At 61.3% G+C, this 52,370-nt stretch carries 55 protein-coding genes and 5 pseudogenes; 31 read left to right on the top strand and 29 right to left on the bottom strand.

The genetic code is table 11. The annotated features are described in order from the left end of the window. A partial coding sequence (locus AC1DDS_RS22645) for a calcium-binding protein (protein WP_477480913.1) occupies positions 1-1,505 on the bottom strand: 1,505 nt, incomplete at its 3' end. A gap of 443 nt (positions 1,506-1,948) precedes the next feature. Between AC1DDS_RS22645 and AC1DDS_RS22650 the strand changes: the two genes are divergently transcribed. Together AC1DDS_RS22650 and AC1DDS_RS22655 are read left to right on the top strand one after the other, a co-directional pair. Then, a complete protein-coding gene (locus AC1DDS_RS22650) occupies positions 1,949-2,200 on the top strand; it encodes a hypothetical protein (RefSeq protein ID WP_477480914.1) in 252 nt (83 codons plus the stop codon). A gap of 137 nt (positions 2,201-2,337) precedes the next feature. Continuing rightward, on the top strand, positions 2,338-2,601 hold the full coding sequence (locus AC1DDS_RS22655; RefSeq protein ID WP_477480915.1) for a DUF6894 family protein: 264 nt from the start codon (positions 2,338-2,340) through the stop codon (positions 2,599-2,601). Between the two features lie 26 nt (positions 2,602-2,627). Here the strand turns inward: AC1DDS_RS22655 and AC1DDS_RS22660 are convergent, their stop codons facing one another. The 13 genes and pseudogenes from AC1DDS_RS22660 to AC1DDS_RS22720 form a co-directional block, all read right to left on the bottom strand. Beyond that, positions 2,628-3,110: a hypothetical protein gene (locus AC1DDS_RS22660; protein ID WP_477480916.1), complete on the bottom strand. Its 483-nt coding sequence runs from the start codon at positions 3,108-3,110 to the stop codon at positions 2,628-2,630. A 26-nt stretch (positions 3,111-3,136) separates the two neighbouring features. Next, positions 3,137-3,310, bottom strand: a complete 174-nt coding sequence (locus tag AC1DDS_RS22665) for a hypothetical protein (RefSeq protein WP_477480917.1) — start codon at positions 3,308-3,310, stop codon at positions 3,137-3,139. A gap of 11 nt (positions 3,311-3,321) precedes the next feature. Continuing rightward, on the bottom strand, positions 3,322-3,561 hold the full coding sequence (locus AC1DDS_RS22670) for a peptidoglycan recognition protein family protein (RefSeq protein ID WP_477480918.1): 240 nt from the start codon (positions 3,559-3,561) through the stop codon (positions 3,322-3,324). After that, positions 3,558-3,770: a peptidoglycan-binding domain-containing protein gene (locus AC1DDS_RS22675; RefSeq protein ID WP_477480919.1), complete on the bottom strand. Its 213-nt coding sequence runs from the start codon at positions 3,768-3,770 to the stop codon at positions 3,558-3,560. Before AC1DDS_RS22675 ends, AC1DDS_RS22670 begins: the two co-directional genes overlap by 4 nt. 1,707 nt (positions 3,771-5,477) lie before the next feature. Continuing rightward, positions 5,478-6,317, bottom strand: coding sequence for a hypothetical protein (locus AC1DDS_RS22680; RefSeq protein ID WP_477480920.1), 840 nt, complete (start codon positions 6,315-6,317; stop codon positions 5,478-5,480). A gap of 62 nt (positions 6,318-6,379) precedes the next feature. Further along, positions 6,380-6,769 (bottom strand): C40 family peptidase, encoded by a 390-nt coding sequence (locus AC1DDS_RS22685; protein WP_477480921.1) that lies wholly within the window; start codon positions 6,767-6,769, stop codon positions 6,380-6,382. 18 nt (positions 6,770-6,787) lie between these two features. Continuing rightward, complete coding sequence (locus AC1DDS_RS22690) at positions 6,788-6,976, bottom strand: hypothetical protein (RefSeq protein WP_477480922.1); 189 nt, start codon at positions 6,974-6,976, stop codon at positions 6,788-6,790. Further along, complete coding sequence (locus AC1DDS_RS22695; protein ID WP_477480923.1) at positions 6,973-7,266, bottom strand: hypothetical protein; 294 nt, start codon at positions 7,264-7,266, stop codon at positions 6,973-6,975. Before AC1DDS_RS22695 ends, AC1DDS_RS22690 begins: the two co-directional genes overlap by 4 nt. A gap of 25 nt (positions 7,267-7,291) precedes the next feature. After that, positions 7,292-7,669 carry a DUF1833 family protein gene (locus AC1DDS_RS22700; protein WP_477480924.1) on the bottom strand — a complete coding sequence of 126 codons (378 nt, stop codon included), beginning with the start codon at positions 7,667-7,669 and terminating at the stop codon, positions 7,292-7,294. Further along, positions 7,638-7,727 (bottom strand): annotated as a pseudogene (locus AC1DDS_RS22705) (phage major capsid protein); the annotation flags it as partial. The pseudogene AC1DDS_RS22705 and the gene AC1DDS_RS22700, both read right to left, overlap by 32 nt. A gap of 451 nt (positions 7,728-8,178) precedes the next feature. Then, the gene (locus AC1DDS_RS22710; RefSeq protein WP_477480925.1) at positions 8,179-8,352 is read right to left on the bottom strand and encodes a hypothetical protein; all 174 of its coding nucleotides are present in this window, start codon (positions 8,350-8,352) and stop codon (positions 8,179-8,181) included. 14 nt (positions 8,353-8,366) lie between these two features. After that, the gene (locus tag AC1DDS_RS22715) at positions 8,367-8,546 is read right to left on the bottom strand and encodes a hypothetical protein (protein ID WP_477480926.1); all 180 of its coding nucleotides are present in this window, start codon (positions 8,544-8,546) and stop codon (positions 8,367-8,369) included. Then, the gene (locus tag AC1DDS_RS22720) at positions 8,543-8,779 is read right to left on the bottom strand and encodes a hypothetical protein (protein ID WP_477480927.1); all 237 of its coding nucleotides are present in this window, start codon (positions 8,777-8,779) and stop codon (positions 8,543-8,545) included. The genes AC1DDS_RS22715 and AC1DDS_RS22720 overlap by 4 nt, the downstream gene beginning before the upstream one ends. Before the next feature lie 322 nt (positions 8,780-9,101). Here AC1DDS_RS22720 and AC1DDS_RS22725 point away from each other — a divergent pair. Continuing rightward, positions 9,102-9,395 (top strand): annotated as a pseudogene (locus AC1DDS_RS22725) (benzoate/H(+) symporter BenE family transporter); the annotation flags it as partial. A gap of 311 nt (positions 9,396-9,706) precedes the next feature. On the opposite strand, the gene AC1DDS_RS22730 reads toward AC1DDS_RS22725, so the two are convergent. Next, positions 9,707-10,462, bottom strand: a complete 756-nt coding sequence (locus AC1DDS_RS22730; protein WP_477480928.1) for an IclR family transcriptional regulator — start codon at positions 10,460-10,462, stop codon at positions 9,707-9,709. Positions 10,463-10,622: 160 nt separating this feature from the next. Here AC1DDS_RS22730 and AC1DDS_RS22735 point away from each other — a divergent pair, with 160 nt between their 5' ends. From AC1DDS_RS22735 to pcaF, 3 genes are read left to right on the top strand one after another with little or no spacing between them, the layout of a single operon-like run. Then, entirely contained in the window at positions 10,623-11,327 is a 705-nt protein-coding gene (locus tag AC1DDS_RS22735; RefSeq protein WP_310422899.1) for a 3-oxoacid CoA-transferase subunit A, read from the top strand. Then, positions 11,324-12,013: a 3-oxoacid CoA-transferase subunit B gene (locus AC1DDS_RS22740; RefSeq protein ID WP_477480929.1), complete on the top strand. Its 690-nt coding sequence runs from the start codon at positions 11,324-11,326 to the stop codon at positions 12,011-12,013. The genes AC1DDS_RS22735 and AC1DDS_RS22740 overlap by 4 nt, the downstream gene beginning before the upstream one ends. 10 nt (positions 12,014-12,023) lie before the next feature. Continuing rightward, on the top strand, positions 12,024-13,229 hold the full coding sequence (gene pcaF / locus AC1DDS_RS22745; protein WP_477480930.1) for a 3-oxoadipyl-CoA thiolase: 1,206 nt from the start codon (positions 12,024-12,026) through the stop codon (positions 13,227-13,229). 115 nt (positions 13,230-13,344) lie between these two features. Here the strand turns inward: pcaF and AC1DDS_RS22750 are convergent, their stop codons facing one another. Together AC1DDS_RS22750 and AC1DDS_RS22755 are read right to left on the bottom strand one after the other, a co-directional pair. Then, the gene (locus AC1DDS_RS22750; protein ID WP_310422908.1) at positions 13,345-14,214 is read right to left on the bottom strand and encodes a MurR/RpiR family transcriptional regulator; all 870 of its coding nucleotides are present in this window, start codon (positions 14,212-14,214) and stop codon (positions 13,345-13,347) included. 40 nt (positions 14,215-14,254) lie between these two features. Next, positions 14,255-15,583: an aspartate aminotransferase family protein gene (locus tag AC1DDS_RS22755; RefSeq protein ID WP_477480931.1), complete on the bottom strand. Its 1,329-nt coding sequence runs from the start codon at positions 15,581-15,583 to the stop codon at positions 14,255-14,257. A 166-nt stretch (positions 15,584-15,749) separates the two neighbouring features. Here AC1DDS_RS22755 and AC1DDS_RS22760 point away from each other — a divergent pair, with 166 nt between their 5' ends. The 8 genes from AC1DDS_RS22760 to AC1DDS_RS22795 all read left to right on the top strand — a co-directional run bounded on the left by AC1DDS_RS22760 (position 15,750) and on the right by AC1DDS_RS22795 (position 24,806). Then, complete coding sequence (locus AC1DDS_RS22760; protein WP_477480932.1) at positions 15,750-17,231, top strand: M81 family metallopeptidase; 1,482 nt, start codon at positions 15,750-15,752, stop codon at positions 17,229-17,231. Between the two features lie 117 nt (positions 17,232-17,348). Continuing rightward, a complete protein-coding gene (locus AC1DDS_RS22765; protein WP_477480933.1) occupies positions 17,349-18,110 on the top strand; it encodes an ABC transporter ATP-binding protein in 762 nt (253 codons plus the stop codon). A 20-nt stretch (positions 18,111-18,130) separates the two neighbouring features. Further along, the gene (locus tag AC1DDS_RS22770) at positions 18,131-18,910 is read left to right on the top strand and encodes a transporter substrate-binding domain-containing protein (protein ID WP_477480934.1); all 780 of its coding nucleotides are present in this window, start codon (positions 18,131-18,133) and stop codon (positions 18,908-18,910) included. 85 nt (positions 18,911-18,995) lie between these two features. Next, a complete protein-coding gene (locus AC1DDS_RS22775) occupies positions 18,996-19,697 on the top strand; it encodes an ABC transporter permease (protein WP_477480935.1) in 702 nt (233 codons plus the stop codon). After that, positions 19,694-20,401 carry an ABC transporter permease gene (locus AC1DDS_RS22780; protein WP_477480936.1) on the top strand — a complete coding sequence of 236 codons (708 nt, stop codon included), beginning with the start codon at positions 19,694-19,696 and terminating at the stop codon, positions 20,399-20,401. The genes AC1DDS_RS22775 and AC1DDS_RS22780 overlap by 4 nt, the downstream gene beginning before the upstream one ends. A gap of 1 nt (position 20,402) precedes the next feature. Continuing rightward, a complete protein-coding gene (locus AC1DDS_RS22785) occupies positions 20,403-21,890 on the top strand; it encodes an aldehyde dehydrogenase (RefSeq protein ID WP_477480937.1) in 1,488 nt (495 codons plus the stop codon). 2 nt (positions 21,891-21,892) lie between these two features. Next, the gene (locus tag AC1DDS_RS22790) at positions 21,893-23,437 is read left to right on the top strand and encodes a M81 family metallopeptidase (RefSeq protein WP_477480938.1); all 1,545 of its coding nucleotides are present in this window, start codon (positions 21,893-21,895) and stop codon (positions 23,435-23,437) included. Between the two features lie 34 nt (positions 23,438-23,471). Further along, a complete protein-coding gene (locus AC1DDS_RS22795; RefSeq protein ID WP_477480939.1) occupies positions 23,472-24,806 on the top strand; it encodes an aminotransferase in 1,335 nt (444 codons plus the stop codon). 250 nt (positions 24,807-25,056) lie between these two features. Here the strand turns inward: AC1DDS_RS22795 and AC1DDS_RS22800 are convergent. The 7 genes and pseudogenes from AC1DDS_RS22800 to AC1DDS_RS22830 all read right to left on the bottom strand — a co-directional run. Beyond that, a pseudogene (locus tag AC1DDS_RS22800) lies at positions 25,057-25,350 on the bottom strand (GNAT family N-acetyltransferase); the annotation flags it as partial. 15 nt (positions 25,351-25,365) lie between these two features. Continuing rightward, positions 25,366-25,539, bottom strand: coding sequence for a GNAT family N-acetyltransferase (locus tag AC1DDS_RS22805; RefSeq protein ID WP_477480940.1), 174 nt, complete (start codon positions 25,537-25,539; stop codon positions 25,366-25,368). A 181-nt stretch (positions 25,540-25,720) separates the two neighbouring features. Beyond that, entirely contained in the window at positions 25,721-26,095 is a 375-nt protein-coding gene (locus AC1DDS_RS22810; RefSeq protein WP_310422941.1) for a COG4315 family predicted lipoprotein, read from the bottom strand. After that, on the bottom strand, positions 26,092-27,219 hold the full coding sequence (locus AC1DDS_RS22815) for a phosphatase PAP2 family protein (protein ID WP_477480961.1): 1,128 nt from the start codon (positions 27,217-27,219) through the stop codon (positions 26,092-26,094). The genes AC1DDS_RS22810 and AC1DDS_RS22815 overlap by 4 nt, the downstream gene beginning before the upstream one ends. After that, positions 27,105-28,241: a DedA family protein gene (locus AC1DDS_RS22820; protein ID WP_477480941.1), complete on the bottom strand. Its 1,137-nt coding sequence runs from the start codon at positions 28,239-28,241 to the stop codon at positions 27,105-27,107. Before AC1DDS_RS22820 ends, AC1DDS_RS22815 begins: the two co-directional genes overlap by 115 nt. Before the next feature lie 274 nt (positions 28,242-28,515). Beyond that, positions 28,516-28,986: a Ros/MucR family transcriptional regulator gene (locus tag AC1DDS_RS22825; protein ID WP_405030289.1), complete on the bottom strand. Its 471-nt coding sequence runs from the start codon at positions 28,984-28,986 to the stop codon at positions 28,516-28,518. A 274-nt stretch (positions 28,987-29,260) separates the two neighbouring features. Next, on the bottom strand, positions 29,261-30,220 hold the full coding sequence (locus AC1DDS_RS22830) for an AraC-like ligand-binding domain-containing protein (RefSeq protein WP_477480962.1): 960 nt from the start codon (positions 30,218-30,220) through the stop codon (positions 29,261-29,263). Positions 30,221-30,505: 285 nt separating this feature from the next. Between AC1DDS_RS22830 and capB the strand changes: the two genes are divergently transcribed. Genes capB through AC1DDS_RS22865 form a run of 7 tightly spaced genes read left to right on the top strand, consistent with a single transcriptional unit; the run spans position 30,506 to position 39,026 of the window. After that, positions 30,506-32,254, top strand: coding sequence for a caprolactamase subunit beta (gene capB / locus AC1DDS_RS22835; RefSeq protein WP_477480942.1), 1,749 nt, complete (start codon positions 30,506-30,508; stop codon positions 32,252-32,254). A gap of 23 nt (positions 32,255-32,277) precedes the next feature. Further along, positions 32,278-34,362: a caprolactamase subunit alpha gene (gene capA / locus AC1DDS_RS22840; protein ID WP_477480943.1), complete on the top strand. Its 2,085-nt coding sequence runs from the start codon at positions 32,278-32,280 to the stop codon at positions 34,360-34,362. Positions 34,363-34,366: 4 nt separating this feature from the next. After that, on the top strand, positions 34,367-35,098 hold the full coding sequence (locus tag AC1DDS_RS22845) for an ABC transporter ATP-binding protein (RefSeq protein ID WP_477480944.1): 732 nt from the start codon (positions 34,367-34,369) through the stop codon (positions 35,096-35,098). Next, complete coding sequence (locus AC1DDS_RS22850; RefSeq protein WP_310422961.1) at positions 35,098-35,823, top strand: ABC transporter ATP-binding protein; 726 nt, start codon at positions 35,098-35,100, stop codon at positions 35,821-35,823. The genes AC1DDS_RS22845 and AC1DDS_RS22850 overlap by 1 nt, the downstream gene beginning before the upstream one ends. Next, a complete protein-coding gene (locus tag AC1DDS_RS22855) occupies positions 35,820-36,728 on the top strand; it encodes a branched-chain amino acid ABC transporter permease (RefSeq protein WP_477480945.1) in 909 nt (302 codons plus the stop codon). The genes AC1DDS_RS22850 and AC1DDS_RS22855 overlap by 4 nt, the downstream gene beginning before the upstream one ends. Positions 36,729-36,743: 15 nt before the next feature. Next, positions 36,744-37,814 (top strand): branched-chain amino acid ABC transporter permease, encoded by a 1,071-nt coding sequence (locus tag AC1DDS_RS22860; protein ID WP_477480946.1) that lies wholly within the window; start codon positions 36,744-36,746, stop codon positions 37,812-37,814. Between the two features lie 27 nt (positions 37,815-37,841). After that, positions 37,842-39,026: an ABC transporter substrate-binding protein gene (locus AC1DDS_RS22865; RefSeq protein ID WP_477480947.1), complete on the top strand. Its 1,185-nt coding sequence runs from the start codon at positions 37,842-37,844 to the stop codon at positions 39,024-39,026. 377 nt (positions 39,027-39,403) lie between these two features. Here the strand turns inward: AC1DDS_RS22865 and AC1DDS_RS22870 are convergent, their stop codons facing one another. Next, entirely contained in the window at positions 39,404-39,634 is a 231-nt protein-coding gene (locus tag AC1DDS_RS22870; protein ID WP_477480948.1) for a hypothetical protein, read from the bottom strand. 730 nt (positions 39,635-40,364) lie between these two features. Next, on the bottom strand, positions 40,365-41,591 hold the full coding sequence (locus AC1DDS_RS22875; RefSeq protein WP_477480949.1) for an SLC13 family permease: 1,227 nt from the start codon (positions 41,589-41,591) through the stop codon (positions 40,365-40,367). Between the two features lie 183 nt (positions 41,592-41,774). On the opposite strand from AC1DDS_RS22875, the pseudogene AC1DDS_RS22880 reads away from it, so the two are divergent. After that, positions 41,775-42,059, top strand: a pseudogene (locus tag AC1DDS_RS22880) (helix-turn-helix domain-containing protein); the annotation flags it as partial. 246 nt (positions 42,060-42,305) lie between these two features. Here the strand turns inward: AC1DDS_RS22880 and AC1DDS_RS22885 are convergent. Next, entirely contained in the window at positions 42,306-43,238 is a 933-nt protein-coding gene (locus tag AC1DDS_RS22885) for a HEPN domain-containing protein (protein WP_477480950.1), read from the bottom strand. A 118-nt stretch (positions 43,239-43,356) separates the two neighbouring features. On the opposite strand from AC1DDS_RS22885, the gene AC1DDS_RS22890 reads away from it, so the two are divergent. From AC1DDS_RS22890 to AC1DDS_RS22915, 6 genes are all read left to right on the top strand, one after another. Then, a complete protein-coding gene (locus AC1DDS_RS22890) occupies positions 43,357-43,971 on the top strand; it encodes an alpha/beta fold hydrolase (RefSeq protein ID WP_477480951.1) in 615 nt (204 codons plus the stop codon). Positions 43,972-44,273: 302 nt separating this feature from the next. Next, positions 44,274-44,666, top strand: coding sequence for a Rid family hydrolase (locus AC1DDS_RS22895; protein WP_477480952.1), 393 nt, complete (start codon positions 44,274-44,276; stop codon positions 44,664-44,666). Positions 44,667-44,801: 135 nt separating this feature from the next. Beyond that, the gene (locus tag AC1DDS_RS22900; protein ID WP_477480953.1) at positions 44,802-45,800 is read left to right on the top strand and encodes a TRAP transporter substrate-binding protein; all 999 of its coding nucleotides are present in this window, start codon (positions 44,802-44,804) and stop codon (positions 45,798-45,800) included. An 84-nt stretch (positions 45,801-45,884) separates the two neighbouring features. Then, complete coding sequence (locus AC1DDS_RS22905) at positions 45,885-46,361, top strand: TRAP transporter small permease (RefSeq protein ID WP_477480954.1); 477 nt, start codon at positions 45,885-45,887, stop codon at positions 46,359-46,361. Further along, positions 46,358-47,638, top strand: a complete 1,281-nt coding sequence (locus tag AC1DDS_RS22910; protein WP_477480955.1) for a TRAP transporter large permease — start codon at positions 46,358-46,360, stop codon at positions 47,636-47,638. The genes AC1DDS_RS22905 and AC1DDS_RS22910 overlap by 4 nt, the downstream gene beginning before the upstream one ends. A gap of 36 nt (positions 47,639-47,674) precedes the next feature. Continuing rightward, positions 47,675-48,919: a Zn-dependent hydrolase gene (locus AC1DDS_RS22915; protein WP_477480956.1), complete on the top strand. Its 1,245-nt coding sequence runs from the start codon at positions 47,675-47,677 to the stop codon at positions 48,917-48,919. A gap of 30 nt (positions 48,920-48,949) precedes the next feature. Here the strand turns inward: AC1DDS_RS22915 and AC1DDS_RS22920 are convergent, their stop codons facing one another. Next, positions 48,950-49,870, bottom strand: a complete 921-nt coding sequence (locus AC1DDS_RS22920; RefSeq protein ID WP_477480957.1) for a LysR family transcriptional regulator — start codon at positions 49,868-49,870, stop codon at positions 48,950-48,952. Between the two features lie 78 nt (positions 49,871-49,948). Between AC1DDS_RS22920 and AC1DDS_RS22925 the strand changes: the two genes are divergently transcribed. From AC1DDS_RS22925 to AC1DDS_RS22935, 3 genes and pseudogenes are all read left to right on the top strand, one after another. Continuing rightward, a complete protein-coding gene (locus tag AC1DDS_RS22925) occupies positions 49,949-50,104 on the top strand; it encodes a recombinase family protein (RefSeq protein ID WP_477480958.1) in 156 nt (51 codons plus the stop codon). 63 nt (positions 50,105-50,167) lie between these two features. Beyond that, positions 50,168-50,820 (top strand): annotated as a pseudogene (locus AC1DDS_RS22930) (IS30 family transposase); the annotation flags it as partial. Between the two features lie 158 nt (positions 50,821-50,978). Next, positions 50,979-51,893: a LysR family transcriptional regulator gene (locus AC1DDS_RS22935; protein WP_477480959.1), complete on the top strand. Its 915-nt coding sequence runs from the start codon at positions 50,979-50,981 to the stop codon at positions 51,891-51,893. 43 nt (positions 51,894-51,936) lie between these two features. Here the strand turns inward: AC1DDS_RS22935 and AC1DDS_RS22940 are convergent. Then, positions 51,937-52,370 (bottom strand): hypothetical protein (locus AC1DDS_RS22940; protein WP_477480960.1); only part of this gene is annotated, 434 nt, incomplete at its 5' end.

The raw sequence follows: 52,370 nt of genomic DNA on the forward strand, positions 1-52,370 counted from the left end.
GTGAAGGCCTGGTCGCCGCCGGTCTTCGTGCTGGCGTCGATCGCCTTGAGGTCGATCTTATCCTTCTGCGTGCGGTTGAAGTCGTAGATGACGTCGCTCGCAGTCACCGTGGAGTCACCTATCGCCGCGAAAACGAAGGTGTCGGCCCCCGACCCGCCGTAGAGCTTGTCTGCTCCCGCTCCGCCATAGAGTCGGTCGTTGCCGGCTCCGCCCATCAGCGTATCGTTGCCGGCACCACCCTTCAGCGTATTGATCCCTGCGGTTCCCTTGATCACGTTGGCAAGCCCGTTGCCAGTGCCGTCGATGTTTCCCGTCCCCGTCAGCGTAAGGTTTTCGACATTGGCTGAAAGGCTATGGCTGACGGATGCTTTGACGAGATCGGTGCCTTCGTTTGCTTTCTCCACTACGGCATCGGCGAGATTGTCGACCATATAGGTGTCATTGCCGCCGCCGCCCTGCATTTTGTCGGCGCCGGACTTGCCGTCGAGAACGTTGTTGGCGGCGTTGCCGACAAGCAGATTGGCCAGACTGTTGCCGGTGCCGTTGGTCTGTCCCGTGCCGGTCAGCGTCAGGTTCTCGACGTTTGCGCTAAGAGTGTAGGAGATCGTCGCCTGGACGAGATCGGTGCCCTCATCAGCCTTTTCGATCACCTTGTCGCCAGTATTGTCAACGACGAACGTATCGTTCCCCGAACCCCCGGACATCGTGTCCGCACCGTCGCCGCCATCCAGGAAATCTTTGTCTGCACCGCCGTTGAGTGCGTCGTTGCCGATACCGCCACAGAGCCTATCATTACCTGCTTCGCCGTCGAACGTGTCGTTGTCGATGCCGCCGCGGATCTCGTCGTTGCCTTCTCCGCCATAGACCCAACCCGACAGCCGTCCGTTGGTGCCGTCGTAAACGTCGTCGCCACGATAGAGAAAAATGTCCCCGATCATGCGGCCGGTATTGGTAATGAGATCCTTTGCGATGGCATTGCCTCCGCTGTACGAGGAAGCCTTTCCCGAAATGGTCCCGCTGTTGTCGACTGAAATGATCCCATCGATCTCGGCCAAGCCAACTCTGACAATGCCGTTACTGCTGCTGGCGATCGTGCCGGTGTTTATGATCTTCGACGTGGTGTCACCGTAGGAGCACATGATGACGCCCGAGCTCCACCCCCATAAATCGCCGGCGTTGATGAGCTCGCTTCTGGTCCCGTTCATACGAACGGCGGCCGAAGCGAAATCGTACCCTCTCACAACGCCGCTGGCCGCGATGCTCACGATGTTATCAGCATCATCCCTCGAATCGCCGATATCGATCGCGATTTCCGGACCGAGAACGGTGCCGGCAATGTCCACCCGGTGCTGACCGCCCGTGCCCAGAATCGTGGCGTCGACACCAACGGTGGCCGCTGTTCTCGCGACCGTCACCCCGGCGGCAACATAGAGATCGTCCCAGTTTGCAAGAGTGACTTGAACGCCTGTACCGATGGAGTCTGACGTGAAAACCTGGAATGCCATGTGCACTATCCTCGTTTGTACTGCATTGCGAGGTTCTACGTTTGGATGCACGCTGGTATTCGCGACTATCTGCAAAATCGACGTATTCGTTTATTTCACAGGTAGTGAAGCGGCTTTCTCCCTTCCCCCAAGAAGTGTGTGGCCACATTTGGCTATCGCCCCGGAAGACGTTCTATTGGCTGGTGGCGGCCCCCTCCGCCACTTCCCCAAGTGTGCTTGCCCGGCGTACGCACACGCCCGGCTTTTTGGTTCCGGTTGCCTCCCACCTTGGACGGCCCACTCGATCGGGAACCTTGCTGCGTTCCCGCGGCAAGCGTTGCGACGGATCAGTGGCGCAAGGAGCATAAGCCGAATGGAGATAGCCGGATTTGATGATCGGTGCGATTGGTGGCGCTTACACCACTTAAAGCGCACACTCCTCCTGCAAATGGAGGATTACCTAGATGCCCCATTTCATGAATTCAAGTGAAGACGTTGGGCCTGACGACCTCGACCAAATTTATGAATTGTTCGAAACAGTCTGCAGCAGTCAGCACATCGAGCATCGCTCGGCGGCAGCCGATCAACTCGCCAAGCGCATCATCCAGCTGTATCGCGCCGGCGTAAGGGACCGTTCGGTATATCTGGAGCTCGTGAGCGTGCAGAGGCATCGCAGAGCCGACGACACCTATCTGCGCGGAAGCAAACCACACTGATACGTGTCAGGCGCCACCTCAGCGCCGCTTGGGCCGAGATAAGCCAGCGCCGCAAAGAGTTGACAGCGGCTGGCGGGGCTCGGTGGAACATTACTTCTGGAGGTCAGTTTTGGGGCCGTCAAACCGGTACCAAACTTATGCCTCGATACTATTTTGGCACGAGCCGCAACATGGTTTCTTCAGCCCCGGAGGCGCCTTATGAATTGCCGGACGACGATGCGGCCATTCATAAGGCACGACAGACCTTGACAGAAATGACTTTGGACGGCTTGCCCGAACATACCGCCCGTTCCTTATCTGTCAGGGTCTACGGCCCTGATCAGGAGTTGATTGCCGAACTACGCGTCGACTACAGCGCCGAAATCTTCAGGCACCCGTTCGGCTCCGCGTCATCGCCCTAGCGATCCATTCTGAACGACAATGGTGTTCACCCCACCTTAGCCCCGAACCATTTATGAAGAGCACCTCCGCACCCCGCGGCCTTTAGCCCTGTCGATACCGGCACCGAACTGCAGCCAGGACGCCACTTCTTGACCTCCTGCGCGTGCCACATGAAGCGCCCGACCGCCGCGCCGATCAAGGTCGTGAAGGCGCCACCGAACCAGGCATCGAGAAGCCCGACGAGGGAGTTGTATTTTTCCGGCATGCATCGGCTCCTGTTGTGCTCTGCTCTTGAAGGAAACACGGTTCGATCAGATAATGCGTGTCGAGGAATGAGGCTGGGGGGAGCGTCATGATCCAACGTCACTTGCAGTTGCGCGGGGTCGTCGATCCCGACGAGCTTTTTCTTCTTCAGAAGGTCTTTGACGAGGTGTGCCGGGTCAAAAACATAAGCCCCGACGGAGAGCGGGCCGCCGACTGTGCCCGCCGCATCTTCGCGCTTTACGAGGCCGGCATCCGTGACCCTCAAGAGCTCCGCGAAATGCTGACGGGGAACTAGGTCTTGTTGGCGGGGGCGAGATAGGCGAGCACTGCCGGCAGCCCGATTGTCAGCGCGTAGAGTGCGAGATAGCCGTACCAGGGCGTGTCGGCCGGCATGAAGGGGATGGCGACCGTGCCGGTTGCAGCGCCGCCGACAGCCGCGCCGATGGCCTTCGAAATCTTCTGCATGATGTTTCCTTTCACGGTTGGGAGAGTTTCGCGCGCACCTCGGCACGCATCTTGTCGCCGCAGGCTTTGGCCCCAAAGATGGATGGGTCGAACGCCAGCCGGGTGAAATCCCACTTGCCCCGCTGCTGCAGGCCAAGGTTGTTCTGCACCTCGGCGTGGCTGATGACCGTCTTATCGGTGACAGGAATGCCATAGCGCCGACAGAGATCGGCGACGGTCGAGATCATCGCGTCCCACTGCTCGCGCGTCATGGGATACTTGCCGGCGCTGAACGGGCTTTCGATCGCGCCGCCCATACAGGGGTTGGCTGGGCACCACCTCGAAGCGACACAAGTTCATCGAGCACCTTGCCAATGGCGGCAATCGTCTCCCCTCCAGGGTCGCCGTCCGGACCGTATTTCGGAAGCGGAAAGCCAAGCGCGATCAAGCGCCGCTGCAGATCCTGCACGGTCGTATCCATCGGGAATGTCCTTGATGTTGGAGAGAAATCAGGCCGGCCAGACGATCGGCGGCCCGGGCGCTACGGCTGTGTATTGCCCTCTGGTGCGGGCCAAGGCGCCGTCACGTCGACAAAGGCCGCCTCGATCTCCGCCTTAGTTGTGACGGTACCAGCAGTATAAGCGGCGAGCACGGCGCTTTCCCGCTCGAAACATGCGGCGACGTGCTCAAGGACGGCTTTGGCCCGCCGCCGATTTCCGGAACTTTGACAGCAGAAACCGGAAAACCCAATATTCCAGAAGCATTGTCAAAGTTCCTTCCGGTGTAGCGCTGCCACCACTCCGATACGTGCCAGTTCCAGCCTATAGACAAGGCCACGATCATAGAGGTCTTTGAGATACTCGCTTAACCAAAGCCTATCGGACGCACCGCCCCGGAACCACGAACAAGAGGCGATCTCATCAACAATGACTGCAATGACTTCGTCGCGGTCGCGCGGTTCAATAACCGCTGGCGGCGGTGTGTCAGACGCCCCAGTAGGGCTGCCGCGGATGGTGGCACCAGCCTGACCATGACACCGTCCTCACACCGAACAGAAAACGAAGAGAGGCGCCCGGCGTGAGCGCGCTACCGCTGTTTTGTCGCGCTGATGAAGTTTTGAGACGTGACGTTGATGATTGGCCCCGGAATGGCCCGGCCGTCGGTTTTCACAAATTCCACAGTCATCCCGCCGTCTTCGGCTTTGTTGCTTTGCACCTCTACCGCGGGGGATGTCCGCTTCGATCGTACCCCAGAACAAGACCTCGTCTTCGCCTTCGATCATTCGGAATTCGTACTGACCGCCAATTTCGAACATTCGGACCTCCCGAGGTTGACCCATGAAAAAATTGCCCGGCACGGACCGGGCAAAGTGGGAATTGGCGTACGGAGATGGCGGTTGGGTCGCCACAGGCAAGATAGCGCTACTGCCACTCTCATTGCGATAACCGGAAAGAACTAATCGCGTAAATAGTTTGAGCGACGGGCGAGGACGATAGCGGCGATGATCACTTAGAAATACACGGACGGCTTGCGACCAAGCAGAAGTTCTCAGTGGCTGAGGGAACATTGGTTGCCCCTAGATGTTCTTGTGGCGGGCCCAAGCTATTCCTCCCCCCTGAGCCTCTGCTTGGGCGCGGACGTAAGCCCGCCATGCCGGCGATACCCCGTCGCCGGCATGCTGATAAGTCTCGCATAGCATGTGATTTGTTCATTTGCTCCCCTTTAGATACACTGCGGATGCGGCATTGGGAGGCGTGTCGCCTGCAGGTCCAGGCGCTCTTGGGGAGCCTGTACGCGTGATCGAGACGATCCGCCGTATCGGCGGCGCGGAACGCCGATACGCTGTAGAGGGGGTTAGTCCGCTCGTGGAAGTGATCAGGGGCGAAATCAGCACCTCTCTCACAGCTTTGTTCTGGCCTCGGCCGCTGATCGAAACCATCGTGCGGCGTGGCGTTGATCCTGCGGATGATCGACTTCGACAGGATGCCCCGCCGCCGATATAGGGGCGGCAGGATTAACCGGAGAAACCGGCTGCAGATTTACCATTTCTAAGAACTCACGACGTATCGCTGATCCGCCCTGCAGGGCACGGGTGCGACGGTTGTGTTATTGCGCTGTCGGACGGGTCGAGTTCCCCAACTTCATTCCCGTCGCTTGAGGCGCCCTCACGCCTCGGCCACCCGGTCAGCTATGGCCAGACGATCGGCGGCAGCCCGGCCAGCAACTCGTCAATGGTCGGCTGCGGCCGCTGGCCGGTCAGAACCCTGTCCATTTCGGTGTTGACGTAAACCCAAACGGCAGAACGCCAATTGCGCATCGCTTCACCTTCTGCCGCGTATTGCGGGTGAGGATCGCCAGCATTGGTTTTCGCGGACGAAAGATTCGACCTCGTCAAACCGCCTGATCGGCGTCTCGCCGATGCGGAAGTCCGAGACATCAACCGGCCCGTAGCCGACCACGAACAGCATCCGCAGGTACTGATCGTCATCAGCAAGCTCGGTGTAGGGACCGGAGGCATACGGCGGCGAAATCCGGTGGCGACGAAGATGACCGGGATCGCACCATACCGGGTTGCCGCGTTCTTCGACCCGCCGATCGAATAGGTCGTCTTCGGCGTGTCAGCGCCGCCCTGCGGCCCGACCGGGAACAGCGCGTTCAGGACCATCGACCCGCCAATGGAGATGCCGGCGCCGATTAGGCTCACGGCCACGGAGCTGGCGAAGATGCCTCCCAATGCAGCGCCAATCACCGGCGCCAGGAACAGAGCGGCCAGCGCGACCACGAGGCCGAGGATCGCCTTGAAGGCGTTCTTGCCAGGGATGGCGACGATGTTGACCGTAACCCCCGGCTTGACGCGCACCCGCGGCCAGAACTCAGCCGGCACTTCGTGGCCACCAAGCGTGATGTGAAGACGACGCTTGTTCGAAAACGGAAACGCCGCGTGGCATTCCTCGATGATCTCGGCGAGCGACAGGCCGGCCGGCAATCGCAGGGCGTGGCGTTCCTGCCGCAGCGGCGACGGGCGCACGAAGACATCGACGCCGTCCCCTGGTCGAGGACGTCGCCCGAAAGGACGCGTTCCATTTGCATTTAAGCCAGCCTAAAAAATCCGACGATGCGGTTTTTGATGTGCAGAGCGTCCAGGCGCTCGATGCAGGATGGACCCGGTCCATCGGCGTGAAGCAGGCGCCCGCCATCGAGGCGGATGCCGACATGGTTATGGTGGCGACCGTTGCGCATCAGCACGACGTCGCCCTCTTGCGGTTCAGTTGTCTCGATCCAGTGCGCTTCGCGCTCGGCAACGACCAGCGGGGCTATGCCGCGCGGGCGGAACTCGCGACCCTCCATCTCCGCCACATAGGACGGGACAGGACGGCCAAGCACGTCGCGATAGTAGAGGTAGACCAGCCCCCAGCAGTCCGCTCCGTCATAGCCGCGACCGTGCTCGACGTAGGGAATGCCGATGGAGCGATTGATCATTGATGGTGCTGCTGACTGCTACGCGCCAATAATTTCGACGTACTCGGTGTCTTCCGGGTCGTCGCGGCGAATGTGAAACCGATCGTTTCTGACAACTGCAACGCCGGTAGCCGTCACCTGGCGCATTTCTTCGGGCCCATTGAGCGCCACGACGAGTACGTCCTGCGGCATTGTTTTCAGAAGCTCTATGAGCTCGGCGACGGTCATTGGGTCGGCTCCTTGAGCGCGGCGTCGATCGCGGCTTGCCACTCCCCCAACTCGTCGGGATCATTGTCGCCCTTTAAGTCAACGGACTTCATCGCTTCAAGCATCACATCGGTTGGCTCACGCATCGCTTGAATGACAGCACGGGCTATGACGTCCAGTATGACGCGGCCGTCAATCTGCAATTCATTGCCATAACGGTCTCCGACAAAACACTCATTGTGCCTGCCCTCATCGGAGAAAACTGCCTCCTCAATGGCATCTGCGACCCGTTCAATCATGCTCTTGCTCATCACTCGGTCCTCGAACAATCGATCCTTAGAATAGCCCGGGAAACGTGCCAGGCGTAAACTGGCCCGCCGGATACGGTTCGTTGATCAACGCATCAGCAACGAGATCGGCGGTCACCTGTTCCTCGCCGATGATCACGTTGGCCAGCTGCATCGCCGGCAGTTCCATTTCCACCGCACCCGGGGTGGAGCCAAGCACGATCTCCAGCTTGATACTGGCCGGCGTCGAGATCGACCGCAGCAGCGCCACCAGTGACCGCTCGGTGTTGTCCATCGTCAGTTGCACCCGCGGCGGGCTGTCGCTCTTGTCGTCCGGTAGCGTGAACTCGAACGGCAGGAACAGGTATTCCCGGCTCCGGCTCGGAAACCTCGACGATCGGGACGCCGGCCAACCGCGACGGCTCACCCTGCGCGAAAGCGGGCTGCCACAGATAGTTGCCCTGGCCGTCCTTTAGCTTGCGCATGGCGCCGATGATGCTCGTCTATCTGCTTTCGTTGGCGATGGCTGAAGCTGATGACCTTAAGCGCGCTTCCCCGGAAGGTGCCTCTGAGTAATGGCCGGGCGCCGGCAAAAGGAGCGGGTGAGTTAGCCTTGGGAGGAAGCGCGTACTCTCTACGTCCCGCGCCTGAAGTTAGAGTGCGCTCATAGGATGAAAAACCTGTAAAAACGGGCGAGGTAAAAAATGCCCCGCACGGTGGCGGGGCAAGGAGCGTCACGCTTGGCTCACGGTGACGCGGGGAAGCTGGGAGTACCAGCTGCCTCATCTACGACTTTGGTCTAATGCCTGGGAAGGTCTGATTCCGCGATTTCGGTACGGTTGATCAGAAAAAAGAAACCCGCCGAAGCGGGTGCTAGTTTACCTTCTAGGAATCGCTCCCTTTAGTTGTTGCGTCTGACGGATCCGGCGGAACAAACTAAGGCGGGCAGTGGCTGAGGTTACGTCGGCCGATCAGCGCCCAAAAGACCGTTCCGAACCCCACGATGAGGACTGCAATCGCCGAGAGCATTCGGGCCATGCCTTCATTGGTGTTCGAATTCTCGCCCACGATCAGGTAGTAGAGCGATCCGCGCTCGTGGCCGTTTTCCAAGACATCTATCCACGTCAGACTTCGTTCTGGCTCAAGCCGTCCGAATCGGGGTCGCGGATCATTAAACAGCCGCTCTCCTCCAACCACTCCCTGATGATGAGCGCGATCGCGTACTCGCGCTTCCACTTGAAGTCACCGCACGCTTGAGCAAGCGCATCCTCTACGTCCTGATCGAGGAGGAGCCCAACGGTCATGGAATAACTGCTCTCAGCTGTGATTCGAGCAGTTCGCACGCGGCGTCAAAGACGCCACTACTATCATCGCCTTGGCCCTGTTCGAGCATCGTCAGCGCTTGCTTGTAGATTTGGCACTCAGATTGCTCGTCGATCGCATCAATGTGCCGCAGGTGAAGGATCAAAGATGAGACGGTTGCCGCAGCTGACAGGGCGACCGCACCAGCGGAAAGGACGGCATCATCATCCGGCATCGTGCTTCCTCTTATGCAATCTGTGAAGCGCGCCCTGTTGAAGGGCACCCACGCGTCGCGTGCAAACTGTCACGTTGTTGCAGGGAGTCAAGTCGTGCTTTTCGATGGATTCGGAGCGAAAGTCCGCTGCTCTAGTTGCGTGATCGTGACTTTTCTTGCAGACGCGACTCTGCGATTTTGGTGTGGGATCTCACGCGTTCTGCGGAGTGAGCACTCAGTTTCTCGGCTTGCTTTCTCGAGGTCCGCAGATACGGCGGATTGTCCGTGCGTGGCCTCCTATGCCGCGATTCCAGCGGTCCAGTGTTTTGACGGGTGTTCGTGCGGTGTGACACTGGCCGCCGTCTTCATGGCGTTTTCCGCGACCTTCATCACCACGCTCGCTGGTTTGGCGTTCCTTGGCACTGTCGGTGGCAGCCTTGCAGCGGCGATGGACGACCCGACTTCCCGTGAGGCGGCGTTGATCACTTTCCTTGCATCTGCCGCAAACATCAAGCTGCTCGGCATTGGTGGGGCATTCTGGGGACTGATCGGCCTGGTTCCCTATATCGTTCTTCACGGTCGTTTGCCGCGCCGTAAGCGTACCGACCTGTCCGTGAACAAGGGAGCCACGAGGTGAGGGCGCAAGCTACTCGGTCCTTCGGGCTCAGGAAAGTGACCCTCCTCATGGCAGTCGCGGGGTTTGTCACTCCGGATTTAGTCCATCCTTCTGGATGGCCGTGACCTCACCGACTGGATGCTGAGAAACTTTGGCGTTGTTTTCCAAGGCTATGCGTTGTTTTTACATATGACGGTGCGGAAAACATCGCCTAATCCGCTGAAATTGCGTGGCTTCGACAAGCAGCGCTGCCGGAAGGCACGCCGAAGGGGATTTGTGACGTTAACCGGCGCTTGATCTGCGAACCGTCTCTTTCTCTCACTTGCCCAAACTTAACGTAACAGGACGCGTAGAGCGGCCTGAGTTTCCCTCAGCAAAGGTAGGAAGCGGGTGACCAGCTCTTCGGCGGATGCATGGGCCGCCGGTGCCCCGATGTTCACAGCACAGATGAGCTGACCTCGGTCGTTCTCGACTGGCACAGCAATCGAGCAGAGGCCCAACTCCAGCTCTTGATCGATGACCGCGTAACCTTGATCACGAACGCGCTCGAATTCGGCGAGGAGCTGGGCCTGATCAGTTATCGTTTGTGGTGTATTAGCTCTGAGTTCGGTGCGTGCGAGGATCGCACGAACTTCCGCCTTCGGCAGCGAGGCGAGAAGGACGCGCCCCATCGAGGTGCAATAGGCCGGAAGCTGGCTTCCGGGATTAAGGTTGATCGACATGACGCGCCGATTTGAAGCTCGGGCGATATAGAGAATCTCCGTGCCATCAAGAACGGAGGCCGACGCGCTCTGGTCTGCCTTTTCAGACAGAGTGTCGAGGTGAGGCTGCAATATCATGGGCAATGGCGTCGCTGAGAGATAGGCGTGGCCGAGACGTAAGGTCTTTGGTGTTAGCGTGAAGAACTTGCCGTCGTAGGCGGCGTAGCCGAGCTCGGCGAGGGTCAGCAGGGATCGCCTTACAGTTGCTCGGTCAAGGCCGCCGAGCTTCGCAGCATCGGTTATGGACAGTCGTTGGTGCATCTCTCCAAAAGCCTCGATGACCTTCAAGCCCCTTGCAAAACCGCTGACGAAGTCTGCTTCGCGCATCTGTCTCAACCTTTCAAATCAAAGCGCGTTATGTGCGCTATACGAACAAATGTCAAATGACGCACATTCTTCTTGCCTCTCTGGCTCAGGGGACCCTATGCATTCGCTGGCTTTGGCGAGGACACGGACCTCGCTCCATTCGGCAAGGAGAGGCACCGACATGGATAAGACAACGAGTGCGGCTGAGGCTGTCGCTCCGATCGGCGATGGCGCCACTGTGATGATAGGGGGATTTGGAGGGTCTGGCGCACCAATCGAGCTCATTCACGCCCTAATCGATCTGGGCCCGAAAAATCTGACGATCATCAATAATAATGCCGGTAATGGTCGGATCGGCATCGCCGCGATGATCGACGCAGGCATGGTGCGCAAGATGATATGCTCGTTCCCGCGCTCCTCGGATCCGCGTGCTTTTACCGATAGATACCTGGCGGGTGAGATCGAGTTGGAGCTCGTGCCACAGGGCACGCTCGCGGAGCGTATTCGCGCTGGAGGCGCAGGCATCCCCGCCTTCTATACGCCGACCGGCTACGGCACTGATCTTGCCGACGGCAAGCAGATCGCCGAATTCGATGGCAGGCATTACGTGCAGGAGCGCTGGTTGAAGGCCGATTTCGCGATCATCAAGGGACATATTGGCGACACGCAGGGCAATCTGATCTACAGCAAGGCTGGTCGCAATTTTAATCCGCTGATGTGCATGGCCGCAGCACGAACGATCGCCCAGGTCACATCAATCGTCGCACCTGGCGCGATAGATCCGGAGCATATTGTAACACCGGGCATCTTTGTTGACTGCGTCGTCGAAGTCACCAATCCGCAACAGGAAGAAGCACTCATCCGAGCCGGAGTGGCCTACGTATGACCGTCAATACGCGCGAAGATATCAAGCTTTCCAACGCCCAGATCGCCTGGCGCGCTGCTCAGGACATCCCCGGCGGCGCCTATGTGAACCTCGGTATTGGCTTTCCGGAAATGGTGGCGAAGTTCCAGCCGCCCGGCCGCGAGGTGATCTTCCACACCGAGAACGGGATTCTCAATTTCGGCGAAGCGCCTGTGATCGGCGAAGAAGACTGGGATTTGATCAATGCAGGCAAGAAGGCAGTCACGCTGAAGGCGGGCGCCGCCTTCTTCCACCATGCCGACAGCTTCGCGATGGTCCGCGGCGGCCATCTAGACGTCGCCATCCTCGGAGCCTATCAGGTTGCCCAAAACGGCGACCTTGCCAACTGGCGCGTAGGCCCCAAGGGCGTTCCCGCCGTCGGCGGCGCCATGGATCTCGTCCACGGCGCCAAGCAGGTGGTCGTCATCACGGAACACGTTACCAAGGACGGAAAGCCGAAACTTGTCGACAAGTGCACCTTCCCGCTGACCGGGGTCGGCTGCATCACCCGCGTCTACACGAGCCACGCCGTGATCGACATCGTCGATGGCTGCTTCGCCGTGCGTGAGAAGCTTGCCGAAATGACCATCGACGAGCTGCAAGCAATGACTGGTGCTCCGCTTCATACCGACGGGGCGATTGCCGACCTCGTGGTGCCGGTACTGTAAGGAAGCCGCTATGACGCAAGCATTCATCTGCGCCTATATCCGCACGCCCATCGGGCGCTTCGGCGGTTCGCTGTCTTCCGTCCGTGCTGACGATCTCGCCGCAATCCCGCTGAAGGCACTGATGGCGAAATATCCAACGGTTGATTTCGAAGCCGTTGACGAAGTGATCTTCGGCTGCGCCAACCAGGCGGGTGAAGATAACCGAAACGTCGCCCGGATGTCGGCACTACTAGCCGGCATTCCGCTAAGCGTCCCGGGCACAACGATGAACCGTCTTTGCGGTTCAGGCATGGATGCCACTATCACTGGCGCGCGCGCTATCATCGCCGGCGAAGCCGAACTCGTGATCACCGGCGGCGTTGAAAGCATGAGCCGAGCGCCCTTCGTGATGCCGAAGGCGGAAACCGCGTTTTCGCGCGCGACTGAAATATATGACACCACCATCGGCTGGCGCTTCGTTAATCCGTTGATGAAGGCTCAGTACGGCGTCGACACCATGCCGGAAACCGGGGACAACATCGCGGTCGACTATAAGATCGGCCGTGAGGATCAGGATGCCTTCGCTGTGCGCAGCCAGACCAAGGCCGCCGAAGCGCAGGCCAATGGTCGTCTGGCGCAGGAGATCACCCAAGTCACTGTTTCGCAGAAGAAGGGCGATCCGATCGTCGTCGATCGTGACGAGCATCCGCGTGCGACGAGCATCGACGCGCTTGCAAAGCTCAAGCCGGTCAACAAGCGCGAAGGTGCGACCGTAACGGCAGGCAATGCGTCGGGCGTCAACGATGGCGCAGCGGCGCTTATCGTTGCCTCGGAAGCCGCCGTGAAGAAATACGGTCTGACTCCGATCGCCCGCATCCTCGGCGGCGCGACTGCCGGCGTTCCGCCGCGCGTCATGGGCCTCGGCCCGGCCCCCGCGTCCAAGAAGCTGATGGCCCGTCTCGGCATGCGCCAAGAACAGTTCGACGTCATCGAACTCAATGAAGCCTTTGCCTCCCAAGGCCTGGCGACTCTGCGCGAACTCGGGATCGCCGACGATGACCCGCGTGTCAACCCCAATGGTGGGGCAATCGCGTTGGGTCATCCGCTCGGCATGTCGGGTGCGCGGATTGCCGGAACAGCGGCATTCCAGCTCAATCTCAAGGGTGGTCGGTACGCTCTTGCGACGATGTGCATTGGCGTTGGTCAGGGTATTGCCATCGCTCTTGAACGCGTCTGATATCGGACATGACGGAGGTGCCGCATTCACCTCCGCACTTCGCCGTACCTACGACGCGCCAAATCCAGTGCTATGCCGGCAATCGGATGACGACGACCGCTAGACCGGCCCGTATCTAATTGTTGGTATAGGTCGACAGTGCTTTCAGGCGTGCTTCGGTTTGCCGGAGAGCCTCTTGCGCGCGCATTTCAGGTTTTCCCACCAGCATGCTGGCCAAGACTTCGCTCAAAGCAAACGCTGGGGTCATAGTGTGAAAGAAGCTCAGGCTGTCGGTCGGACAAAAGAGGACTGAGTCAGCCACGGCCCGAATCGGTGCGACTTCGCTGTCCGTAATCGCGACAATTTTGAGCCCTCGGGATTTCGCGTATTCGCAGATTTGCAACGTAATCGCAGCGTAGGGACTTATGGTCAAAACGAAAAGGACATCGTCCTCCCTGGCCCAGGTCAAGGCGTCAGATCCGGTACCCGCGGCACCATCGACGAGCACGGTCCGATCGCCTAGCAACGAAATCATGTAATTGAAGTGCCACATCACGGGATGGCAAGAGCGTTGCCCTAAGCAATAGATCCGCCTGGCGCCTGCCAGGGCATCAGCCACCGCCGCAAGCGAGGCCAGCATATCGGGGTGGCTCAGGCCGTCGATCTGATGCGAGAGGCGTGCGAACATCCGCGCCGCAAGGGCGGCATCGCCTTCCAGTGCCTGATCGCGGATCTGCTGGCGGGCCCTTTCGGCGAAACCCGTGCTGCGGTCCCGAATTGCTTCGTGGTACATCGCGCGGACCTCGTCATAGCCGGAAAGACCCAGAAATTGCGCAAGCCTGGTCATAGTGGCGGGCTGCACGCCGGCGTTTCGTGCCTGATCCCGCATGGAGAGCAGCGCGACATCCTGCGGGTTCTCAAGAATATAGCGGCCCGCCATCTGGAGTTGGCGCGGCATCTGATTGAAGCGTGCCACAATCTCGGGATGAAGCGGGTAGATTTCCATGCGATATTCTCTTTCGTGTGGGCTGGGACGAGGTCCCGCTTCAGCCTCCGGCCAGTACCTGATCGACAGTGTCGCCAAGTCGACCGACAATTTCCCCGACCTCGGCGGCCGTTAGGATGTAGGGCGGCGCGAGCAGGATGTGATCTCCCGACTTCCCATCGATCGTACCGCTGCCGGGATATATCATCAGCCCATTGTCCATGGCCCTCGCTTTCAGGCGGCTGGCAAGTCCCATTTCCGGATCGAAAGGAACCTTGCTGTCGCGATCCTGCACCAGCTCCAGACCGATAAAAAGACCGCGGCCCCGTATATCCCCAATGTAGCGGGAACCGGCAAATCGCGACTGCAGGCCGGCCATCATCTCAGCACCGCGCAAGCGAACGTTTTCGAGGAGATTATCTTCAGCGATCACCTCCTGCACCGCCAGCGCCGCGGCCGCGGCCATCGGGTGTCCCATATAGGTGTGGCCGTGGACAAAAGCGCCCGAACCATGCAGGAACGTGTCATGCACCTTCTGCGACACCAACACGGCGCTAACCGGCTGATAACCGGCGCCAAGGCCCTTCGCCATTACCTGGATGTCGCCCGCCACACCCTCCTGCTCGCAGGCGTGAAGCGTTCCCGTTCGACCCATTCCGCACATGATTTCGTCCATGATCAGAAGCACGCCGTAGCGGTCGCAGATCTCGCGGATGCGGCGGAAATAGTCGCCGACTGGAGGCACAACGCCCGCGGTGGCGCCGACGACGGTTTCTGCAGCGAAGGCCATGACGCTGTCGGTGCCCAGTTCCAGGATCTTGTCCTCCAACTGCTGTGCCGCACGCGCTGCATAATCGGCATCGGATTCGTCGGCGCGCTGGTAACGGTAGGCGAAGCAGGGATCGATATGGTGGGTCTCGATCAGGATCGGCGTGTGCATCCGCCTGCGCCCCTCGTTTCCGCCGGTGGCGAGCGCACCAAGCGTATTGCCGTGATAGCTCTGGCGGCGGGCGATGATATGCCGCCGCTGCGGCTCGCCGCGCTCGACATGATATTGGCGCGCCATTTTCAGCGTCGCCTCGACCGCTTCCGAGCCGCCGTTGAGCACCATGGCGTGGCTCATGCCCGACGGGGCATCCCCTATCAGTCGGCTTGCGAGGGCCTCCGCAGCCTCCGTCGTGAAGAAGCCGGTATGCATGTAGGCGATCGTATCGAGCTGGGCCAGCAACGCCTCGCGCAGCCGCGGGTGTCCGTGACCCAGACAGGAGACCGCCGCTCCGCCGCAGGCATCGATATAGGTGTTGCCGCTGCTGTCGCGCACACGAATGCCCGCGGCCTCTACCGCCACAGGAAGACGGGTGGTCAGCGAACGATGGAGAATCTGGCTCATGATTGCGCCGCAGCCGATGAAAGGCAGCCAAGTTTCCGCGACATCGCAAGTTCCTTTCGGATTGATGAATCAAATGTTTCATGCATAATGCATTTAATCCATATGAATCGCAACGACAAATTCCGGCCCCATGACGGGCTGTCGAACCACCGAAAAAGGGGAAGGAATGTCAGGCAAGCTGAGGATCGCAGTCGCGCGGCTGTGGCATGAAGCCCATAGTTTCACACCGGTTCAGACGCGTCTGGCGGATTTCCGGCGCAAGGAATGGCAGCAGGGGCCGGCCACCGCCGAGTTCTACCGGTGGACCAATACGGAAATCGGCGCAGTAGTCGAGCTGATCGACAGCGATTGCGATCTCGACGTGCATTTCTCGCTGTGCACGGCCGCGCCGCCGGGCGGCCTTGTGCCGCAGGGCGAGATGGACCAGATCCACGAGGCGATTCTGGCGGGGCTGGAGAATGGTCCCTGGGACGGGATCTACCTCTCGCTTCACGGCGCCACGCTTTCCACCGGCTCCCTGTCTCCTGACGCCGATCTGATCAATAGGATCCGCACCCTTGCTGGACCGGACATCCCCATAGCCGTCAGCTTCGACATGCATGCCTGCATCAATCCGCAATTGGCGGACCTGGTGCAGATCCTGTCGGGCTATCACACCTATCCCCATGTCGACATGAAAGAGACCGGCCATCGCGCCATGGCGATGCTGCTGGACTGCCTGCGCAATAAACGTCCGGTGCGGCTGCATCTGCGGCACGTGCCGATGCTGCCGCTCAGTCACATGATGCGCACGGCGTCCGGCCCGATGCGGGAGCTTGTCGATCTCGGCCGGGAAGCAATGCGGAAGCCGGGGATCTTGGACGCAACCTTCTTCGCTTCCTTCACCTATGCAGACAGTCCGCACGCCTCGGCCGTCGTCGCGGTGACAGCCGATGACGAGGCAGACACGGAAACGCTGCTGGACAGTCTGGCGTCAGCGTTCCTGGAGCGCGCGCCTCGGTTCAACGCACCCGTCATCGGCTCGCATGAGGGGCTCACCCGCGCCGAAGCGCTGCTGGAAAACGGGAGCGGCAGGGGGCCGGTCGCACTGATCGACACGGCCGACAACCCGCTGTCCGGCGGAATCGGCGATACGACCGGCCTACTGCGGGCATGGTTGGAACAATCCTCCCACCTCCGGACCGTGTTCAGTTTCTTCCACGACCCGGCGTTGGTCGCCGAATGCCACTGCTTGGGCGAGGGCGCCCGGATTTCTGTGGAACTTGGCGGACGGATAATGCCGGAACATGGCGCGCCCGTCCCATTGACGGTACGCGTCCTGCGCCTGACCGATGGCCGTTTCCACAATGTCGGGCCAATGGAGAACGGCATGGCCGTCGATATTGGTCGCACCGCGGTTCTGGAGGCCGGAAACTTGCGCCTCGTGGTGTCGGAGACCTGCCAGAGCGTCAACGATCCGGCGTGGTGCGATCTGCACGGCATAGAACTGGCCGGGGTGGATCTGTTTCTGGTGAAGGCTAAGAACCACTTTCGCGCCGCCTTCGAGCCGTTTTGCCGGGCGCTGATCGATATCGAATCGCCCGGACCTTCGCCCGCAGATCTGCATCTCGTGCCCTACAGGCATGTCCCTCGCAGCTTGCTTGACTGAAGTTCCAGCCGACGGCAGTCGGAATGGTGACACCTATAAAACAAGTGTTTCATAGGTGTTGACTTTGAAACGAAAACATCAAAGAATGCCGCAACGACCGATTGGACAGGAAAATCGATGGACGACACCGTGCCTCTACACGTTCGCGATCTGCACAAGAGCTATGGGCAGATCGAGGTGCTCAAGGGCATCTCCATGCAAGCCGAGCGCGGAGACGTCATTTCGATCATCGGAGCCTCAGGCTCGGGCAAGAGCACTTTCCTGCGTTGTCTGAATGTGCTGGAGACCTACCAGAAGGGCGAGGTGCGCTTCTTCGGTGAAAGGATCGATCTCGGCCGGAGGGGGCTGGCGGGCCATCGTCAAATCGATCGCATCCGTTCACGCATGGGCATGGTGTTTCAAGGCTTCAACCTCTGGAGTCATCTGACGGTGCTGCAGAACGTCATGCTAGGCCAGGTCTCGGTGCTCGGCCGGAGCAAGGCCGAGGCGCGCGAGAAGGCCGAAGGCCTGCTGGGGCGCGTCGGGATTTACGAGCGGCGCGACTATTACCCGATGCAGCTTTCCGGTGGACAGCAGCAGCGCGCGGCCATCGCTCGGGCACTCGCGATGGATCCGGAGGTCCTCCTGTTCGATGAGCCGACCTCCGCGCTGGATCCCGAGCTGGTCGGCGAGGTGCTGCGGGTCATGCGCTCGCTCGCCGAGGAACAGCGCACCATGATCATCGTCACCCACGAAATGCGCTTCGCCCGGGAAGTCTCCTCGAAGGTCATGTATTTCCACCAGGGCCTCGTCGAGGAGGAGGGTTCCCCCGAACAGGTCTTCGATGCGCCGATCTCCGATCGCTGCCGCCACTTCGTCACGCAAAACTTCGATCAATGAAACATCCAAAGGGAGGATGAATGATGGGTACCCGTTTCAAGTTTTTGATCGTCGCGGCGGCCGCAGCGCTTGCGGCCAGTTCCGTCAGCGCGGAAACGCTTCGTCTCGCAACCGAGGGCACTTACCCGCCCTTCAACTTCGTTGCCGCCTCGGGTGAGCTTCAGGGCTTCGACATCGACATTGCCAAAGCGCTTTGCGCCGAGATGGCGGTCGAGTGCAAGATCGAGACCTTCTCCTGGGACGGTATGATCCCTGGCCTCAACGCGGGTAAGTTCGACGCCATCGTCGCCTCGATGTCGATTACCGAGAAGCGGAAGGAAGCCGTCAATTTCACACAGCCCTACTACCAGGCCGGCGCCGTCATCGTCGCCGCCAAGGGGCAGGAGATGGACACCAGCCCGAAGGGACTGGCGGGCAAGGTTATCGGCGTCCAGCGCGCCTCCAGCTACGGCCAGTTGCTGAAAGCCCAGTTCCCGGAAGCCGTGATCCGCGAATATGACAAGAACGAGGAGCACAATCTCGATCTTGCCGCAGGTCGCATCGACGGGGTGATGGCGCAGCGTCTGTTCATGCAGCAGTGGCTCGACAGCGAAGAGGGTGCCAACTTCGAGCCCAAGGGCAAGCCCTTCTTTGACACCGAATACCTGGGACCGGGCGCCGGGATAGCGATCCGCAAGAGCGATCAGGCGCTTCAGGAACGTTTCGACGCTGCCCTGAAGACAATCATGGAAAACGGCGTCTATGACGAAATCAACAACCGCTATTTTCCCTTCAGCCTGAAGCCCGGCCAGGAAGGCTGAGGCAGGAACCCGGCAGCGACCCCGGCGGGCCGCTGCCGCCCATTTCCAGCGGCGGCGGGCACCGGCCTGCCGCAAGGGAGCACGGATGATCGATCTGCAAGGCTTTGGCGGCTTGCTGGCCGAAGGCACATGGATGACGATCCGCGTCACGATGATCGCCGCGACAGCAGGCGTATGCATCGGAGTCGGCGTCGCGCTGATGAAGCTTTCGTCGTCGCGTCTCGCGCGGCTTCTGGCGGAGACCTATACAACGGTGCTGCGCGGGGTTCCGATCCTTCTGGTGATTCTGCTGTTCTATTTCGGCGCGATTGCTGCGGTGAATTCCGTTGCGCGTGCCTTCGGCTACATGGAATTCATCGATGTCAGCGCTTTCGCGGCCGGCTGCCTCGCGCTTTCCCTGGCCTTCGGGGCCTATTCGGCGGAAGTCTTCCGCGGGGCGTTCCAATCGATCCCCAGGGGGCAGATCGAGGCGGCGCGCGCCATCGGCCTGCCATCCACCAAAACCTTCTTCAAAATCACCCTGCCGCAGGTTTGGCGCCTCGCGCTTCCCGGCCTGGGCAATATCTTTCTCGTGATCATGAAGGAGACCGCGCTCATTTCCGTCGTCGGCCTGGACGAACTGATGCGCAAGACGCAATTCGCAGTCGACTTTACCAAGAAGCCGTTCACCTTTTTCCTGGTGGCTGCCCTCATCTATCTCGGACTGACAGTCATCACGATGGGCGTGGCAGCCTGGCTCGAAGGCCGGGCGAACCGCGGATTCGTTGCCCAGAGGAGAGGCGGATGAACGTTCAGGTCATGATCGAAGCGATCCCCGCCCTTTTGGGCGGCGCGGTTCTGACGTTGCAGCTCGTCGCCGTAGCGTCGTTCATCGGCTTCCTGCTAGCACTGGGGGTCACCGCCATGCGCCTGTCGGGCAGGATCTGGCTCGTCGCGCCCTCCTATGCCTATGTTTTCTTCCTGCGCGGCACGCCGCTGCTGGTCCAGATCTACCTAGTCTACTACGGGCTGTCGCAGTTCCCCGAGATCCGCAACAGTGTGCTGTGGCCCTTTCTGCGCGAACCCTGGTGGTGCGCACTGGTCGCATTCTCGCTGAACACTTCCGCCTATGTGTCCGAAGTAATGCGGGGCGCGATCACTGCGGTTCCAGCCGGCCAGATCGAGGCCGCGAAGGCTGTCGGCATGTCCTCGTTGAAGCGCTTCACCAAGGTTATCGCTCCCCAGGCCATGCAGATCGGTCTGCCGGCCTATTCGAACGAGATCATCCTCATGGTGAAGGCCTCGTCGTTGGCATCGACTGTTACGTTGCTTGACCTGACTGGCGTGGCGCGCTCCCTTGCCTCGGAAACCTACCTGCCGGTCGAGGTGCTCGGCATGGCGGGCATCATCTATCTGATCTTGAATTTCACCCTGACCCGAATTCTGCGTGGCCTCGAATGGTTCGTCTCGCCGCGGCAGAAATCGGGACCGGGCACACTTGCGGAGGCCTGACATGACCCTGACCCGCGACGAATGGCACGCACGTGCGAAAGCAATCGCGCCGGAGACGCACGCGTTCTATGCCGGCCAAGCCCAGAAGGCGGCGACCGGTGAATCCTTCGTTTCGATCAATCCGGCCACGAGAGCCGCGATCGCCGAGTTGCCGGCCTGTGGTGCCGAGGATGTTGAGCGGGCCGTTGCGGCAGCCAAAGAAGCGTTCGATTCGGGCGTGTGGTCCGGTCAGCCGCCAGCCATACGCAAGGCGTCGCTGCTCGCCTGGGCCGATCTCGTCGAGCGCGACTGGCAGCATCTGGCCCTGCTCGAAAGCTTGGACACCGGCAAGCCTATCCGCGATACGTTGGCCATCGATGTCGGTTCCTCGCTGAAGTCGATGCGTTGGTTCGCCGAGGTGACCGACAAGGTCTATGACGAGATTGCACCTGTGCCGGCCTCCGCACTGGCCATGCTGCGACGCCGCCCGCTGGGAGTGGTCGGTGCCATCGTGCCGTGGAACTTCCCGCTGAACATGGCGATCATCAAGATTATGCCGGCGCTGGCGGCGGGAAATTCCGTCATCCTGAAGCCCTCCGAGCTGACCTCGCTGTCGGCTCTCCACCTGGCGAAACTGGCGCATGAAGCGGGACTGCCCGGGGGCGTCTTCTCGGTTTTGCCCGGGGTCGGACCCGAAACGGGCCGCGCGTTGGCGCTACACATGGATGTCGCCTGCCTTGCCTTCACCGGCTCGACGGCAGTCGGCAAGCTGCTGCTGGGCTATGCCGCCCAGTCGAACCTGAAGCGCGTCAATCTCGAATGCGGCGGCAAGTCAGCCAATATCGTCTTCGCCGATGTCGGCGATCCGGCGAAGGCCGCGATGGCAGCCGCCAACGGCATCTTTCAGAACATGGGGCAGATCTGCAATGCCGGTTCGCGCCTCCTAGTCGAGGCCAGCATTTACGACGAATTCCTCGAGAGCGTCGCCGCTCAGGCGGCCGGCCGCGTGCCGGGGGATCCCCTCGACCCGCAGACGTGCTACGGCACGCTGATCTCCACCGCCCATGCTGAACGGGTCCGCGGCTTCATCCGTTCCGGACGAAAGGAGGGCGCGCGCCTCGTCGCCGGCGGTGAAGGGGAGGCGGGAACCGCGGTCGTGCCGCCGACGATCTTTGCCGACGTGCAGAACGCGATGGAGATCGCGCGCGAAGAGATATTCGGGCCGGTGCTGTCGGTCATCCGTTTCGAGACCGACGACGAGGCGATTCAAATTGCCAATGACAGTCCCTACGGTCTCGCCTCGGCGATCTGGACCGCAAGCCTCCCGCGGGCCCTTCGGCTGGAACCGCGGCTCCAGACCGGCGTCGTCTGGGTCAATACCTTGCGGGCCGGCGACATCACCGTGCCCTTTGGCGGCATGAAGCAGTCCGGGCTCGGGCGCGACAAGTCGATCCATTGTTTTGACGAGGTCACCGCAGTGAAGTCGGTCTGGGTCGACCTGGAGCAATGACCATGGCCGCACCGCGGGTCCTCCTTGCCTCACTTCTGCACGAAACCAACAGTTTCAACCGAACGCTGACCCCGATAGACAGCTTCTGTGGCCGCTACCTGTTGCTCGACCATGCTTCTGCCCACTCGACGCTAGCCGGATCGGGCACGGAGACGGGCGGGTTTCTGGCGGGGTGCGCAGAACACGGCTGGCAGAGCCATATCGCCTTTGCCGCCGCCGCCGGCCCTTCCGGCCCGATGGTGGAAACAGCTTTTCGGGAGTTGAAGGACCGCCTGTTCGAGGCGGCGCGCGAAAGGCCGGACGGCGTTCTGCTGTCGCTGCATGGTGCAATGACGACAGAAGAAAGCTCGGATCCAGAAGGGGACATTGCAAGCGAACTGCGCGAAATCATCGGCCCGGACGTGCCGCTCGTCGTGACGCTCGACATGCATGCCAATCTTAGTCCGCGCCTTGTCGAGGCGGCCGATGGGATGTGCATCTACGAGACCTATCCGCATGTGGATCAGGCCGAAACCGCCCGGCGCGCGGTCGTGGCGCTAGCCCGACTGCTCGTCCGGCCGAAAGCGGGGCGACGGCTGACCCGCGCCCTGCTGATGCGAGCACCGATGCTCGATGCCGCCGATCACGGCCGCACCTCACCGGCCGGCCCCATGAACCCGATCCTTGCGCGCCTCGATGCGCTGCGCAACGCGCACGACTTGGTGACGGGCGGCATCACGATCGGCTTTCCCTGGGCGGACACGCCGAATGCCGGCCCGGCCGTGGTACTCCATGATGCGTGGGACTCGACGGTCGACCTGCCGGCAATCGCGCGGGAGTTGACGGACCTGCTGTGGCAGAGCCGGGGTGAGACGCAACTGGACTTTCCCGACACTGCGCAGGCCATCGCCGAGGCGCTCGCCGGCCGGTCCGATAAAAAGCCCCTGGTGCTGGCCGATATCGCCGACAACCCAGCTGGTGGCGCTTATGGCGATTCCCCAAATCTGCTGCGCGCGATGATTGCGGCTGACCTGGAAAACGCGGCCTTCGCCAGCATTTGCGACCCCGAAGCGGTCGCGCAGGCCATGCAGGCGGGCTTGGGCGGGCGGATCAACGTCGTGCTCGGCGGGCGCAAGGCGCCGGAAATCTCGCCCCCGCTGGCGCTTTCCGTCGAGGTCGTCGGCCTGAACGACGGGCGCATCGCCTTTGCCGGTCCGGTCCTGCGCGGCGTCACCGTCGATATGGGCCCGATCGCCGTTTTCCGCCATCGCACAATCGAGATCGTGGTGGCCAGCCGCGCGCTCGCCATCACCGATCTGCAGCAATTTCGGGCGCTCGGCATCGAGCCCGCCGAAAAATCGGTCCTCGCCTTGAAAAGCCGCAACCACCACCGCGCGGCCTTCGAACCGCTGGCCCGAAAGGTCATGCTCGTCGATGCCGGCGGCATAGCTAGCATGCAGCTTGCAAAGATTCCCTATCGAAACCTGCCGCGTCCGATCTGGCCGTTAGACCCGGATTGTGGCAACCCCTCATCTATACGTGTTCTGGAGTTCCGCCACGATGCCTGACGATCTCACCCTTTCGAATGCCTCGCCAGAGACGGTGCGCCTGAAGGCGCTCGACCTTGCGCACCACATGCACCCCTTCGCGGATCATCAGGAACTCGTGGCCGAGGGCGGCACCCGAGTGATCACCCGCGCCGAAGGGGTCTATCTGTACGACAGCGAAGGCGAGCGGCTGCTGGACGGGATGGGTGGCCTGTGGTGCGTGAACATCGGCTACGGCCGCAAAGAGTTGGCCGAGGTCGCCGCTCGCCAGATGGCCGAGCTTCCCTATTACAACACCTTCTTCAAGACGACGATGCCCAGCACCGTCGGACTCGCCGCCGAGATCGCCACGGTCGCGCCGAACGGCCTCGACCGCGTGTTCTTTGCCAATTCGGGCTCTGAGGCCAACGACACCAATATTCGTCTGGCGCGTCTCTACTGGATCCGCGCCGGCAAACCTTCGAAAAAGGCGATCATCTCGCGCAAATATGCCTATCATGGCACCTCGATCGGCTCGGGCTCGCTGACCGGCCTTCCATCGATGCATGACATCCCAGGCCAACCGATGGCCGACGTCCATCATGCGCCTGCACCGTTCTGGTGGGCCGAAGGCCACGGCCAGACGCCGGAAGAGCACTGTGCGGCGGCACTGGCAGGGCTAGAACAAACGATCGAAACGGTGGGCGCTGAGAATATCGCAGCCTTCATTGGCGAACCCGTACAGGGGGCCGGTGGCGTGATCACGCCGCCAGAGGGGTATTGGGCCGGAGTACAGGAGATCTGTCGCCGCCACGACATCCTCCTCATCGCCGACGAGGTCATCTGTGGCTTTGGCCGCACAGGCCAATGGTTCGGCTCGCAGACCTTCGACATCCAGCCCGACATCATCACAATCGCGAAGGGCATGTCCTCGGGCTATATGCCCATCTCCGCATCCGTCTTCGGTGATCGCATTGCCTCGGTCCTGATGGATCAGCCCGGCCGCATGAACCATGGATATACCTATTCGGGCCATCCCGTCGCCTCGGCGGTCGCGCTGGAGAATATTCGCATCCTCAAGCGGGAGCGAATCGTTGAGCGCGTAGGTGAGGATACTGGCCCCTATTTCATGAAGAAGCTGCGCGAGTTGCTGGACCACCCGCTGGTCGGCGAAGTTCGCGGCGTTGGCCTCATGGCCGCTGTTGAATTAACGCGGGACAGGCAGGGACGCACACCGGTCGCACCGGTCTCGAGCCTCGCCACGCCAGTGCGCAACCTTTGCTTCCAGACCGGCCTGACCACGCGGGCAGTCCGTGACTGCCTGGTATTTTCTCCGCCGCTGGTGATCTCGCGGCAAGAGATTGACTGGCTGGTGGATCGTCTGCGCAAGAATCTGGATTGCTTTGTTTGAAACTCGAGTGATCAGGTGGGACGGCCTTCGAGCCGGCATCGTTGTGGCAACAAAGCGCCCGCATTCGGAGAGCCGTCGTTCGCTGTAATGGAAGAGTAGCAGCTCGGGCGCTGCATGAAGTAGCGCAAGGCGCGAGGTGGTTCTTGGCGCCCGAGAACTTGTAGGCAGGGGGAGTGTGCTTGAAACGAAGTGGTAGACCCTCAAACCGAACATCTAGGGTGTTCCCCGCGTTTCGTCCGATTTAGCGTACTCAACCAAGCCTGAACTCGATCCGGTTGGGCCGGGGACCAGTGCGCCCCGTGGCGTAGAAGCCGGTCTTGGTCAGCAGCCGGATTGAGGGAGCGTTGTCGGGTCGACATTCGGCAATAATTGTCCGAGGAGCTAGCGAAGGATCAGCGGCAATCTGCGCCAACGACCCCAGAAGCGCTTCAGACGCGTAGCCCTTGCCCTGGTAATCGACCCCGAACCAGTAGCCGACCTCGATAATGCCGTCAGGGTGGTCAATGACACCCATGGCCCCGATCAGCGTTACATTGGGAAGCCGTACCGCGAAGAAGTATTATTTGGTCGCGTCCTGGCTGGCGATCAGGGCCTGTGCCTTCTCCAGCGGGAAGCCACCAAAGGCCATCCACTGGCTCACAGCCGGGACATCGCTGATCCCGGCCAGTTCTGGGGCATCCTGGAGTTCCAGTTGACGGATTGCCAGGCGTTCTGTCGTGAACGGCTTCAACATATGCCACCCTCAAACCAATCACTTTTCTACCGTCAAATCTGGATACGATGAGGGCTGCTTCTTGAGGGCGGAAGCTGCTCAGGTGCTATGATGCCGTGGCGCTAGACGCTGATGTGGTGGGGACGGGCATGGAGCTCGCTTTGGTGACCCAAAAACCGTCCATCCGGCTGTTGAGGCCCCGCTATTTGGCCACATGCCAAACGCCACCAACGCCATCACCGTTCATTTCACCGGCCTTCTTATCACCGGAGTATCTGTAAAGCGGCTTGCCGTCGTAGGCCCACATTTCCTTACCGTCCGCAGCCTTGACCAGCGACCATTCACCTTCGGCCTTGGCCTTCTTACCGGCATGGAAGGCTGGCCACTTCTTCAGGCAATCCTTGTCGCAGTTCGATTTGCCATTGGTGTCCTTGTCGAAGGTGTAGAGGATCATCCCCTTTTGATTGGCCAAGACCTTGCCCATGTTCGTATCGACCATCTTGGCGGGTTCAGCAGCAGCAACAGCTGCCATAGTTGTCGCGGACAACACTCCCAACGCGATCAAAATCGTTCTCATGATTTTCTCCGTTCGAGCACAATGCCAACATTGCCCCGTAAAAAACGCCTCGATGGGGAAACCTGTTCCACTGGTTGATGCCGAAAATCCCATGAAGGACACGAAGTGTACGTCACCATCCTATGCCGCTTGGCCAGCCGCGAAAATAAACCTCGGCAGGCCTGTGCGTCGCCTGCGGTGACTGCACGAACTTTCTCGGTCGCCTTCCTGGTATCCAGATCGTTGGCTACCAATTGTCGGATTGTTTCGTAGCCGCCAACATCTTCGGGAAAGCCCAATCCGAAAATAAAATCATGGCGCTTCTCTTCCACCGCGGAGACGAGCCAGATGGGCGAGATCGGCTTCGTGTCGAGATTCAACTCAGTTGGCCAAGCTCGAAGCACATAGCGTCCTAGATCACGGCCGCTAGTCTTCTTCAGCATGATGAGCGCAGGCAGATTGCCCCGGTTGAGAAGGGGGATCGTTGCTAGCTTCTCGATGTCGGGGTTGGGGTTGAGCCATTCCGCGAGACCAGAGGGATTCCAAACGCTACCCCGGCTCCAGCCGTTCGCCTCCAGCTGCTTGGCGAGACTGGACAGGGGACCCGCATATTGGATGACGAAGGGCTCCTCGTTTTCACCCCTGATATCGAGACGCCGTGCTGGCAGTGCTTCCCATTCCCGGTCCAGCCAGTCCTTCTCGGATACGGTCCGAACCTCTGACCTTATCCCATAGCGGTCGATGTCAGCAGCGTGGTGGTGCCAAATGTTAAAACCGCCGCCAATGAGCAACGCCGCCCCCGCCACACCAAGCAGACCGACGGTGGTTTCCCTGGAGGATTGGTGGTTGAGGTATGCCACGATCAGGATTGTTAGCCAGACTGCCGTAAAGGCCAGACCTGCAACGACGTCCGAAAACCAATGTGCGCCGAGATAGACGCGCGAGAAAGCTATCGCGATGATCAGCATAGTGGCCGGCAGCGCGACCCACATTCGTCCTGCAGCTGACAATCGGCGACACGCCAGGAAGGCTATGAACCCGTAAAGCGCAGCATTCTCGGTGCTATGGCCACTGGGAAAGGAAAACTTGCTCCACCCCGCATACAGATCGGGGCTTGGCCGCGCGCGATGGACTGCGACCTTAATCGCAGTGGTGAAGATTGAGGCTCCACCGACTGCGCCAAGAAAGTAGGCTGCCGTCCGCCAGGATCGTTGAGCTGCGAGGAGTACAAGGACGGCGGCCGATATCGCCAGTACGACGGTCGTGTCGCCAAGTTCGGTGACCCGATCATGACGGCGTCGACGGCTCTCGTCCGAAGGCCCTGCAGAAAGTCAAACACCGATTTGTCAAATACGATCAAAGGATCGCCAGTGATGACGTCTTCGGCGATCCCGAAGAACAACCACGCTGCTCCAATCAGGATCGCGATCAGCAAAGCGAGGATTGGCAGCTCACCTTCCGTCGGGCCCATCAGCCGAAGGACCAGCCTGCTGGCGAGATTGTCGGTTTGCTTGGCCCGGGCGCGAAGCATTTCGACTGCGTACATAACGAGTGGGACCGCACGGAGAATCGCATAGCGCGTCAACCGGAGCATCAGCCATGCGGCAGCGGCGAGGATGATCAATAGAACGATCAGGCGCGTTCCAGCCGCACCCTGGGAGGCCGCGAAAGCCCCTGCGAACACACCAGGCAGGATATGTACAGGTGCCCAGACAAGCGCTGAGAGGATATTGACGGCATAAAACCGACCGGCTGACATCTGTGTGATGCCAGCGACCAGAGGGACGAAAGCCCGTACGCCCGGGGTAAAGCGAGCAAGGAAGACGCTTTTGCCGCCATGACGGTGAAAGAATGCTTCGCTCTTTTCGATGAGCGCCGGAAATTTCTTGAACGGCCAACGATCCGCAATTTCACGATGATATCGATGGCCGAGCCAGAATGCGAAGCCGTCACCGATGATTGCCCCGGCCGTCGCGGACGCCAGCAAGGGATAAAGTTTCAAAACCCCGGACGGCACCAGGACTGAGAGGCCAACAATGATCGCTGTGCCGGGAATGGCCGCTCCAAGCATCGGCAAAGACTCCGAAAGAGCCAGAACCAGCACAATTCCATACGACACGTATGGATATGCACTGACCAGTGCAGTTATCGCTTCTATACCCTTCATGCGACAGCCCAGGAACCGAGGATTCCGGTGATGAAGTGGTCGCTGCCAGCCTTTGGCCGGTAGAAGGCCTCGACCAGCATCGCGTCGAACACACCCGGAGGAGCGACATATTCCGGATCAGCTATCTTTCCGGTTCGGTACGCGGCGGACGTTCAGAGGCGTTGGATGGTCGCCACGGGAAAACCCACCTTGGCTTGTCCCTGCGTCGAACTAAGCTGCGAAGCTATCAAAGGGGCATACGACTGACAACGACGCTGCTCCTGGCTCCGTTGCTTTACTTTTTTGCGTTCGCTGCGCTCTTGGTATTCTGCGCGCGTCGCTGGCCAAGGCCCATCTGCTTCGCCAAGGATGAGCGAGCTTCCGCATAATTTGGAGCGACCATGGGGTAGTCCGGAGAGAGCTTCCACTTTGTGCGATAATCCTCAGGCGCGAGCCCGTGATGAGTGTGGAGGTGCCGCTTCAGCGATTTGAAGGCCTTACCACACTCGAGGCAGACAACGGCGTCCGGGGAAACCGACTTTTTGATAGACACCGCGGGCTTTTGAACTTCCTCCACGACGACGGTCGTTGGGGACTCAGGAGAGGCTTTGCCCAAGTCACTCAGGGCCGCATGAACATCAGATATCAAAGAGGCAATAGCGGATTGCGGGGTAACATTCTTCGCGACGTATGCGGAAACTACGTCTGCGGTGAGTTGCGCCAGTTCGTTCTTGCGTGGGTCGTTGGACAAATCTGCCTCCGTCAATCGAGCGGATGCGATTAACGCGTCTTGGCCAGTTTATACAAGCCCTCATCTGTCAGTGTACAGAAAAGCATCATGAAACCTGAGATGATGATCGGTTCGATGAGAAAAAGGTTGGTATGGTGGCGAATGCAGATAGCGGCCAAGGTGGGACGACGTCGATACCGGCTCGCGAACGTAGAAACTCGCTTCTCATCGCTTACGGCGTGCTGCACCCCGCCCCAGCCGGTACTCAGTGAAAGTTTCTCGACGTCACCTTGTGTCGACGCAGTTCAACTCATCTGCCACGCGGATGAAGCTTTGCCACTCGTGCGCGAAATCCCGAGGGTGTCCTACCGTACGTCGCCTTAAACAATCGCGAAAACTGCGCATGGTCCGAAAAACCGAACCGATAAGCTACATCGGCGATCGCCCCCGAGTTCGGCATGAGCAGCAAATCCCGCGCGGCGGCGAGGCGCATTTCGCGGATAAATTGGGAGACCGTACGGTTCGCATCCGAAAACAGCTCATGAAGATACCGTTTGGATATACCGCAGGCGTTAGCTACCATTTCGGGTGACAGGGCGGGATTCGAGAGATTGCGCTCGATGACTTCCTCGGCACGGCGTAAGTGCGCAGCGCGAACCGATGACTTGTGGTCGTCACCAGCGGCCGATTGCCCGTCAATTGCAAGCGCCAGCAGTTCGATCAGGTGGCGCCCGAGAACCTGCGTGGCCTTCTGGTCCGCGACGTAGTCTGCTTGCAGCAGTCGCGCCATGTTGCTCAGCAGGCCGCCGACGCCATTGAAACCGTCAAAAGCCCGCGCGCAATACTGATCGGGATTGCGGAGCTTTTCCGCCAGCATCGGCTTGGCAACTTTCAGAACGCACAGATCGTTTGCGGCCGCATAGGAGAACCGATAGGGCTCGTCGCCCCGCTCGATGATGAATCCACCGGGGTCGCATCGCACGTCGCGCCCGAGCTGATGGAATTCGACGGGGCTGATGCGCGGAATGGTGATCAGGTACTCCTCGCCGCTGGCATCGGCGATGTGCCGTCGCCGGCGCTCGTACTGCATCGGTTCCGTTTGTAGTCGCGACAGCGAAACGTCGCCGAACGATCGTTTCTCCAAACGTCCCTGAAACGAAGCCGCGTCGCGGAATGTCAGTTGCAGCGGAAAATAAGTCTCAGCGATTACGGCCGACCAATGGTTGGCACGTTCGCGCGGCGGCAGATGCTCCGTCCTGTGCTCACTCACCTGCAAGACAATACCCTCCCAAGTATTGTTTGTCCTTTTTTGGGTAATGGCTGAGTTTCCCCGATGCAAGGGAATTCAACGCCGCCGGTTGGATGGTGCGCTCTGCGACAAACGATTGTGCGTCCTGATGCAAGACCGAGGCAAGTCGCGGTGACAGCCTGATGGCCAGAAATCAAGAAGCCGGAAAATCGGCACGCAAAGGGGGGATAAACCATCGTCTGTCCAAAGGGCGGACCCTTGACGCGTGCGTGGCATTCGCCGGCTGGTCAAGGGAGGAAAAGGACGATGACAACCCCGAAGGTCGACCCCATCACTTTGTCCGTGGTGCGGGGCGTGCTGGAAACGACCCAGCGCGAGATGACGCTCACACTGGAGCAGACGGCGCGCTCGTCGGTGTTCAACCTGGCGCACGACTATTCGACGGCGCTGTTCAATCACACGCCGGAAATGATCCTGCAGGGGCAGGATATCCCGATCCACCTCGGGTCGCTGATCCCGGCGATGAAGTCGGTTGCGAAGTTCTTCGACGGTGACATCCACGAAGGCGACCTGATCCTCCACAACGACCCGGCCTATGGCGGCTCCCATATCATCGACACCTGTATGTACTACCCGGTGTTCTACGAGGGCGAGCTGGTGTTCTGGACGGTCTGCAAGGGCCATCTGACCGATATCGGTGGGCCGGTGCCTGCTGGCTACAACCCGGCTGCGACTGAGATCTTTGCCGAGGGCCTGCGCATTCCGCCCATCAAACTCTGGGACAAGGGCAAGCCGCGGCATGACGTGATGAATCTGCTTCTGACGAACATGCGCGCACGGCGTGATCAGGAGGGCGACTTCAATGCGTTGATCGGCGCGTGCCAGGTGGGCGCCCGCGCGCTGATGGGCCTGATGGACAAGTACGGCAAGGAGACGGTGCAGGAGTGTATCGCCGAGTTGCTCTCAATGGCCGAAGCGCACATGCGCAAGCTAATCTCCGGAGTGCCGGACGGCACCTATTCGGGTACTGCGATCCTGGAGGACGCCGGTCACGGCTTCGGCGATTTCGAGATCACTGCGACCGTGACGATCACCGGCGACAGCTGCCACATCGCTGTCTTCTCGCCGCCGCAGGTGCCCTATTTCATCAACAGCTACGAGGGCAACAGCCACTCCGGGGTCTATCTCGGCCTGATGATGTTCGCCCAGCTGCCGCCGCCCTACAACGAGGGGCTCTACCGCTGCGTGACGACCGACATGGGGCCGAAGGGCACGCTCTGCAACGCCAAGTCGCCGGCACCGCACATGAACTGCACCACCACGCCGATGGAAACGCTGACCGACGCCGTGCGTCTCGCTTTCGAGCAGGCCGCCCCGGACAAGGTGTCAGCCAGTTGGGGCCACGCCAACGGCTGCAACATTGCCGGCTGGGACAAACGCCACGACGAGGAATACGTCACCATGGTGCTCGCCTCGATCATCTCGGGCGCCGGCGCAACCGCGAGCCAGGACGGCTGGCATGCCTGCGGACCGGAATGCTGCTTCGGCGCGTTGACGTCCGGCGACATCGAGATGCTGGAGCACAGCTATCCGATCATCATCCATCGCTATTCGCTGATGGAAGATTCCGGCGGCGCCGGTAAGCATCGCGGCGGTTCCGGGACATGCTGGGAGGTCGAACCGCTCGACACGCCGATGACGCTTGTCACCTTCGGCGAGGGTCGCCGCATCCCGGCGATGGGTGCGGCCGGCGCGAAATCCGCAATGATCGCCCCGAAGGTCGGGCGGCTTGAGATTACCCGCAACGGCGCGACGCAGGTCATCACCGAGAACGTGATCGAGACCATCCAGCCCGGCGAGCGCGCCGCCAACCGCAACCCGGGGGGCGGCGGTTTCGGCAACCCGTTCGAGCGCGATGTCCAAAAGGTCGTCGATGACGTGCGTAACGGGCTCGTCAGTATCGAGGGTGCCAGGCTCGATTACGGCGTCGTGATCGCCGACGCGGAAACGCTCGACGTCGATCAAGCTGCAACAGCCGCGTTTCGCGCTGCCTGACACAATTCAAAGGATCAAGACCCATGCAGAACCAGTATCGCCTTGGCATCGATGCCGGCGGCACCTTCACCGATTTCATTCTGGCTGACCGCAAAGGCGACGTGCGCATCTTCAAGGCGCTCTCTACGCCGCAGGATCCAACGATGGCGATCCGCAACGGATTGAAGGTGATCGAAGAAGAGACCGGCATATCGCCTCGTGAAATCGTCTCGAACGCCGACCTTTGCATCAACGGCACGACCGTCGGCCTCAACGCGCTCATCACCCACACCGGTGCGAAAACTGGCCTCATCGCCACCACAGGGCATGAGGACTCCATCGAAATCCGCCTCGGCCACAAGGAAGACGGTTATCGCTACGATCCGGAGTACCCGCCTGCCACCATGCTCGTGCCACGTTATCTGCGCCGCGGCGTTCGCGAGCGTGTCATCTCGACTGGCACCGTGCACACGCCGCTGAACGAGGAGGACGTACGCGAGGCCTGCCGCCATTTCCTGCGCGAAGGAGTCGATTCGGTGGCAATTTCCTTCGTCTGGTCGGTGCTCCACCCCGAGCATGAAATCCGCGCCGCCAGGATCGTGCGCGAGATGATGCCGGATGTCCGTCTGACCGTCGGCAGCCAGCTCTATCCGCAGGTGCGGGAGTACACCCGCACCTCGACAGCGATCGTCAACGCCTATCTCGCCCCAATCTTGCAACGCTACGTCAACGCGGTGGACCGCTATTTCCGGGAACTCGGCGCCCGTAATCCGGTCCGCTACTTCCAGTCGAACGGCGGTCTTGCGCTTGGCACAGTCGTCTCCGACCAGTCTGTTTATGCAATCAATTCCGGGCCTGCGTCGGCGCCGCAGGCCGCCCTCTATATCGGCGACCCGTGGGGCGAGAAGAACATCATCACCGTCGACATGGGTGGCACGTCATTCGACATCACGCTGACCCGTGACGGCCTTGCCAACGTTTCGAAGAACATCGACTTCCTGCGCTACCGCATCGGTATGCCGATGATCCAGGTGGAGACGCTTGGCGCCGGCGGCGGCTCGATCGGTTGGATCGACAGCATGGGCTTGCTGCAGATGGGACCGCAGTCTGCCGGATCCGAACCGGGCCCTGCCTGCTACGATCAGGGCGGCCAGCAACCGACGACGACCGACGCCAACCTGGTGCTCGGCTATCTCAATCCCGACGGCCTCGTCGGAGGGCGTCTGCCGCTCAACATCGTAAAGGCTCGCGAGGCGATCAAGACGCATCTCGCCGAACCGCTCGGCCTCACCGTCGAGCAGGCCGCCTTTGGCATGTTCACCATCGTCAACAACAACATGGTCAACGCCATTCGCCGCGTGTCCGTCGAGCGCGGCTATGATCCGCGCGATTTCGTGCTGAACTGCGCCGGCGGCGCGACCGGCGCGCATATCACAGCCCTCGCCCGTGAAATGGGCATCCGCAAGGTGCTCATCTCCAAGCTCGCCTCTGGCCTTTGCGCCTTCGGTCAGATCATTTCTGACGTAAAGTACAATTACATGGCCCCGGTCGCCGCCCGCCTCGAAGGCGCGGAGACCGCCCAGCGGCTCGACAGGGTGTTCAATGAACTGGAAGCCCGCGGCATCAGGGACCTGAAGGAAGACAGCTTCGCGGAGGATCGCATCAGCATCCGCCGCTCGCTCGACATGCGCTATGTCGGACAGGTGCACGAATGCACCGTCTATGTCGATCCGTTCGATATCGACGAGGCGGCGCTCGAGCGGCTCAAGGCGGCGTTCCACACCCGCCACGAGGAGCTTTACACCTACTGCGAACCGCAGAGCGCAGTCGAGGTGGTCAACGTCGAAAGCGCCATCTCGGGGCGTGTGGACCGGCCAAACCGCATGACCATCGCAGCGGGAAACGGCACACACTCCGCTCTCAAGGGCACACGCGAAATGATCTTTCTCGCCTCCGGGATCGCTCACGAAACGCCGGTCTATGAGGGGGCGCTGCTGGGCGCGGGCGATGAGATCACGGGTCCCGCCGTGATTCAGGAAGTGACCACGACGCTGGTGATCGAGCCGGGCTGGGTTGCCCGACTGGACGCTTCCGGCACCTATGTCGTCACTTTGACGGACGAGGCCTGAGCCGATGGCGGGACTGGCGCTGGAAACGGTGGGAGTCGCCTTTGGCGGCTTCCAGGCCCTCAGTAGGGTTAGTCTTTCGCTGGAGCCGGGGCAGGTGCTGGGGCTGATCGGCCCCAACGGCGCGGGCAAGACCACCTGCGTCAACGTCCTGACCGGATTTCAGCGTCCGAGCACGGGGCGGGTGGTGCTGTCCGGGCGCGATGTGTCCGGCCTCAGCGCCCATGCGCTTCGTCGCCTCGGCGTGGCCCGCACCTTTCAGGCCGGACGCCTGTTCACCGGGCTCGACGTTCTGGACAACCTGGCGGTGACCGGGGTCGGCCTCGGCCACTCCCGCCATGCCGCCGAAGAAGAGGCTGTGCGCCTCCTGCATTGGATGGGACTTGAGCCGCTCCAAAGCCGCTCCGCCGCCGGTCTGCCCTATACCGACGAGCGACGAGTTGCGATTGCCCGTGCGCTGATGTTTTGCCCCGATTTCCTCTTGCTCGACGAGCCAGCGGCTGGGATGTCGGAACCGGAAGCGACCGATCTCGCCCGTCTCATTCGCCGTATCGCGACCGAACTCGGCGTCGGCGTGCTGCTGATCGAGCACAATGTCGGGCTGGTGCTGTCGGTCTGTGCCCATGTCGTGGTTCTAGATGGCGGCCGGGTCATCGAAACGGGCGACCGTTCCCAAGTTCTGGCAAGTGCGGCCGTGCGCGAGGCTTATCTCGGAGCTGAACATAAGGAGGCGGCGTGATGTCAAAGCTCGGCGTGTTCGATCTGTCCGTCCGTTACGGCAAGCTGGTGGCCCTGAACGAGCTGTCGTTCCAGGTGGCCGAAGGAGAGCGTGTGTTCATCTCCGGTCCGAACGGCGCTGGAAAATCCTCCCTGCTTGGCGCGATCTCAGGCGCAGTCCGGGCGGCGCACGGTCGGATCGAGATGGATGGCGACATCCTTTCCGGCCGAGCGCCGGAGGCGATCGCCAGGCGCGGACTGTCGATGGTTCCCGAGGGGCGACGCATCTTCCGGGCGCTGACCGTGCAGGAAAATCTGATGGTCGGTACTGGCCTCAGGCGCGACCGAAACGCCGTGCCGAACGATCTTGCAGCGATCTATGACGCCTTTCCGATCCTCAGCGAACGGCGCCATGCCAATGCCGGCGCGCTTTCAGGCGGCCAGCAACAGATGCTGGCGATCGGCCGTGCGCTAATGACCAATCCGAAGCTGATGCTGGTGGACGAGCCATCGCTCGGACTGGCGCCGAAGGTGGTCGATGAGGTCTACGAGCGCCTTGCCCAGCTCCAGGCGCAGCGCGGGTTGACGCTGGTGATCGTTGAGCAGAGCTCGACCCGTGCCGCGCGTGTTGGCGGTCGGATGATCCTGATGCGTGGCGGCCGCATCGTCGCCGATGGCGACGCAGGGGCCTTCGCCGCCGAGGATCTGCTGACGGAAGCCTATTTCGGCCAGGAGAGCGCCGCATGAGCCTGCAACTCATTTTCGACGCGCTGGCGCTCGGTGGCATCTACGCGGTCGCCGCCCTTGGCATCGCCATGATCTTTGGCGTGATGAAACTCGTCAACTTCGCCCATGGCCAGTTCATCGCCTTTGCGGTCTTCGCGCTGATCGTGCCCTCGACCGATGCTACGGCGGTAATGGGGCTGGGCCGTGCGCCGGCTCTCGTGCTTGTGCCGGCGATCCTCCTGGTAGGGGCGTCGCTGGCAGTCGCCTCTGAGTTCGTCGTCTTCCGGCCCTTGCGCAATGCGAACCCCGTCGCCTTGATGGTCGCCAGCTTCGCGCTTGGCGTGGTGATCCAGAGCGGCCTCATGGCTGCCTATGGCGGGCGTCCGAAATCCGTCAGCCTGTGGCCGGAACTCGGCAGTCCGGTCAGCGTGCTCGGCGCGCAGGTTCCGCTGCTGCAAATCATTGTCATCGGCGCGGTGCTGATCGTGCTCGCCGCGCTCGCCTTGCTGTTGAAGAAGAGCCGCATCGGGCTGGAAATGCGCGCCGCTGCCGAGGATTTCGGCATGGCACGTTTGCTCGGTGTACCGGCGAACGCTGTGATCGCCTGTGCGTTTGCGGTATCCGGCGCGCTCGCCGCGGCGGTGGCGCTGGTGCTGGTGGCACAGACGGGCGTAGCTGACGTGCGCATGGGCGGACAGATCATGCTCGTCGCCTTCATCGCAACCGTTGTGGGTGGCATGGGCAGCCTGCCGGGCGCTGTTGCGGCAGGCTTTGCGATCGGCGCAGCCTCGGTGCTGCTGCAGGCTGCGCTGCCGTTCGAAGCCAGACCGTTCCGCGATGCCTTCCTGTTCGCCCTCGTCATCCTTGTCCTGCTCGTCCGGCCGCAGGGGCTGTTCGCCTCTGCCGCCGCCAAACCGAGGGTCTGAACCATGAGCGCAACCATGACTGATCATCGCGCTCGCCGGATCGCAGCCCGCACCACGCCGGTATTGCTTTGTCTGCTGCTGCTCATTTTCGTTCTTGTCGCGACCGGACTGGGCGACCGCGCCACGGGCCGTATGGCGGCGGAAGCCCTGATTCGAGTGACGCTAGTGGTGGGCTTCTGGATCTTCGCCGGAAACTCCGGCGTCATCAGCTTCGGCCATGCGGCCTTTGCCTGTGTCGGCGCCTATGTGTCCGCCTGGCTGACGTTGAACCCGCAGATGAAGTCGCTGCTTCTGACCGGACTGCCGGACTGGCTGGCACAGGCCGATTGGCCGGTGCTGCCGGCGGCGCTGGCTGCGGGTGTGGTTGCAGCTCTGCTGGCCTGCGTCACGGGGGCGGCCATCCTGCGGCTGTCAGGCATCGCCGCGTCGATTGCGACCTTCGCCTTCCTGGCAATGATCAATACCATCTGGGCCAATTGGACGCCGGTGACCGGTGGCACGTCCTCCGTCGTCGGCCTTGCCCGTTACACGAACTCATGGGTGGCGCTCGGTTGGGCCTGCGGGGCGATTCTTGTTGCGGCCGTTTACGGCGCTTCGGCGTCGGGCCTTGCGCTCCGGGCAACCCGTGATGACGAGGTCGCGGCATCGGCAAGTGGCATCGATCGCTATCGGCATCGGTTGCTGGCGTTTACGATTTCAGCCTTCTTCTGCGGCATCGGCGGGGCTCTGCTCGGTCATTTCATCGGCGTTCTCAACCCCGACACCTTCTATTTGAGTCTGACGTTTCTGATGCTGGCGATGCTGGTGGTCGGCGGCATCGGCAGCCTGTCGGGCGCGGTCGTCGGTGTACTGGTCGTGTCGCTGGCCGTCGAGGCGCTGGTGCGGCTGGAAAAGGGCTTCACGATCGGCAGCGCCCAGTTCTCGCTTCCCGCGGGCTCGCAGGAAATCCTGATTGGCATTGCCATGATTGTCGTTCTGGTCTTTCGGCCGGCAGGCCTGATGGCGGGGCGCGAACTTGCGTTGCCGGCCCGGTGGATTCGGAGGGTGGCGAAGGGAGGCGCATCGCTGCGACCCGATAAATACTGAAATCAACATGTCCTGGAGGAGACAGTAATGATAGAGGGAACAATACTTAAGACGATTGCCACGCTGGCCAGTGTTCTGGCGGCATCCTCGGCGCTCGCAGAAGACATCCACGTGGGCTTTGCCGTTGCAAAATCCGGTTGGATGGAGGCCTACGACACGCCGGCGGCCACCGCTGCAAAGATCCGCATTGATGAAATCAACGCTGCTGGCGGCCTGCTCGGCAAGCAGATCAAGTGGACCGAGGCCGATACCCGCACCGACCGGGCCGAAGCGTCCAAGGCTGGTCTACAGTTGCTGGACGAGGGTGCCCAGATGATGGTTGTCTCGTGCGATTACGATTTCGGAGCGCCGTCGGCTCTCGTTGCTGAGGGCGAAGGCATGAATTCCTTCTTCCTGTGTGCCGAGGATGTGAAGGCCGGCATTCAGGGCGTCGGTCCCAACAGCTTCTCGTCCTCCGTACTTGCTCCGGTGCAGGGCGCGACGATGGCGGAATGGGCCTACAAGAAGCGCGAGGCCCGCGAGGCCTATGTGCTGCTCGACACCTTCATCGAATACAACAAGGGCATCTGCACCGGCTTCGACTGGATGTTCCCGCGTCTCGACGGCGCGAAGATTGTCGGCACCGATACGTTCAAAAACGACGACGCCTCGATCGCCAGTCAGATCACTCGCATCAAGGCTCTTCCCAAAGAGCCCGACGTCATCATGCTGTGTTCGGTGATGCCGGGTGCGGCGGCGGCCGTCCGCCAGATCCGTGCCGCAGGGATCAACTCGCTCATCCTCAACGGTTCTGCGGTAGACGGCTCCTACTGGCTCGACGCGACCCCGAATCTCTCGGGCTTCGTCGTGCCGGTGCAGGGATCGATCTATGGGGACGACCCGCGCCCCGAGGTCGAGGCCTTCAACAAGGCCTATGAGAAAGTCACCGGCGCGCGGCCAGCCAGTTCCTATGCCTATCCCGGCTATGTGCTGATCGATCTTTGGGCCAAGGCCGTCGAGCGTGCCGGAACGGCTGACGGAGCGGCGGTGACGGCGGAGCTGGAAAAGATGGCTGACGAGCCCACGGCGTTCGGCCCGCGGACCTTCACCGGCGAATTGCATCATCAGAACACCGCACTGATGCAGATTATCGAGATCACCGGCGGTAAGCCGGCGCGGGTGGACGAGTGGCGGATCAGTGAGGCCGTACCGCTAGACAAGCTTTTGAAATAGCAGCACGGACCGTGCAGATTCGCAGTGCTGTAACCAGTGTCTGCGAGGTTCGACGACGCTCGCTGTGGATCCACAGCGAGCTCATCTCGAAGACTTAGTGCCAGTTCTGTGGGCGAGCTTGAAAGTCGACACACTACTCATCTACGGCAGGGCGGACTATCTCACCAGCGCGAAGGAGCATGTAAACTCCGCATCCTTGATAGAGATCCCGGACCTTGACCACTATCTGACGCGCGTCGAAAGGCAACGGGAGAGCTTTGACCGGAATCGCTCTGAGCTGCGGCAGCCTTTCATGATGGGTTAGGGCCGACGGTCGGAGCCTCGCTGCGGTACCTTTGGGCTGAGTTGTTTGGGGGATACCACGCCCGATGGGCAGGCTACTCCTCCGACTTCAGAAGCCGTAGTCCGCCATCGTTGATCCTTGTTCCCAGCGACTCGAGCTCCAGTTCGACCGCGATCTCTTCTGCCTTAGGTGGTACTTGGTCGACAAGGCCAAGGGACTCCAGGCGCTCAGCCACCACCGTCGGGACGACATGAATGCGACCGTCCGCTATTCGCTCGAGCCATCGGATTTCTTCGAGGCTGAGCTCTTCGAGCGTGTCAGCCATTTGTGCCTCCCGTTGCTACAAAGCTTCAACGGGCGAGCGGTGTGACGGTTCCCCGCGACAGGGTTGGGAGCATGCAAAATCGCCCAGATAACGGTAGCAGATATAGAGCGCCTGCGGGGACGTGGGCTTCTCCGACGCCAATATTGCCGATATCGCGTTAGCCCCGTCCTTTCGCAGCTTCATGAGTCGCTTCTTCGTAGGTGCAACGGTCGAACCGGAGTTTCTCGATACTGATCCAGCAGATGGCAGTAGGTCGCAAATAGCACGGCGCGAGGTGGCCTGAGCCTATCAGTCCCCGTGCCTGTCGTTCGTCGTCGCCATGTGCGTCATGGGGCCGCCACACCGTCGCCATCGTTATCGCCTTCATTCCCATTGCCGCCGGTCTTTTCCATAGCGATGACCGCCATAAGCCTTCCTCTCGGCGTCACACACCGTTTCTGTTCCTGATGATGGCGACCATACCCATGGCTGGAAGGGCAACGCGGTCGTCCTGTTCAGGCGCTGACAGCCTTGCTCCTTTATCACGGCATCATTCCCCAAGCCGGGCCCGCAGGGGGCGTCCGTCCTCCAACTGGTCTTGATCGCTGTTGCCAGATCATCTGGTGGATGAATGCGGCGTGGTCGCTGATCAGCATCGTCCGGGTCTTTCTAATCTTTGAGCGGCAGCCGAATGAGGTGCCCTCCTGATCCTATCCGCTCCCACGACCGCACGCTAATGTCGGCCGCGTGGCTAAAGTGCCATATACCCGCCGATCCAAAGCCAGAGGCCAGCAACCATCATGGAAAGGATCGTGATCGGCAATCCGGTCTTGGCATGATCCCGAAACGTCAACTGCACGCCTTGGACCGCTGCCTGTTCGACGACGATCAGGTTTGCGAGGCTCCCGACGAGAAACAAATTTCCGGCGAGCGTCGAGAGGATAGCTAGGCCGATCAAGGTGCCTTCCGGAATCCCGTGCCAGACCTTCAGGATCATCACGACGGCCGGAACATTACCGATCGTATTGCTGAGAAGCAGCGAAATAGGCACCAGCGATGAAACTCGATCGGGCAACAGATCGTAGTCGGCAAGTATGCGTACGGCCTGCTCCGGTAATCCGGTGCGGGCGAACGCGTCGTTGATGACGAACAGCGCTGCAATCAGGATGAGCAAAGGTACATCGATTTCATCGAGAAGCTGCCTGGTCGGCAGCGTCCGGCTGATAATCAGGCAAGCGGCGACCAGCAGGGCCGAAATCTCCCGTGGGAGCGGGGACGCAAACAAAATGAGCAAGACGGCGATTGCAAAACCGCATATGCCGACCTGAAGACGATCGAAGGCGACCGTTTCGATCGGTGCGTCTGTAGGTGGCCTGCTGAGGGTTGCCCGCCAGACATAGGCCACGCACCCGTAACTGATGAAAAGTGCCGCAACCGATGGAATTGCCGCGTCGGCGAAATAACCCCAGAAGCTGAGCGCGCTCGCCTGGCCAATGAGGATGTTCTGTGGGTTGCCGATCAGGGTCGCGGCCGAGCCGGCGTTGCTTGCCGCAGCAAGCCCAAAAAGGAAGGGGCGGGGATCGAGACTGCGGGCGGAAAGGCCCGCGCACAATAGCGGGGTCATCGCGAAGACGACAATGTCGTTGACGAGGAAGGCGGAGAGGATACCGCCGATGGCGATGGTCAGAGCGAGCAAGCGGCGCGGCCGGCCCGCCTGGCGCGCAATCCACGTTGCGACCGCGCCGTAAAAGCCGCTGGCGCCGACCCTGGCCGACAGGATCATTAGGCCGCCAAGCAACAGCAGGGTCGGAAAGTGAATAGCGTCGGCGATCGCATCGCGTGGAACCGCTCCTACCGCCACGAGCACGACGGCGACAATGAGCGCAATGCCGGCCCGGTCGATGCGCAATCCGGGCACACGCCCCAGCGCCATGCCGAGGTAGGTGAGCCCAAATAGCACAAGAACGCCATAGGTCATGCAAGCAACTCCGAGGAAAACGAAGGATCGTAGTGGCCCTGTCAAGCCTAGCGCAATATGCCATTGCATCCGGCGTTTCGACATTCCTGACGGATTGTTTCGCAGTCTCATTCCCTCGCGATCCGATCGCTCGAAATAGCGGCCGACGTTGCGTGGACGGGTGATCCCAGGCAGTTGAAAGTAGAGACCGAAACTCGCCTACTCGCCATCGCCCGGGGGATGACCGCGGCCGCGGAGGTCGGCTGAAAGAGTATGACGGGTTTTGGCGCTCGCGCGGCAGATAGTCGACGGGAAGCTGGCCCGGGCGCCGGACGTCATCGAAGCTGCCAGAACTGCTGGTTATGGCAAAACCGCTGGTCTCGGCGGGATGGTCACCAAGACGCTCGCGCGCCGCAGGCGGCGCGGCGGATTGTTGACGAGCTTGGACTGCGTGAGATGACGGGGAGGGGAAGGTTCTGGGCGGTTCCCAAGCCCGGCCCGATGAGCCTCGTGCCCTTCGTCAGCGTCGAGAATATGATGCGCATCGTCGTCGACCGGGGCGTCGAGCGCACGCTGGTCGGGCTTGCCGCTTACATCGAGGAGGTTTTCCGCCGCTGGCCGCAGTTCGACAAGACGCCGCGGCGGGCTGGAGTCGCTGCTTTCCACGACCGTACCGATCACCGTGGCGCGCGGGTCACGGGTTCAGATCAGTTCAAGAGCGTGTGCCCGCAACAACTACAGGGAAAGCCGTTCCCGGCAGATCGTTTCCACCAGGCTCTGCAAAATCATCACCCTTTCAACAAGCCAGGTGAGTTCCTCGTTGCTGATCCCATATTTTGACGAGTAGCGCGCTTCCACATAGGCGCGTGAAAGCAGCTCAAAACAGCGACGGGAAAATCGGCTGTCGCGTGGCCAGGCGGCAATCAGTCGATTGTCGATCCCTTCGGCCTGGGACCGAAGGACCTTGATGCGATGAGACTTTGGACTGTAGAGCGTGAGCGCCAGCAGCAAACAGTGGTACAAGGCTTCGGTCGCCTGATGCAGTAGGAAAGCCTGCTGTTTGGGAAAAGTAGTCCCAAGTGATGCCTGCGCGGCAAGGAAGCCGCCTGCGTTCTGCGACCACTCACCGAAATGCCTCTTTGCTTCGTTGAACTTCTCTTCCACCGTCAGTAGCTTCGGTCTCGCCAGGGGATGACCGCCTTCCTCGTAGAGGACGATGCCGTCCTTGGCGATGTCGACGAAGAAGGGACGGCCGCGGGCGAGCTGGTCGTTGACGTCCTGCAAAGTGTGCACGATCGGGACGGCCGGTGTCTCGATCCGGTGGGCGATCTGCTCCTTCAACAGCCGTTCCTCGATGCCTTCCCAGAGATCGCCCTCATCGGCAAAAGATTTGGTGCTGACGACGATCAGAAGATCATAGTCTGAACGATAGCCGCTCAAGCGGTCCTCAACCCAATCGCCACGGGCATAGGAGCCGTAGAGGATCACCTTGAGGATCTTGCCGCTGCTTCGTTTACCGGACAGCTTGTTCGCCTGGAACTGCTCGACCTCGGCAAACAGGATTTCGACAATACGGGCGAGCTCGCGGCGCTTCCTGTCCGGCAGATGCTCAATGTGATCGGTCAGGGTCAAAGCAGCGTCGAAGCCTTCGGTGTGAATCGCATCCATCGTAGCGTTTCCAGTGTGATTGGGCACCTGAAGCTTTTAGGCGAGAAGAATGACGGCCACAATTAGAGGATCATGCAGTAGAACCCGGTCTGCCAGCGAGATTCCCTTTGGCGGCGCTATGCTGATTTCTCCGGTGCTCTTCATCTTGATCGACCTCGTCGACGACCTGGAGCACCTGCGTGCCAAGCTCGGCATCGAGCAGGCCCATTTCGCCGGCCATTCGCTCGGCGGCATGATCGGACCTGCCTTTGCGCGGCGCTACCCGGAGCGGGTCATCTCGCTTGGGCTGTTGTCGACTGCCGCCTTCCGCACCGAGGACGACAGCGCCAAGGTCATGGCCGTGGTCGCCGCCATGCGCGAACGCGGCATCGGCCAGGTGCTGGATACGCTGACGGCCCGTTGGTTCACCGATGCGTTCGCGGCACAGCGCCCGGACGTCATCGAATGGCGCAAGCAGCAGGTGATCGACACGCCCGTCGAGGTCTTCCTCAATGTGTTCGACATCTATGCCGGCACGGAGATGTCGCCCTGGCTGCACGAAGTGAGGGCCCCTTCGCTGGTGTTGACCGGGGAACTCGACGGCGGCTGCAATCCGCGCCTCAACGAACAGATCGCCGCGGCGCTGCCGAACTCGGAACTGGTGATCCTGGACGGCCTGAAGCACGCCATCATGATCGAAGCGCCCGACCGCGTCGCACCACCCATCCGGCAGTTCCTGCTGGCCAATTCCTGAAAGCAGACGCACCCGCCCTGGAATCTACCGAGGCGGGTGCTGTGGCACAATGAACTGGAGACCCAGGGCAGCTCGCTGCATCGCGCTTGCGCTCCGGCCTGAGCGTCTCGTCCTGAACGAGCCGGCGGCCTCGCTCGACATGTCCATACAGGCGCAGATCATCGGCCTTCTGCAGCGCCCGAAGAGCCACGGAGCCGGCCGGGGCAGTGGCTCAGAACCGGTCGATGCAGCCCTTCCCCTGGCGCCAGAGTCATGGCTTAGCTTGCAGCGCGCAAACGCAACCGCATTTGGAGGCTGACATCTTGAGGCATGAAGTTATTGAAATTCCTGTGATTTCCGAAGCGATACGAAAGCTGGGCGCGCCCACCTCGGCTTTGACACACGTTGGCGGGTTTCTCTATACTTGCGGAATGCCGCCGATCGATCTCCAGACAGGTGAAATCGTCAAAGGCAATATTGCGATCCAGACGCGGGCTTCATTGGAGGCACTGTCCTTTACCCTGCGTCATGCTGGATCATCACTTGATAACGTCTTCAAATCACTCGTCTTTATCACCGATAACAATTTCGCCGGAGATATGAATGCGGTATACCGGGAGTATTTCCCGGGCAATTTTCCGGCCCGCAGCTGTGTCGCGATCAAGCCATGGGCGCTTTTCGACATCGAGATCGAGTGCATAGCGACAGTCGGCTGAGGCGGGCGATATTCACAGAAAACCGCCATGTCGGACATAGGCGGGTGCAATGATTGTCATTGGGTCCGGTTATTTGCATGCGGGCGATCCTGCCTGCCAAATGCGCCCACAAAAATCTCAACAAAAGAGGGTGTTATGAAGTTGGGCATATCGAAGCTTTCTCGCGGCCTGGCCGCAACGGTGGTGGCAGGCATCATTGGCCTTTCCTCCCATACGGCCGCCATGGCCGAGACGACGATCCGCCTCGGTCATGTGCTTGCCGATACCCATAGCTGGCACAAGGCCTCGATAGAGTTCGCCAAGGAGGTCGCGGAAAAGACCGAGGGCCGCGTCAAGATCGAGGTCTTCCCGTCCGGCCAGCTCGGCTCGGAAAAGGAAGTGATCGAGGGCATGCAGATCGGCACCATCCAGGGCGGCGTGATCGGCAGCGGCTCCTTCCAGTTCGTCGAGCCGAAGTTCGGTGTCATCGAAATGCCCTATGCCTGGACCAGCCGGGAGCAGGCCTTCGCCGCGCTCGACGGCCAGCTTGGCGCGACGCTCGCCGACCTGCTGCGGCCGAAGGGCATCGAGGTCCTGGCCTGGTGGGAGAATGGCTTCCGCAACATCACCAACAACAAGCATCCGATCGTAAAGCCGGCCGACCTTTCCGGAATCAAGATCCGCGTGACGCCGGACAAGGTCCGCCTTGCGACCTTCGAGCTTCTCGGCGCGCAGCCGGCGCCGCTGGCTTTCGGCGAACTCTATTCGGCCCTTCAGCAGGGCGTGTTCGATGCTCAGGAAAACCCGCTGTCCATCATCGATGCGTCCTCCTTCTTCGAAGTGCAGAAATACGTCTCGATGACCGGCCATATCTGGGGTGCGGCATGCCTTACGGTGTCGAGCACGACCTGGGCGCAGGTTTCCCCCGAGGACCAAGCGATCGTCAAGGAAGCCGCCGTCAAGTGGCGCGATGCCCAGCGGCAGATGGTCACCGAGAATGAGGTCGCCCTGATCGAAAAGCTGAAGTCGAAGGGCATGGAACTCAACGAGGTCGACAAGGCCGCCTTCATCGAGGCCCTGAAGCCGATCTGGGAAAGCGAGAAGGACGTGTTCGGTCCTGAACTTCTCGCCATCATGGACAGCTATCGCAAGTAACCTGACCCGTCCTGCCCGCCTCTTCCGGCGGGCAGGACGCCGCCGTTACGACCGGTCTTTCCCAACGACATCACTGAGGACCCCATGCAAGAAGCACCGCTGCCGCCTTCGCGGATCGCCGGGGCGATAGACCGACTGGCCGGTGCCATTGGCGGCCTGGCAATTGCCGCGTTCACCGCCATCATCGTCTACGTCGTCATCTGCCGCTATGCCTTCGCCTTCACACCGCGCTGGTCGGAGGAGATTCCGCGCCTGCTTCTCGTGTGGGTGACGTTCATCGGCGCCGTCTCGGCTTTCGTCCGCAAGACGCATCTGTGCGCCGGCCTGACGGACCTCATGGTCGCGCCCGGCCGCTTCCGTGCCTTTCTCGCGCTCCTCGCGCGCATCACTGCGTTCCTCTTCCTGATGGTCGTCTTCTGGTCCGGCTGGAAGATAACGATGGTGACCTGGTCGCACGAGACCACGGTGCTGAGCTGGCCCGCCGGCCTCGTCTATCTCTCCCTTCCGGTCACGGCGGTTTTCGCCCTCGTCGCCCTGCTCGCCATGGAGTTGCGCAAATGAGTCTTGCGCTTATTGTCCTCTTTCTCGTCTTTGTCCTCCTGCTGCTCATCGACGCGCCGATCGTCATTGCGCTCGCACTGTCCTCGGTGGCCTATCTGCTGGTCGGCGATGCGCTGCCGGTGATGGTCGTGGCACAGCGCATGGTCGCCGGCATCGACAGTTTCACGTTGCTCGCCATTCCGCTGTTTCTGCTCGCCGGGCTGCTGATGGTCCATGGTGGCCTGGCGCCGCGGATCGTCAATCTCTGTGCGGCCGTCGTCGGCCAGCGCACCGGGGGCCTCGCCATCGTGATGATCGCCGCCTGCATGATGTTCGGCTCGCTCTCGGGCTCGGGCGTCGCCGATGTGGTGGCGATCGGCTCGATGTTACTGCCGGCCATGAAGGAGCGCGGCTATGATCCCGGCTTCTCCGCCGCCGGCCTCGGTTGCGCGGGCTCGCTCGGCACGGTCATTCCGCCCTCGATCGTGCTGATCGTCTACGGAACGGCGACCGGCACGTCGATCGGACAGCTGTTCATCCATTCCATCGGCCCCGGCATCCTGCTCGGGCTCGGCCTGATGGTCGTGGCGTGGTGGATCTCGCGCAAGAACGGCTGGAAGGGCGGCGAGCCGTTCAGCTGGGGCCGGCTAGCGACGGCGCTGCGCGAATCCGTGCTCGCCCTTTTGGCGCCGGTCATCATCGTCGGCGGCATTCGCTTCGGCATCTTCACGCCGACGGAAGCGGCGGGCATCGGCGTTGCCTATGCGCTGCTGGTCGGCACGCTGGTCTATCGCCGCCTGACGCCTAGCAAGGTCTTCAGCCTGCTGCGCGACACGACGGAAATGACCGGTTCGATCCTCATCGTCATCGCGGCCGCCTCCGTGTTCGGCTGGATACTGACGGTCGAGCAGGTGCCGCAACTGGTCGTCAACGCCATCACCGGTGCGACGGAAAGCGCCACGGTCGCCCTCGTGCTGATGATGCTGGCGGTTCTCGTGCTCGGCACGTTCATGGAATCGATCGCCATCATCCTCATCCTGGCGCCGGTGTTCCTGCCGGTCCTGCGGGTCTTTGAGATCGATCCGGTCTATTTCGGCGTGCTGCTCACCATCAACCTCGCGATCGGCGCCAACACGCCACCGCTCGGCATCGATTTGATGGCCGCCTGCCGTACCGGAGGCATCCCGATGTCGGCCTCCTTCCGCTACCTGTTGCCGTTCATCGGCGTCATGACACTCATCATGTTCCTGCTCGTCCTCTTCCCGGGCTTGATGACCGTGATGTCGTTCGGCATGTGAGCCGCTTTGTCCCCAAACGCATCTGAAAGGTGAACCATGTCGTTCGCACCGAACACCCTTGTCGATATCGACCGCTTCTGGTCGACCATCGAAAGCTCCGCCGAAATTGGCCAGGGACGGCCGGGCGGCCTTGCCCGGCTGACGCTGTCGGACGAGGATCGCCAGATGCGGGACCTGTTCGTCAACTGGTGCCGGGATGCGGGCCTGAGTGTCGAGATCGACGAACTCGGCAATATCTTCGGCCGCCGCGAGGGAAGTGATCCCGCTCTGCCGCCGGTACTCATCGGCAGTCATCTCGACACCCAGATCAATGGCGGCCGCTTCGACGGCATCGCCGGTGTTTTGGCCGGGCTGGAAGTGGTGCGCACGCTGAACGATGCCGGTCACGTTACCCGCCGTCCGATCGTCGTCGTCAACTGGACGAACGAAGAGGGCGCGCGTTTCTCCCCGCCCATGGTCGCCTCGGGCTGCTTCGTCGGGGCCTATGACGCGGACTGGGTCCGCGGCCTCATCGCCGACGATGGCGCGCGCTTCGGCAGCGAACTGGAGCGCATTGGCTATAACGGCAACAAGCCCTGCCGGGCCGGCGAGATCGATGCCTATTACGAACTGCATATCGAGCAGGGGCCAATCCTCGACCGGGAAGGTCGCGACGTCGGCGTGGTGACGGGCGGCTATCCCAGCTACGGGATGCGGGTGCGTTTCGAGGGCAAGACCGCGCATACCGGGCCGACGCCGATGGACCTGCGCCGCAATGCGCTGATCGCCGGCGCCCGCTGGCTGACGGCCGTGGACGACATCGGTTGGGATTTCGCCGTCGGCGACGGCAAGGCGACCGGCGCGCGGCTGGCGGCCTGGCCGAACAAGCCCGGCATCCTTTCCGACACGGCCCAGGCCATCTGCGATGTGCGTCACCCCGATCCCGCGACCGCGCGGGTGATGGCCGAGAAGATGCGCCGCGCCCTCTTCGAAAGTGCGGCCCGCGCCGGCTGCGAAGCGGTGATCGAGGACGAATGGTTCTGGGGTGGCGACATCTTCGACTGCGCCGTGGTCGACGGCGTCCGCGCGGAAGCCGTTCGCCTGGACTACGATTGGCGCGACATCCAGTCCCAGGCCGGGCACGACGCCTATTTCCTCGCCCGGCACTGCCCGACCGCGATGATCTTTACGCCTTGTAAGGGCGGCGTCACGCACAACAATGAGGAAGATTGCGACCGCGACGATCTGGCGCCAGGCCTCAATGTCCTGCTGCATGCCGTCGTAGCCCGGGCTGACCGCTGAGGGCAGGGAAGGGTGCCGGTCGCGGCACCCTCAATGCATGTCGGGATAGAGCGTGCGCAGTTCCTGCACCAGGTCGAGGAAATGTCGCTCGGCGCGGGAGTAGTCGCCTTCCGGATGCGTTACGAGGAAGACGTCGGCGCCGAGCGGATATCCCTTGATCTCCAGAGGCCAGAGAAGACCGTTTTTCACCTCGTCGTGGACCGCGGTCAGCGGAAGGATGCCGATCCCGAGGCCCGCGACGATCATCCGCCGGACCTCCTCCAGATTGCGGCTCTGTCCGCTGATGCGTTCGCCGAGCCCAAGGCTCTGGCTGAGAACCGCCATAGGTTCGAGGCCCAGGCCTTCGGTTGCGCAGGTGAATGATACGAAGGACTCCTGTCGCAGCTCCCGCTTTTCGACGCTGTTGCGGCCGAAAAAAGGGTGCTCCGCGCCGCAATAGACGCTGAATTCCTCGCGAAACATCAGCTCGCAGTCCAGGCTGAAGACGGGACGGGACAGCAGGCAGAATCCGATGCCGCACTTCTCCGTTTGTATGCGCTTGATGGTGTCTTGGCTGTTTTGCACCTCGACCACCCAGGTCACCGAGGGGTAGCGCTGGTGATAGAGCCGCATAGCCTCGTTGATAAGCAATGATTCAAGGTTCGAGATGATCTGGATCCGAACTTCACCGAACTCTTCAGCTGCACGTTCCTGCGTGCGCTGGGTGATTCGCTCGACGGCCTGAAAAATCTCGCTGCACTCTTCGTAGACCTTCTGTCCGGGCGCTGTCAGTTCGAACTTCCGGCTGCCGCGCAGGACTAGCTGGCAACCGAGCTGCTCCTCCAGGCGCTGCAGCGCCTGGCTGACGGAGGGTTGACTCATCGTCAGCCGCGCCGCCGCCCGCGTAAGGCTCCGCTCTTCGGCAACCAGGAAAAACGATCGCAGGAGATTTAGATTGAGATCTTTTAGCATCCGGCACTTTTACCCATCGAGTTTGAAGCCGGCAATCACAAGTGTTGATGATGACCGGGCCCCTGTCTCAAATCTGCATTGATCCTGAAATGCCGCACGACATCCGGCGGTCGCCTGCTCTTTCATGTGTTCGGGGAGCTAGCGCAGTTCGTGCGTGATTTCATCCGGGAAAGAACCCGCGCCGGTTTGCAGGCTGCGGAGGAACGCGATCGGCGCGGTGGTCGCCAGGGGTAACACCGGAGAAATTCGGAAAAGCTGGCGTGCGAGCGCCGGCGAAGCTGCGGTAGCTTTCGCGCGTCACCGCAGCAGATTGCCGGTCGGATGCGGCTGGAGCGCCATCCGGTCTCGGTCAGCCACGAAACGATCTACAAGTTCACCTATTCGGCCGACGGCCAAGCCATCAAGCTCTGGCGGCATCTACATGAGCACCGTGCCCGGCGCAAACCACGCCATGCCAGACGCAAGCACGGCCGGCGTTTTAGCCGGACGTGAACATCCTGTATCGTCCGGATGTTGTCGCCGAGCGCAAGCAGTTCGGCAAGGGCCAATGTCACCTCGCTTGTGGAACGGGTCAGCCGCTTTGCGATCTCGACAATCACGGCCTGTGATGGATGGCCTTGTCCGGGCACTACAGGCCCTGCCCCATCTCGCCCGCCGCTCGATCACCTTCGATCGAGGCACCGAATTCACCGACTGGCCGTACCTTCAGGCCTGCCATCGGCACGCAAACCTGGTTCTGCGACCCGAATCTCCTTGGCAGAAGGGCACCGTCGAAAACATCCGTGACCGACAGAGGATCGACCTCTCTCGAAAGCCATTTCCGCACCCGGCCATTGGCCGACCTCATTGATATCTGCAATCGTGCAACGCCACGCAAGTGTCTCGGCTATCAGACACCCGCCGAGGTGTTCCGCAAGAAACTGCTCGCCCAGATGAGGCAGGCAGGCTAGCTTCAAGCGCCCGCAAGTCGCGGTTCACCATGAACTCACATCACGCCAGAAGCGAGCTCCTTTCAAGGGGTTGGCCGGGGGACCGGAATTGTTTCTGCAATGAAGATAGGTACGCTATTGATGCACAGGGACTGGCAAAACTGGAAAGGTAGCGTTGCATGAATGCGCAGGGTCAGGATTGGGACGACCTTCGCATATTCTTGGCGGTGGCACGGGCCGGGTCGCTTTCGGGTGCAGCACGGACGCTGGGTGTGACCCATTCGACCGTTTTCCGTCGCATCGGCGCCTTTGAGGCGCGATTGGGCGCGCGGCTGTTCGATCGGTTGTCCGGCGGCTATGCACTGACGCCGGCGGGCGAGGAGATGCATCATTCTGTCCTTCGCATCGAGGAGGAAATCGCAGCGCTGGCGCTGAAGGTCACCGGGCAGGACCAACGGCCGAGCGGGACGATCCGCATCACCACGACCGACCTGTTGGCCGTTGGGGTGCTTCCCCGCCATATTGCCGCGTTTCGGACCGAATGGCCGGGGATCGAGATCGAAGTGGTGGTGGCGGACACCGTGCTGGACCTGKCGCGGCGCGAGGCGGACGTGGCGCTGCGGATCGGCAATCCGGGGCACGAAACGCTGGTCGGGCGACGAGTTGGCCGGCTTGCCTTTGCCGTCTACGCGGCCCCGGGCCATGCTGAACAGGAATCGGATGATCCGGCCCATGGCGATTGGATCGGTTATGGCTCGGCCCATGGCCCTCTGAGCCGCAGCCTGGCGCGCTGGTGGCCGCAGATGCGGCAGGTCTATCGGACGAACTCGATCATTGCCGCCCATGCCGCGGCTCGAGCCGGGATCGGCTTTGCCGCCTTGCCCTGCGTGCTCGCCGATTGTGACGCTGAACTGGTGCGCGCCAGCTCGCTGCCCGAAGACTTCATGCTGGATCTGTGGCTTCTGACCCATGAGGATCTGCGCCATACTGCGCGTGTCCGCATCCTGCTGGATTTCATGGCCGCAGCGCTTGCCGCCGATGCCGACCTCCTGGAGGGGCGCTGCCCCTGCAAGGCGAAACCGACGGAGGCATGACGCCCCCGCCGGGCCCGTCCTTCGGGCGGATACCCGACGTATATTAGTTGAACGCCTGCCAGCCAGGATGTTCAAAATGCTCGCCATAGGCGTTCAGCGCCTGGACGATCGTCACTGCGCCTGTCTCCACCTCGCCTTTCTGCAGCGCCGAGACGCCGGTCATGACTTCACCCAGAACAACATGGAACTGTTCGTCGACCTTGGGCTCGAGCACGCAGTTCTCGATCATGAAATCGAGCTGCTTTTGAATGTCGGCGGCAATCTCCTTGCCGGCGTTGGCTGGCAGGGTGCCGGCATGGATCGCATTCAGATTGGTGGCCATCGTGCGATGGATCGCGGTCATGCCGATGACCATGTTTTGATCGCCCTGCCATTTGGCGCCATTGTTCAGCATGATCTCTATTGCCGCCTCGCCAGAGCCGTCATGCGCATGGGTTTGCGCCGCGACGATCCCGGGTGCTCCCAGCGCGAGGGCAA

It is taken from the genome of Mycoplana sp. 10N416, assembly GCF_056394765.1.

Excerpts from the sequence above, each read along its gene's own strand:
- AC1DDS_RS22905 (WP_477480954.1), top strand. The coding sequence starts at position 45,885 with ATGCAAGAAGCACCGCTGCCGCCTTCGCGGATCGCCGGGGCGATAGAC.
- AC1DDS_RS22785 (WP_477480937.1), top strand. The coding sequence starts at position 20,403 with ATGACCCTGACCCGCGACGAATGGCACGCACGTGCGAAAGCAATCGCG.
- AC1DDS_RS22740 (WP_477480929.1), top strand. The coding sequence starts at position 11,324 with ATGACCGTCAATACGCGCGAAGATATCAAGCTTTCCAACGCCCAGATC.
- AC1DDS_RS22735 (WP_310422899.1), top strand. The coding sequence starts at position 10,623 with ATGGATAAGACAACGAGTGCGGCTGAGGCTGTCGCTCCGATCGGCGAT.
- AC1DDS_RS22910 (WP_477480955.1), top strand. The coding sequence starts at position 46,358 with ATGAGTCTTGCGCTTATTGTCCTCTTTCTCGTCTTTGTCCTCCTGCTG.
- AC1DDS_RS22780 (WP_477480936.1), top strand. The coding sequence starts at position 19,694 with ATGAACGTTCAGGTCATGATCGAAGCGATCCCCGCCCTTTTGGGCGGC.
- capA (WP_477480943.1), top strand. The coding sequence starts at position 32,278 with ATGCAGAACCAGTATCGCCTTGGCATCGATGCCGGCGGCACCTTCACC.
- AC1DDS_RS22755 (WP_477480931.1), bottom strand. The coding sequence starts at position 15,583 with ATGAGCCAGATTCTCCATCGTTCGCTGACCACCCGTCTTCCTGTGGCG.
- AC1DDS_RS22920 (WP_477480957.1), bottom strand. The coding sequence starts at position 49,870 with ATGCTAAAAGATCTCAATCTAAATCTCCTGCGATCGTTTTTCCTGGTT.
- AC1DDS_RS22790 (WP_477480938.1), top strand. The coding sequence starts at position 21,893 with ATGGCCGCACCGCGGGTCCTCCTTGCCTCACTTCTGCACGAAACCAAC.
- AC1DDS_RS22690 (WP_477480922.1), bottom strand. The coding sequence starts at position 6,976 with ATGACCGTCGCCGAGCTCATAGAGCTTCTGAAAACAATGCCGCAGGAC.
- AC1DDS_RS22855 (WP_477480945.1), top strand. The coding sequence starts at position 35,820 with ATGAGCCTGCAACTCATTTTCGACGCGCTGGCGCTCGGTGGCATCTAC.
- AC1DDS_RS22900 (WP_477480953.1), top strand. The coding sequence starts at position 44,802 with ATGAAGTTGGGCATATCGAAGCTTTCTCGCGGCCTGGCCGCAACGGTG.
- AC1DDS_RS22730 (WP_477480928.1), bottom strand. The coding sequence starts at position 10,462 with ATGCGCGAAGCAGACTTCGTCAGCGGTTTTGCAAGGGGCTTGAAGGTC.
- AC1DDS_RS22750 (WP_310422908.1), bottom strand. The coding sequence starts at position 14,214 with ATGGAAATCTACCCGCTTCATCCCGAGATTGTGGCACGCTTCAATCAG.
- AC1DDS_RS22765 (WP_477480933.1), top strand. The coding sequence starts at position 17,349 with ATGGACGACACCGTGCCTCTACACGTTCGCGATCTGCACAAGAGCTAT.
- AC1DDS_RS22890 (WP_477480951.1), top strand. The coding sequence starts at position 43,357 with ATGCTGATTTCTCCGGTGCTCTTCATCTTGATCGACCTCGTCGACGAC.
- AC1DDS_RS22650 (WP_477480914.1), top strand. The coding sequence starts at position 1,949 with ATGCCCCATTTCATGAATTCAAGTGAAGACGTTGGGCCTGACGACCTC.
- AC1DDS_RS22695 (WP_477480923.1), bottom strand. The coding sequence starts at position 7,266 with ATGAGCAAGAGCATGATTGAACGGGTCGCAGATGCCATTGAGGAGGCA.
- AC1DDS_RS22845 (WP_477480944.1), top strand. The coding sequence starts at position 34,367 with ATGGCGGGACTGGCGCTGGAAACGGTGGGAGTCGCCTTTGGCGGCTTC.
- AC1DDS_RS22875 (WP_477480949.1), bottom strand. The coding sequence starts at position 41,591 with ATGACCTATGGCGTTCTTGTGCTATTTGGGCTCACCTACCTCGGCATG.
- AC1DDS_RS22820 (WP_477480941.1), bottom strand. The coding sequence starts at position 28,241 with ATGAAGGGTATAGAAGCGATAACTGCACTGGTCAGTGCATATCCATAC.
- AC1DDS_RS22775 (WP_477480935.1), top strand. The coding sequence starts at position 18,996 with ATGATCGATCTGCAAGGCTTTGGCGGCTTGCTGGCCGAAGGCACATGG.
- AC1DDS_RS22760 (WP_477480932.1), top strand. The coding sequence starts at position 15,750 with ATGTCAGGCAAGCTGAGGATCGCAGTCGCGCGGCTGTGGCATGAAGCC.
- AC1DDS_RS22870 (WP_477480948.1), bottom strand. The coding sequence starts at position 39,634 with ATGGCTGACACGCTCGAAGAGCTCAGCCTCGAAGAAATCCGATGGCTC.
- AC1DDS_RS22805 (WP_477480940.1), bottom strand. The coding sequence starts at position 25,539 with ATGTTGAAGCCGTTCACGACAGAACGCCTGGCAATCCGTCAACTGGAA.
- AC1DDS_RS22715 (WP_477480926.1), bottom strand. The coding sequence starts at position 8,546 with ATGACCGTTGGGCTCCTCCTCGATCAGGACGTAGAGGATGCGCTTGCT.
- AC1DDS_RS22860 (WP_477480946.1), top strand. The coding sequence starts at position 36,744 with ATGACTGATCATCGCGCTCGCCGGATCGCAGCCCGCACCACGCCGGTA.
- capB (WP_477480942.1), top strand. The coding sequence starts at position 30,506 with ATGACAACCCCGAAGGTCGACCCCATCACTTTGTCCGTGGTGCGGGGC.
- AC1DDS_RS22670 (WP_477480918.1), bottom strand. The coding sequence starts at position 3,561 with ATGACGCGCGAGCAGTGGGACGCGATGATCTCGACCGTCGCCGATCTC.
- AC1DDS_RS22655 (WP_477480915.1), top strand. The coding sequence starts at position 2,338 with ATGCCTCGATACTATTTTGGCACGAGCCGCAACATGGTTTCTTCAGCC.
- AC1DDS_RS22810 (WP_310422941.1), bottom strand. The coding sequence starts at position 26,095 with ATGAGAACGATTTTGATCGCGTTGGGAGTGTTGTCCGCGACAACTATG.
- pcaF (WP_477480930.1), top strand. The coding sequence starts at position 12,024 with ATGACGCAAGCATTCATCTGCGCCTATATCCGCACGCCCATCGGGCGC.
- AC1DDS_RS22885 (WP_477480950.1), bottom strand. The coding sequence starts at position 43,238 with ATGGATGCGATTCACACCGAAGGCTTCGACGCTGCTTTGACCCTGACC.
- AC1DDS_RS22915 (WP_477480956.1), top strand. The coding sequence starts at position 47,675 with ATGTCGTTCGCACCGAACACCCTTGTCGATATCGACCGCTTCTGGTCG.
- AC1DDS_RS22685 (WP_477480921.1), bottom strand. The coding sequence starts at position 6,769 with ATGATCAATCGCTCCATCGGCATTCCCTACGTCGAGCACGGTCGCGGC.
- AC1DDS_RS22665 (WP_477480917.1), bottom strand. The coding sequence starts at position 3,310 with ATGCAGAAGATTTCGAAGGCCATCGGCGCGGCTGTCGGCGGCGCTGCA.
- AC1DDS_RS22720 (WP_477480927.1), bottom strand. The coding sequence starts at position 8,779 with ATGCCGGATGATGATGCCGTCCTTTCCGCTGGTGCGGTCGCCCTGTCA.
- AC1DDS_RS22865 (WP_477480947.1), top strand. The coding sequence starts at position 37,842 with ATGATAGAGGGAACAATACTTAAGACGATTGCCACGCTGGCCAGTGTT.
- AC1DDS_RS22770 (WP_477480934.1), top strand. The coding sequence starts at position 18,131 with ATGATGGGTACCCGTTTCAAGTTTTTGATCGTCGCGGCGGCCGCAGCG.
- AC1DDS_RS22850 (WP_310422961.1), top strand. The coding sequence starts at position 35,098 with ATGTCAAAGCTCGGCGTGTTCGATCTGTCCGTCCGTTACGGCAAGCTG.
- AC1DDS_RS22675 (WP_477480919.1), bottom strand. The coding sequence starts at position 3,770 with ATGGATACGACCGTGCAGGATCTGCAGCGGCGCTTGATCGCGCTTGGC.